At 62.8% G+C, this 56,078-nt stretch carries 57 protein-coding genes (2 of these 57 cut by a window edge); 23 read left to right on the top strand and 34 right to left on the bottom strand.

Annotated elements, in window-relative coordinates:
• The 4 genes from HH213_RS27190 to HH213_RS27175 all read right to left on the bottom strand — a co-directional run.
• Positions 1-1,182, bottom strand: partial view of an MFS transporter gene (locus HH213_RS27190; RefSeq protein WP_169114356.1) — the 5' portion only. Its footprint begins 162 nt before the window's first position; 1,182 of the gene's 1,344 nt are visible here — the first part of the coding sequence; it begins with the start codon at positions 1,180-1,182; its stop codon lies off the left edge, out of view.
• Between the two features lie 96 nt (positions 1,183-1,278).
• Positions 1,279-1,782, bottom strand: a complete 504-nt coding sequence (locus HH213_RS27185; protein WP_229263185.1) for a gluconokinase — start codon at positions 1,780-1,782, stop codon at positions 1,279-1,281.
• A gap of 115 nt (positions 1,783-1,897) precedes the next feature.
• Complete coding sequence (gntR, locus tag HH213_RS27180) at positions 1,898-2,926, bottom strand: HTH-type transcriptional regulator GntR (protein ID WP_110849754.1); 1,029 nt, start codon at positions 2,924-2,926, stop codon at positions 1,898-1,900.
• Positions 2,927-3,001: 75 nt separating this feature from the next.
• Complete coding sequence (locus HH213_RS27175) at positions 3,002-3,490, bottom strand: DUF4124 domain-containing protein (protein ID WP_169114355.1); 489 nt, start codon at positions 3,488-3,490, stop codon at positions 3,002-3,004.
• A 247-nt stretch (positions 3,491-3,737) separates the two neighbouring features.
• Between HH213_RS27175 and HH213_RS27170 the strand changes: the two genes are divergently transcribed.
• Positions 3,738-4,247, top strand: coding sequence for an FxDxF family PEP-CTERM protein (locus HH213_RS27170; protein ID WP_169114354.1), 510 nt, complete (start codon positions 3,738-3,740; stop codon positions 4,245-4,247).
• Positions 4,248-4,390: 143 nt separating this feature from the next.
• The gene (locus tag HH213_RS27165) at positions 4,391-4,606 is read left to right on the top strand and encodes a hypothetical protein (RefSeq protein WP_169114353.1); all 216 of its coding nucleotides are present in this window, start codon (positions 4,391-4,393) and stop codon (positions 4,604-4,606) included.
• An 82-nt stretch (positions 4,607-4,688) separates the two neighbouring features.
• On the opposite strand, the gene HH213_RS27160 is transcribed toward HH213_RS27165, so the two are convergent.
• Positions 4,689-4,949: a hypothetical protein gene (locus HH213_RS27160; protein ID WP_169114352.1), complete on the bottom strand. Its 261-nt coding sequence runs from the start codon at positions 4,947-4,949 to the stop codon at positions 4,689-4,691.
• Positions 4,950-5,325: 376 nt separating this feature from the next.
• Here HH213_RS27160 and HH213_RS30370 point away from each other — a divergent pair, with 376 nt between their 5' ends.
• From HH213_RS30370 to guaA, 3 genes are all read left to right on the top strand, one after another.
• A complete protein-coding gene (locus HH213_RS30370; protein WP_229263184.1) occupies positions 5,326-5,862 on the top strand; it encodes an FxDxF family PEP-CTERM protein in 537 nt (178 codons plus the stop codon).
• Positions 5,863-6,308: 446 nt separating this feature from the next.
• Entirely contained in the window at positions 6,309-7,772 is a 1,464-nt protein-coding gene (gene guaB, locus HH213_RS27150) for an IMP dehydrogenase (protein WP_110849760.1), read from the top strand.
• Between the two features lie 59 nt (positions 7,773-7,831).
• Positions 7,832-9,442: a glutamine-hydrolyzing GMP synthase gene (gene guaA / locus HH213_RS27145; RefSeq protein WP_110849761.1), complete on the top strand. Its 1,611-nt coding sequence runs from the start codon at positions 7,832-7,834 to the stop codon at positions 9,440-9,442.
• A gap of 281 nt (positions 9,443-9,723) precedes the next feature.
• On the opposite strand, the gene HH213_RS27140 is transcribed toward guaA, so the two are convergent.
• From HH213_RS27140 to HH213_RS27115, 6 genes are all read right to left on the bottom strand, one after another.
• Positions 9,724-10,284: a PstS family phosphate ABC transporter substrate-binding protein gene (locus HH213_RS27140; protein WP_169114351.1), complete on the bottom strand. Its 561-nt coding sequence runs from the start codon at positions 10,282-10,284 to the stop codon at positions 9,724-9,726.
• Complete coding sequence (locus HH213_RS27135; RefSeq protein ID WP_169114350.1) at positions 10,281-10,745, bottom strand: type 2 periplasmic-binding domain-containing protein; 465 nt, start codon at positions 10,743-10,745, stop codon at positions 10,281-10,283. The genes HH213_RS27140 and HH213_RS27135 overlap by 4 nt, the downstream gene beginning before the upstream one ends.
• Before the next feature lie 5 nt (positions 10,746-10,750).
• Positions 10,751-11,800, bottom strand: coding sequence for a PstS family phosphate ABC transporter substrate-binding protein (locus HH213_RS27130; RefSeq protein ID WP_169114349.1), 1,050 nt, complete (start codon positions 11,798-11,800; stop codon positions 10,751-10,753).
• Positions 11,800-12,528, bottom strand: coding sequence for a hypothetical protein (locus HH213_RS27125; protein ID WP_371875720.1), 729 nt, complete (start codon positions 12,526-12,528; stop codon positions 11,800-11,802). The genes HH213_RS27130 and HH213_RS27125 overlap by 1 nt, the downstream gene beginning before the upstream one ends.
• Positions 12,529-12,554: 26 nt before the next feature.
• The gene (locus tag HH213_RS27120; protein ID WP_169114347.1) at positions 12,555-14,669 is read right to left on the bottom strand and encodes a TonB-dependent siderophore receptor; all 2,115 of its coding nucleotides are present in this window, start codon (positions 14,667-14,669) and stop codon (positions 12,555-12,557) included.
• A 110-nt stretch (positions 14,670-14,779) separates the two neighbouring features.
• Positions 14,780-16,930 (bottom strand): TonB-dependent receptor, encoded by a 2,151-nt coding sequence (locus tag HH213_RS27115; RefSeq protein ID WP_169114346.1) that lies wholly within the window; start codon positions 16,928-16,930, stop codon positions 14,780-14,782.
• Between the two features lie 189 nt (positions 16,931-17,119).
• Here HH213_RS27115 and HH213_RS27110 point away from each other — a divergent pair, with 189 nt between their 5' ends.
• A complete protein-coding gene (locus HH213_RS27110) occupies positions 17,120-17,626 on the top strand; it encodes a Fur family transcriptional regulator (RefSeq protein WP_169114345.1) in 507 nt (168 codons plus the stop codon).
• On the opposite strand, the gene HH213_RS27105 is transcribed toward HH213_RS27110, so the two are convergent.
• Positions 17,550-20,609, bottom strand: a complete 3,060-nt coding sequence (locus HH213_RS27105; RefSeq protein ID WP_169114344.1) for an efflux RND transporter permease subunit — start codon at positions 20,607-20,609, stop codon at positions 17,550-17,552. The genes HH213_RS27110 and HH213_RS27105 overlap by 77 nt on opposite strands.
• The gene (locus HH213_RS27100) at positions 20,606-21,742 is read right to left on the bottom strand and encodes an efflux RND transporter periplasmic adaptor subunit (RefSeq protein ID WP_169114343.1); all 1,137 of its coding nucleotides are present in this window, start codon (positions 21,740-21,742) and stop codon (positions 20,606-20,608) included. Before HH213_RS27100 ends, HH213_RS27105 begins: the two co-directional genes overlap by 4 nt.
• A gap of 126 nt (positions 21,743-21,868) precedes the next feature.
• On the opposite strand from HH213_RS27100, the gene HH213_RS27095 reads away from it, so the two are divergent.
• From HH213_RS27095 to HH213_RS27040, 12 genes are all read left to right on the top strand, one after another.
• Complete coding sequence (locus HH213_RS27095; protein ID WP_169114342.1) at positions 21,869-22,528, top strand: response regulator transcription factor; 660 nt, start codon at positions 21,869-21,871, stop codon at positions 22,526-22,528.
• Positions 22,525-23,841 carry an ATP-binding protein gene (locus HH213_RS27090; protein WP_169114341.1) on the top strand — a complete coding sequence of 439 codons (1,317 nt, stop codon included), beginning with the start codon at positions 22,525-22,527 and terminating at the stop codon, positions 23,839-23,841. Before HH213_RS27095 ends, HH213_RS27090 begins: the two co-directional genes overlap by 4 nt.
• 51 nt (positions 23,842-23,892) lie before the next feature.
• Positions 23,893-24,288 (top strand): CC0125/CC1285 family lipoprotein, encoded by a 396-nt coding sequence (locus HH213_RS27085; RefSeq protein ID WP_169114340.1) that lies wholly within the window; start codon positions 23,893-23,895, stop codon positions 24,286-24,288.
• Between the two features lie 211 nt (positions 24,289-24,499).
• A complete protein-coding gene (locus HH213_RS27080; RefSeq protein ID WP_169114339.1) occupies positions 24,500-25,162 on the top strand; it encodes a response regulator transcription factor in 663 nt (220 codons plus the stop codon).
• The gene (locus tag HH213_RS27075; protein ID WP_169114338.1) at positions 25,159-26,442 is read left to right on the top strand and encodes an ATP-binding protein; all 1,284 of its coding nucleotides are present in this window, start codon (positions 25,159-25,161) and stop codon (positions 26,440-26,442) included. Before HH213_RS27080 ends, HH213_RS27075 begins: the two co-directional genes overlap by 4 nt.
• Before the next feature lie 60 nt (positions 26,443-26,502).
• A complete protein-coding gene (locus tag HH213_RS27070; protein WP_169114337.1) occupies positions 26,503-27,015 on the top strand; it encodes a sigma-70 family RNA polymerase sigma factor in 513 nt (170 codons plus the stop codon).
• Positions 27,008-27,961, top strand: a complete 954-nt coding sequence (locus HH213_RS27065) for a FecR domain-containing protein (RefSeq protein ID WP_169114336.1) — start codon at positions 27,008-27,010, stop codon at positions 27,959-27,961. Before HH213_RS27070 ends, HH213_RS27065 begins: the two co-directional genes overlap by 8 nt.
• A 2-nt stretch (positions 27,962-27,963) precedes the next feature.
• A complete protein-coding gene (locus HH213_RS27060; protein ID WP_169114335.1) occupies positions 27,964-30,300 on the top strand; it encodes a TonB-dependent receptor in 2,337 nt (778 codons plus the stop codon).
• 98 nt (positions 30,301-30,398) lie between these two features.
• Positions 30,399-30,872 (top strand): Fur family transcriptional regulator, encoded by a 474-nt coding sequence (locus tag HH213_RS27055; protein WP_169114334.1) that lies wholly within the window; start codon positions 30,399-30,401, stop codon positions 30,870-30,872.
• Positions 30,873-30,944: 72 nt separating this feature from the next.
• Positions 30,945-33,266 (top strand): TonB-dependent receptor, encoded by a 2,322-nt coding sequence (locus HH213_RS27050; RefSeq protein ID WP_169114333.1) that lies wholly within the window; start codon positions 30,945-30,947, stop codon positions 33,264-33,266.
• Positions 33,267-33,392: 126 nt separating this feature from the next.
• Positions 33,393-35,018 (top strand): glycosyltransferase family 39 protein, encoded by a 1,626-nt coding sequence (locus HH213_RS27045; RefSeq protein ID WP_169114332.1) that lies wholly within the window; start codon positions 33,393-33,395, stop codon positions 35,016-35,018.
• A 105-nt stretch (positions 35,019-35,123) separates the two neighbouring features.
• Positions 35,124-35,546: a Fur family transcriptional regulator gene (locus HH213_RS27040; RefSeq protein ID WP_169114331.1), complete on the top strand. Its 423-nt coding sequence runs from the start codon at positions 35,124-35,126 to the stop codon at positions 35,544-35,546.
• A gap of 4 nt (positions 35,547-35,550) precedes the next feature.
• On the opposite strand, the gene HH213_RS27035 is transcribed toward HH213_RS27040, so the two are convergent.
• The 7 genes from HH213_RS27035 to HH213_RS27005 all read right to left on the bottom strand — a co-directional run bounded on the left by HH213_RS27035 (position 35,551) and on the right by HH213_RS27005 (position 41,360).
• Positions 35,551-36,231 carry a Fe2+-dependent dioxygenase gene (locus tag HH213_RS27035; protein WP_169114330.1) on the bottom strand — a complete coding sequence of 227 codons (681 nt, stop codon included), beginning with the start codon at positions 36,229-36,231 and terminating at the stop codon, positions 35,551-35,553.
• A 231-nt stretch (positions 36,232-36,462) separates the two neighbouring features.
• The gene (locus tag HH213_RS27030; RefSeq protein WP_169114329.1) at positions 36,463-36,795 is read right to left on the bottom strand and encodes an antibiotic biosynthesis monooxygenase family protein; all 333 of its coding nucleotides are present in this window, start codon (positions 36,793-36,795) and stop codon (positions 36,463-36,465) included.
• A 66-nt stretch (positions 36,796-36,861) separates the two neighbouring features.
• The gene (locus tag HH213_RS27025) at positions 36,862-38,025 is read right to left on the bottom strand and encodes an FAD-dependent monooxygenase (protein WP_169114328.1); all 1,164 of its coding nucleotides are present in this window, start codon (positions 38,023-38,025) and stop codon (positions 36,862-36,864) included.
• Between the two features lie 7 nt (positions 38,026-38,032).
• Positions 38,033-38,638 carry an isochorismatase family protein gene (locus HH213_RS27020; RefSeq protein WP_169114327.1) on the bottom strand — a complete coding sequence of 202 codons (606 nt, stop codon included), beginning with the start codon at positions 38,636-38,638 and terminating at the stop codon, positions 38,033-38,035.
• Between the two features lie 29 nt (positions 38,639-38,667).
• On the bottom strand, positions 38,668-39,495 hold the full coding sequence (locus HH213_RS27015; RefSeq protein WP_169114326.1) for a pirin family protein: 828 nt from the start codon (positions 39,493-39,495) through the stop codon (positions 38,668-38,670).
• Positions 39,496-39,525: 30 nt separating this feature from the next.
• Entirely contained in the window at positions 39,526-40,596 is a 1,071-nt protein-coding gene (locus HH213_RS27010) for an alkene reductase (protein WP_169114325.1), read from the bottom strand.
• A gap of 32 nt (positions 40,597-40,628) precedes the next feature.
• Positions 40,629-41,360, bottom strand: coding sequence for an SDR family NAD(P)-dependent oxidoreductase (locus HH213_RS27005; protein ID WP_169114324.1), 732 nt, complete (start codon positions 41,358-41,360; stop codon positions 40,629-40,631).
• A 127-nt stretch (positions 41,361-41,487) separates the two neighbouring features.
• Here HH213_RS27005 and HH213_RS27000 point away from each other — a divergent pair, with 127 nt between their 5' ends.
• Positions 41,488-42,360: a LysR family transcriptional regulator gene (locus tag HH213_RS27000; protein ID WP_169114323.1), complete on the top strand. Its 873-nt coding sequence runs from the start codon at positions 41,488-41,490 to the stop codon at positions 42,358-42,360.
• 160 nt (positions 42,361-42,520) lie between these two features.
• On the top strand, positions 42,521-42,991 hold the full coding sequence (locus tag HH213_RS26995) for an SRPBCC family protein (protein WP_169114322.1): 471 nt from the start codon (positions 42,521-42,523) through the stop codon (positions 42,989-42,991).
• Between the two features lie 661 nt (positions 42,992-43,652).
• Here the strand turns inward: HH213_RS26995 and HH213_RS26990 are convergent.
• The 3 genes from HH213_RS26990 to HH213_RS26980 form a co-directional block, all read right to left on the bottom strand.
• On the bottom strand, positions 43,653-44,384 hold the full coding sequence (locus tag HH213_RS26990; RefSeq protein WP_169114321.1) for a hypothetical protein: 732 nt from the start codon (positions 44,382-44,384) through the stop codon (positions 43,653-43,655).
• 393 nt (positions 44,385-44,777) lie between these two features.
• A complete protein-coding gene (locus HH213_RS26985) occupies positions 44,778-45,179 on the bottom strand; it encodes an ACT domain-containing protein (protein ID WP_169114320.1) in 402 nt (133 codons plus the stop codon).
• A 20-nt stretch (positions 45,180-45,199) separates the two neighbouring features.
• Positions 45,200-45,811, bottom strand: a complete 612-nt coding sequence (locus tag HH213_RS26980) for a LysE/ArgO family amino acid transporter (RefSeq protein ID WP_308494516.1) — start codon at positions 45,809-45,811, stop codon at positions 45,200-45,202.
• 89 nt (positions 45,812-45,900) lie between these two features.
• Between HH213_RS26980 and HH213_RS26975 the strand changes: the two genes are divergently transcribed.
• On the top strand, positions 45,901-46,776 hold the full coding sequence (locus HH213_RS26975) for a LysR family transcriptional regulator ArgP (RefSeq protein WP_229263183.1): 876 nt from the start codon (positions 45,901-45,903) through the stop codon (positions 46,774-46,776).
• Positions 46,777-46,803: 27 nt separating this feature from the next.
• Here the strand turns inward: HH213_RS26975 and HH213_RS26970 are convergent, their stop codons facing one another.
• Complete coding sequence (locus HH213_RS26970; RefSeq protein ID WP_169114318.1) at positions 46,804-47,592, bottom strand: SDR family oxidoreductase; 789 nt, start codon at positions 47,590-47,592, stop codon at positions 46,804-46,806.
• A gap of 173 nt (positions 47,593-47,765) precedes the next feature.
• Here HH213_RS26970 and HH213_RS29935 point away from each other — a divergent pair, with 173 nt between their 5' ends.
• Together HH213_RS29935 and HH213_RS26965 are read left to right on the top strand one after the other, a co-directional pair.
• Complete coding sequence (locus HH213_RS29935) at positions 47,766-47,903, top strand: hypothetical protein (protein WP_217363473.1); 138 nt, start codon at positions 47,766-47,768, stop codon at positions 47,901-47,903.
• Between the two features lie 15 nt (positions 47,904-47,918).
• Entirely contained in the window at positions 47,919-48,674 is a 756-nt protein-coding gene (locus HH213_RS26965) for an AraC family transcriptional regulator (RefSeq protein ID WP_217363472.1), read from the top strand.
• Positions 48,675-48,676: 2 nt separating this feature from the next.
• Here the strand turns inward: HH213_RS26965 and HH213_RS26960 are convergent, their stop codons facing one another.
• The 10 genes from HH213_RS26960 to folE form a co-directional block, all read right to left on the bottom strand.
• Entirely contained in the window at positions 48,677-49,408 is a 732-nt protein-coding gene (locus tag HH213_RS26960) for a hypothetical protein (protein ID WP_229263182.1), read from the bottom strand.
• Between the two features lie 150 nt (positions 49,409-49,558).
• Complete coding sequence (locus HH213_RS26955; RefSeq protein ID WP_169114316.1) at positions 49,559-50,212, bottom strand: LysE family translocator; 654 nt, start codon at positions 50,210-50,212, stop codon at positions 49,559-49,561.
• 80 nt (positions 50,213-50,292) lie between these two features.
• Positions 50,293-51,093 carry a helix-turn-helix transcriptional regulator gene (locus tag HH213_RS26950; protein WP_169114315.1) on the bottom strand — a complete coding sequence of 267 codons (801 nt, stop codon included), beginning with the start codon at positions 51,091-51,093 and terminating at the stop codon, positions 50,293-50,295.
• 13 nt (positions 51,094-51,106) lie between these two features.
• Positions 51,107-52,576 carry a serine hydrolase gene (locus HH213_RS26945; protein ID WP_169114314.1) on the bottom strand — a complete coding sequence of 490 codons (1,470 nt, stop codon included), beginning with the start codon at positions 52,574-52,576 and terminating at the stop codon, positions 51,107-51,109.
• 294 nt (positions 52,577-52,870) lie between these two features.
• The gene (locus tag HH213_RS26940) at positions 52,871-53,095 is read right to left on the bottom strand and encodes a TIGR02450 family Trp-rich protein (protein ID WP_110850082.1); all 225 of its coding nucleotides are present in this window, start codon (positions 53,093-53,095) and stop codon (positions 52,871-52,873) included.
• Positions 53,092-54,276 carry an FAD-binding domain-containing protein gene (locus HH213_RS26935; RefSeq protein ID WP_229263181.1) on the bottom strand — a complete coding sequence of 395 codons (1,185 nt, stop codon included), beginning with the start codon at positions 54,274-54,276 and terminating at the stop codon, positions 53,092-53,094. Before HH213_RS26935 ends, HH213_RS26940 begins: the two co-directional genes overlap by 4 nt.
• Positions 54,273-54,449: a DUF2256 domain-containing protein gene (locus HH213_RS26930; protein WP_110850084.1), complete on the bottom strand. Its 177-nt coding sequence runs from the start codon at positions 54,447-54,449 to the stop codon at positions 54,273-54,275. Before HH213_RS26930 ends, HH213_RS26935 begins: the two co-directional genes overlap by 4 nt.
• Entirely contained in the window at positions 54,446-55,477 is a 1,032-nt protein-coding gene (locus HH213_RS26925; RefSeq protein ID WP_169114312.1) for an NAD(P)/FAD-dependent oxidoreductase, read from the bottom strand. Before HH213_RS26925 ends, HH213_RS26930 begins: the two co-directional genes overlap by 4 nt.
• Positions 55,474-55,899, bottom strand: a complete 426-nt coding sequence (locus tag HH213_RS26920; RefSeq protein ID WP_110850086.1) for a BLUF domain-containing protein — start codon at positions 55,897-55,899, stop codon at positions 55,474-55,476. The genes HH213_RS26925 and HH213_RS26920 overlap by 4 nt, the downstream gene beginning before the upstream one ends.
• A 21-nt stretch (positions 55,900-55,920) precedes the next feature.
• Positions 55,921-56,078: the 3' end of a GTP cyclohydrolase I gene (gene folE, locus HH213_RS26915; RefSeq protein ID WP_371875686.1), read on the bottom strand. The gene runs 550 nt beyond the window's last position; the window shows 158 of its 708 coding nt (coding positions 551-708); the start codon falls outside the window, past its right edge; its stop codon occupies positions 55,921-55,923.

Raw genomic sequence — 56,078 nt, 5'->3', positions numbered from 1 at the left:
GGCGACATAGCCCAACTGGGTGAAGATCGAGCCGATGACCGCCACCGCAATCGCGGTGCCGAGCTTCTGCGAGAAGGTGGCTGCGGCGAAGGTCATGGCGGTGGCGCGGCGGCCGGTGCGCCATTCGTTGTAGTCGGCGGTGTCGGCGTACATCGAGAAGGCCAGCGGCGACTTGGGGCCGAGCGCCAGGCCCATGCCGATCTGCAACGCGAACATCAGCCACACCTGGTCCTTCGGCACGAAGAAGAAGGCCGACGACAGCACGGCGGTAATCGTCATCAGTATCATCATCAGCTTCTTCTTGTCGACGAAGCGCGTCATCAGCGGCGTGAGCGAGGCGCCGGCGGCGGCCGACAGCATATAGGCCGGCACAAAGGTCGCCATCAACTCCGGCCGCTGCACCACGTACTTGAAGTAGTAGGCCGCGCTGCTGGTGCGCAGCGTGATAGTGATCATGATAATCAGCGCCAGGAAAAACAGCGCCACCCAGGGACGGTTCTGCGACAGGTCGCGGACGTCCTGCCAGACGTTGCTCTGCTGGGTGGAGACCGGGACGATGCGCTCGCGCGTGTTCAGGAAAGTCAGCACGAACAGCAGCGAGGCGAATACGCTCCAGGTCAGCATGGTGAGCTGCCAGCCCAGTTTATCGTTGCCGCCGCCCAGCCAGTGCACCAGCGCCGGCGTGGCCGCCGTCACCACAGTGCCGCCGGCGAAGGCGAAGATGAAGCGGAGGCCGTTGACGGTGGAGCGTTCCTGCGGATCGGCCGACAGTACGCCGGACAGCGCGTTGTACGGGATGTTGATGCAGGTGTAGCAGACCATCATGGCCAGGTAGCTGCCGTAGGCCCAGATGATCTTGCCGTCCGCCGACAGGTCGGGCGTGGTGTAGGTAAGCACGGCGGCGCAGGCCAGCGGCAGCGGCACCCAGATCAGGTAGGGGCGGAACTTGCCCCAGCGCGTGCTGGTGCGGTCAGCGGCGGCGCCGATCATTGGATCGGTAAAGGCGTTGATGATTTTGATCATGAACATCATCGACGCGGCGGCGGCGGCAGAAATGCCGAACACGTCGGTGTAATAAATCAGCAGGAAGGTGGCGATGTTGGTCCAATAGAAATTGAATCCCATATCGGCCACGCCGTAGCTGATTTTTTCCCGCCAGGTCAGTTGTTTGTTCACTGTCATCGTCAAGCGCATGTAAAAGCAGGCAGCAAGGTTATCACTGCCTGAACGGAACGGGTTGCCGTTCCGGAGAGAGCCTGTTTTTGATAGCGGTAACTATCATATGTGCAAAATCTGTTGGACCAGCTCGGCCGGCGGCTTGCCGATGTCGAGCACGATGCCGGCTTCGTCCTCCTGCAGCGGCTCCAGCGCGGCCAGCTGGCTGTCCAGCAGCGTGGTCGGCATGTAGTGATCCTTGCGTGCGGCCATGCGGCTGGCAATCAGCTCGCGCGGTCCGGCCAGGTGCGCAAAGCGCAACGCTGGATCGGCGCTGCGCAACAGGTCGCGGTAGCGGCGCTTCAGCGACGAGCAGGACAGCACCAGTCCACTGTCTTTCAGGCGGGCGTCGCGGATCTGCTGGTGCAGCGCTTGCAGCCAATCGGCGCGGTCGCTGTCGGTCAGTGGCACGCCAGCCGTCATTTTGGCGACGTTGGCGTAAGAATGGTAGGTGTCGCCCTCCAGGAAGGGCACGTCCAGCGCGCCGGCCAGCTGCAGCCCAACCGAACTCTTGCCGCAGCCGCTGACGCCCATTACCACCCAGCGAGTTTGTCTTTGATTAGTCATTGATTTGCAAATGCATGATAGCGCTAACAGTTTCCAGCGAGTTTAGACAAATTGGAAAAATTGTAAAGGAATATCGATGCTGCGCCGCAGCAGCAATGCATGGGCCAGGCAGCAGCTAAGCGCTTTCGCGCGCCATCAGCGTAAAGCCGAGGTCCACCTGCTTATTGACAGGATTGTCACCCTTGATCACCGAGCGCAGCAGGGTGGCGGCCTCGAAGCCGATGCGGTAGCGCGGCGTGCCGATGGTGGTCAGCGACGGATTCATCCACGCCGAGGCGGGCAGATCGTTGAAACCGCAGATGGCCAGCTGCGACGGCACCGCGATGCCGCGCCGCTGGCACTGGTAAATGGCGCCGTGGGCCAGGTCGTCGTTGCAGCAGAAGATGGCGTCGCAATCCGGCGCCTGCGCCAGCATGCGGCCCACCAGCTCGGCACCGAGGGCGATGGTGGACGGCTCGGCCACCATCACTTCCAGCTTGACGTCGGCCAGGCCGGCTTCCTGCATCGCCTTGCGGTAGCCTTCGGCGCGGCGCAGCGTGCGCTCGTCCAGTTGCGCGCCGATGAAGCCGATCCGCTTGTGGCCTTTGTCTAATAGATAGCGCGTCATCGCGTGGCCGGCCTGGAATTGCGAGAAGCCGACCGTCAGTTGATCTGGATCGCTGGACATGTCCATCATCGACACCACCGGCATGCGCAGCGTGGACAGCATCTGCTGCACGCGCGGGCTGTGGCTCAGACCGGACAATAGCATGCCGTCGGGATTCGATTGCAGGTAGGTGTTGATCAGCTTTTCCTCTTCCTTGTCGGAATAGCGGGTGTTGCCGATCAGGATCTGGTAATCGTCGGCGTCCAGCGCGTCCTGAATGCCGGCCAGCACCTCGGTGAACACGGCGTTGGACAGCGACGGCACCAGCACCGCGATCACTTTCGATTGCGACGAAGCCAGCGCGCGGGCGGCGCGGTTGGGTACATAGCCCAGTTCGACAACGGCCTTGTCCACCCGGTCGCGCAACGCCTGCGACACCATCTCCGGCTGGGTAATGGCGCGCGAGGCGGTCATGGTCGCCACCCCGGCCTTGTTGGCCACCATCGCCAGCGTGATGCGGCCACTGGCGCGGCTCTTGCCCGCTTGAGTCTTCGTCATTGATGACACTTGATTAATGTTGATATTGATACTGATAGCGATATCATACGGCAGGATAGCCGAAAGTAAGCGTAGTTATTTGCATTCGGCTAACACTTTTTGCGTGTTTTTACGCAAATCTTCGCGCTGGGCATCGTCCATATAGCTGCGTTCGCCATTTTTATCGAAACTGCTGAGGCGCACGCCCTGGTCGATCGCCTGCTGATTCTTGCGGGCGGCGTCGCAATTGGCGGCTTGCTGGGCCTTGTTGCGGGCCTCGGCGGCGGCGCGCTGGGCGGCTTCGGCGTCTTCCAGCTTGCGCTTGTTGAAGTCCTCATTACGCTCGGCCAGGGTGGGGCCGGACGTGGTCGCTGGCTTGGCGGCGGGTTCCGGCTCGGCTGGCGCGTAGGGATTGAACAGCGGCTTGCCGGGCGCCTTCAGGATGCGTTTTTCGGGGATGTTCGGCGGTGGAGGGCGGTCGGATAGTTGCTTGACGCCTTTGTCATCGACCCAGATGTACTGGGCCATTGCCAGCGGTGCGGCGATCAGCAAGAGGCTTGCATAAAAAATGTCACGATGGTTCATAAATGCACTCCCTGAAGATCTATGATTTCGCCATGATCCCGAGCAACTGTCAACTGGAGCAAGATTGTTGCAAATCAAAGAAATTGTTAAATTCTGTTGTTTATTTTCAAATTAATTATAATTACGATAATGTGACCAACACCTTATTGAAGAGGATGGCTAAGATGAACCATCTCTGCCAAGAGATTGTCCTGCCAGCGGAACTGCTGGTCCTTAATCTAAAGGGGAAGCATTCATGAAAGCAAAAATGATATTCGCATCGATTCTGTTTGCGCTGTCCGCAGGCGTCGCCTCGGCCAACGACATTCAGGTGAATGCGGGGGTAATACCGACTGATCCACTCAATCCCTGGTCCGAAATTTTCAATCACACCTCGGGCTCGTTCACCGACACCATCGACTTCACCGTACCTTACCCGTACCTGAGTTCGTCGGCCAATCCGTTGTACCTGACCCTGCACGGCACGCAGGTGACCAATATCGCCAGTCTGGTGTACACCGTGTATGGCGGCGTGTCGGGTTCGTCCGGCGCGGCGATCGTCTCCTACTCAGGCGACGGCACGTCTTACGATCTGCCGTTGACTGCGGCTGGCCCGTATCATATCGAGGTCAAGGGCTTGGTATCGGGTAGCAACACCAAAGGTTCTTACGCACTGGCGCTGGTGTCGTCCGTGCCGGAAGAGCAGACCTACGTCATGATGTTGATGGGCATCGGCATGATGGGCTATGTGGCACGTCGCCGCCAGCGCCGCGGCTAAGTAAGCGCGCACCAGACGAGCCGCCTGAGGGCGGCTTTTTTTTGCCCCAATGTGTGTACGGCCACAGCCTTTACCTTTAGGCAGTAGACTGGCGAGGCGTCACCTGAATAGAATGACCGGACACATTACTGCAGGAGATTGGCATGCCCTTTTACAACGTTTGGTACCAGAACAAGACGGAACCCCTCGAATTTTCCAGCGCCTCCCGCGTGCGCGAAGAGCAGATCGTGGAATGGATCTTCGCGCATGAAAAGATCGCGCACGATGCGTCGTCGACGCTAAGCGAGCTGATTTCGAAGAACAAACTTGGCCCGGTGCGTTACACCGAAGACGAGGGCGAGCCGTTCACCATCGGCTGACACGTGGATCGGCGTCGCCGCGCGTTGCGCCTGACAAGGCCAAAATGCCGCGCCGTCGATAGAATAAAAGAAGCTGGTCTAGTTAGCGACGCAATGCATCAATCAGTTGCTTCGTCTCGTCGAGCAGGATGCTGATGCATCCATCGCCGGTTGGGAAACTTCGTCCCCCCGTGCTCAATACCTGCATTCTGGAGTCGACCCAGTCGCCCGGATTCTCTCCTGGCAGCAGTTCAGCTTCAGCAATAGCGGTGTAGCGCGACGGGTGCGCGACCTTGCTTGCGATATGGCTGCATCGAATGGTGACCTCCCATCCTCTGTACGTTTCCTGGATAACTTGGGGCATAGCGGGCCTCTAAATTATATTGTAAATATTATTACGCATTTTGTTGTAATGCATGATAGCTATTTACTATTAAAATGGAAGGCTAGCCGGCGAAGGTACGGTGAGTCTTAGGTTCACGTACCGCCTGTTTCGGCATGGTCCGTGCGACAGCGTCCCGCAGGAATTTCGTGACGCCGGCGTGTCGGTGGTGCGGTGACGGCGAACAGCAGCCAATGTACTCAGATCGTTGTTCGATCGACACTGTCTCGGCCGGGAATGCTGTGGAATGCAATAAAAAAGTTATGAATATTGAATTCAAATTGCCAAGGTGATATCTTGATTGCGCGTCGCAGGGGATCCGACGCATATTCAATAAATTTAACCAATAGGGGTGATCATGAATTTCTTAAAAGTATTACGTACGGCCGCAGTGTCCATCTTAGTTGCTGGATTCTGGATGAACTCTGCGTTTGCCGGGGCTAACGGCGACACAATTAACGCTACCTACTACTATCCGGACACCGCGTCTCACTACAATGATTTCGGCACCATAGTGGTAGGGACATCCGATGTCTTCACGGATCCTCAAGGTAACTTTCAACTGCGAATCACTGATACGCAAATCATCGCGGATCACTTTACGCCCGATACTTTCTGGAGCCCGGCCGTTTTCAACGGTTTGATCCTGACGAATTTCACCAAGAACTTTTCCAGCTACACCCTTGATGGCAGCACGAATATGGTTGGTTTCGGCGTGAGCAACTTTTCCGTCTTCGGCAATGTCCTTGCAATCAATTGGCAAAGCCTTTCTTTTAATTCAAACACCAAGGTGGTGCTGAATATCTCGGCTGTACCCGAGCCAGAACCGTACGCCATGTTGTTGGTCGGCCTGGGTCTGGTTGGTGCAATAGCTCGCCGGCGCCAGCGTTCATAAGCTACCGCACGTCGACAGGCCGCCTAAAGGCTAATCTCGTACAGTTAAGCGACGTCGTTTCCGCGAAAGCGGGAACCCATACCGCGTTTGTCTGGCAGACGTGCGATGGATCCCGCTGTCGTGGGAATGGCGATGTGAAATTTCAGCTCAACTGAACGGCATTACCGCCTTAGGGCGGCCTTTTTGTTGACGCGGGTGCACTCGATACCATTCGGCTTGACCGGGGAAGCTGTCCGGGGTCTGCAAAGCGCCAGCACGCGTGGCATCAATCCGGCCGGGGCAATGAGCAACGCCAGCAGCGACGAAAGGCAGCCTGCCGCAGACTTTTCCACAGATATTTCTCGATGTATGCGTGCGATTCTCCGATGTGGGGCGTTGCGTGTGCAAGTTGCAGACAATTAATCCCGGTTCCTGTATAATGCCGCTTTGCGCCTATAGGAAATGCTATGCGTCTACTTCAAAAAGCACTCACATTCGATGACGTGCTGCTCGTCCCAGCGTACTCCAACGTCCTGCCTGCGGATACGTCCCTCAAAACCCGTCTGACCCGCAATATCACCCTGAACATCCCCCTGCTGTCGGCAGCGATGGACACGGTCACCGAAGCGCGTCTGGCGATCGCCATGGCGCAAGAGGGCGGTATCGGTATCATTCACAAGAACCTGAATCCGAAAGATCAGGCCCGTGAAGTGGCGCGCGTCAAGCGCTTCGAGGCCGGCGTGCTGCGTGATCCGATCACCATCCCGCCGACCATGAAGATTCGCGACGTCATCAAGCTGACCGAGCAATATGGCATTTCCGGCTTCCCTGTGGTTGAAGGCAAGGAAGTGGTCGGCATCATCACCAACCGCGACCTGCGTTTCGAGCAAGAGCTGGACGCCGAAGCGCGCGCCAAGATGACGCCACGCGACAAGCTGGTGTACGTCAAGGAAGACGCCGATACCACCGAAGCCAAGCGCCTGATGAACAAGCACCGCCTGGAGCGCGTGCTGGTGGTCAACGACGCGTTCGAGCTGCGCGGCTTGATCACCGTCAAGGATATCCAGAAATCGCACGAGCACCCGCTGGCGTCGAAAGACTCGCAGGGCAAGCTGCTGGTCGGCGCCGCGGTCGGCGTCGGCGCCAAGGATGAAGAGCGCATCGACCTGCTGGTCGCCGCCGGCGTGGACGTGCTGGTGGTCGACACCGCCCACGGTCACTCGCAAGGCATCCTCGACCGTGTGAAGTGGATCAAGACCAAGTACCCGCACGTGGACGTCATCGGCGGCAACATCGCCACCGCCGCTGCTGCCAAAGCACTGGTGGAATACGGCGCCGATGCGGTCAAGGTCGGCATCGGCCCAGGCTCGATCTGCACCACCCGTATCGTTGCTGGCGTGGGCGTGCCGCAAATCACTGCCATCTCCAACGTTGCTGAAGCGCTGGAAGGCACCGGCGTGCCATGTATCGCCGACGGCGGCATCCGCTTCTCGGGCGATATCTCGAAAGCGCTGGCAGCCGGCGCCTCGACCGTGATGATGGGCTCGATGTTTGCCGGTACCGAAGAGGCGCCAGGCGAAGTGATCCTGTATCAGGGCCGTTCGTACAAATCGTACCGCGGTATGGGTTCGCTGGGCGCGATGTCGGATGGTTCGGCCGACCGCTACTTCCAGGACGCCACCATGAAGGCCGACAAGTTTGTGCCGGAAGGTATCGAAGGCCGCGTGGCCTACAAAGGCTCGGTGCTGGCGATCATCTTCCAGCTGGTAGGCGGCGTGCGTCAGTCGATGGGTTACTGCGGCTGCGCCACCATCGATGAACTGCGCAACAAAGCCGAGTTCGTCGAGATTACGTCGGCCGGCATGCGCGAGTCGCATGTGCACGATGTGCAGATCACCAAGGAAGCGCCGAACTACCGTTCGGGCGACTAAGACCTTGCAAACGCCGGCCGACGCCGGCGTTTTTCTATATTCAACCTGGTTCAAACTCCATGCACTCTAAAATCCTCATTCTCGATTTCGGTTCCCAAGTGACCCAGCTGATCGCGCGCCGCGTGCGCGATGCCGGCGTGTTCTCGGAAGTGTATCCGTATGACGTCAGCGACGAATTCGTGCGCAACTACGGCGCCGCCGGCGTGATCCTGTCGGGCAGCCACAGCTCGACGCTGGAAGGCGATGCGCCACGCGCGCCGGACGCCGTGTTCGACCTGGGCGTGCCGGTACTGGGCATCTGCTACGGCATGCAAACCATGGCGGCCCAACTGGGCGGCAAGGTAGAGAACGGCAAAGTGCGCGAATTCGGTTACGCCGAAGTGCGCGCGCGCAACCACACCCGTCTGCTGGACGGTATCGTCGACTTCGTCACCGAAGAAGGCCATGGCATGCAAAAGGTCTGGATGAGCCACGGCGACAAGGTGCTGGACATGCCGCCAGGCTTCGTGCTGATGGGCGACACGCCGTCGTGCCCGATCGCCGCCATGGCCAACGAAGAGAAAAGCTTCTACGGCGTGCAGTGGCACCCGGAAGTGACCCACACCGAGCAGGGCAAGGTCATGCTGAGCCGCTTCGTGCATGAAATCTGCGGCTGCAAATCGGACTGGAACATGCCGGACTACATCTCGGAAGCCGTCGAGAAAATCCGCGCGCAAGTCGGCACCGATGAGGTGATCCTGGGCCTGTCGGGCGGCGTCGATTCGTCGGTGGCGGCGGCGCTGATCCACCGCGCCATCGGCGACCAGCTGACCTGCGTGTTCGTCGACCACGGCCTGCTGCGCCTGAACGAAGGCAAGATGGTCATGGACATGTTCGCCAACAACCTGGGCGTCAAAGTCATCCGCGTCGATGCGGAAGATCAGTTCATGGGCCACCTGGCCGGCGTCAGCGACCCGGAGCAGAAGCGCAAGATCATCGGCCGCGAATTCGTCGAAGTGTTCGACAAGGAATCGGGCAAGCTGGTCAACGCCAAATGGCTGGCGCAGGGCACCATCTACCCGGACGTGATCGAGTCGGCCGGCAAGGGCAAGAAGGGCCAGACCATCAAGTCGCACCACAACGTCGGCGGCCTGCCGGAGCACATGAAACTGTCGCTGCTGGAACCGCTGCGCGAACTGTTCAAGGACGAAGTGCGCAAGCTGGGCGTCGCGTTGGGCCTGCCGCATGACATGGTCTACCGTCATCCATTCCCAGGTCCGGGCCTGGGCGTGCGCATCCTGGGTGAAGTGAAGAAGGAATACGCCGACCTGCTGCGCCAGGCCGACGCCATCTTCATCGAAGAACTGCGCAACACCCCGTACGAAGCGACCATCGTGCCGGGCTTCGACCAGGATGCCGTGCCGAAGAACTGGTACGACGCCACCTCGCAAGCGTTCGCCGTGTTCCTGCCGGTCAAATCGGTGGGCGTGATGGGCGATGGCCGCACCTATGAATACGTGGTGGCGTTGCGCGCCGTGCAGACGCAAGACTTCATGACGGCGCACTGGGCACACCTGCCGCACTCGCTCTTGGGGAAGGTAAGCAACCGCATCATTAATGAAGTGCGCGGTATCAACCGTGTTGTTTATGACATTTCCGGCAAGCCACCTGCGACCATTGAGTGGGAGTGAAGAGCTCGCTATAACTAATTGATTTGTAAGAAAAAATAGAAGGCAGTCGATGATTTGGTTTAAGTCATCAACGGCCTTTTATTTGCAGCCAGCGATTTAAACCGTCTTAGTCGGTGGAAGCGAAAGATCAGCGGCTGGCACGGTACCGCTCGGGCGCGCTGTTGCGGCTCGACCGAAGGCGGTGCACTCGGCCAGTGCGACCTGTGCAGGATCAGTTATGCTGGCGCGGCCGCTACTGCATCGCTTCGAGCTTGGCCAGTTCCTGTGCCAGGTCGCCCGGGCTAAGTGGTACATAGCCTTCTTCCGAGGCGTATTGGCGCGCCAGGATATCCTGTCCTTCGCGCGACAGAGCGAGTCGCAGATACTCGCGCACCAACGGATCGAGCGGCTTTGCCCGGCGCGCGGTTCACATAGAACTGGACTGCGGCCGACAGCGGATATTGTCCGCGCCGCACCTCATCATAGGCCGGCGTGTGATAGTCGCCGCCGTTGTTGGTGGCCAGCGGCAGCACGCGCACTTGGCTGGTGGTCTTGGCGGCGTCCACCCAGCCCAGCAAACCGATGCCAAACGGATCGGCTGCCACGGCGCGCAACACGGCTTCCCGGGTTGGCAAGGCTTCGTATTTGATGGCGAACGGCCTGCCGCCGAAGCGCGCAACGCGCATCCCGGTGGCAAAGCCGCCGTCGTCGCGCAGCCCATAAGCGTGGATACGGCGTTGCGCGTATTCGCCATTGAGGCCAAGTTGTGACCAAGTGTTGAGGTCGCCTTGCTGTGCGCCGGCAGTAAAGATCTGCGCAAACTGCTGGATGCTAAGGCCGGGCAGTGGATTGTTCAGATTCACGTAGGCGGCCGGCGGCGTCTTGTTCGGGGGGGGCGCGGGCCGTGGCCGTTGTAGCCGATACGGATCGGCGTTGCGTCGTAGCCGAAAACCTGGCGGAAAGCGCTGCGGTCGCCGGGCCACATATCGCGCGTCAGTGGCGCGAAAGCGGAGGCGCCGGCAGTCAGCGCCGGCATGCCGGCCGACGAGCCCTCCATGCGCAGGCTGAATCGCACAGCAGGGTGTGTTTTGGTGAACAGCGCGTTCAGCGACTGGATGACGTCTTCCAGCCCGTCGTTGCCGACGATGGCGACGCTACCATCGCGCAGCACATACGGCTGGCTGGCGGTGACTGTCACGGCCTGAGGCACGTACGGCGCTGCGCTGGCGTCCGGCGCCGGGGCGGACGTGGCGGCGCCGGAATGGCCGGCGCATAGCAGTACGCCAGCGGCCAGCAGCATGCGGCTGGTTAATTGTTTGGGCATGGCGATTAATCCAGTTTCGATAGTTCAGCCGCTGCTTGGGCGGCGGTCAGCGGGATGTAGCCGTCTGGCTGGTCGGCGATGATCTGCTGGCCATGGAGCGACAGCACCAGCCGCAGATACTCCCGCACGAGTGGGTCGACCGGTTTGCCGGGCAGCCGGCGCACGTAGAAATACAGCCAGCGGCCATATGGATAGCTGCCATCGGAAACTTCGGCCGGGGTGCCGGTGGTTAGCTGGCGTGCTTCGTTGAGGATAGCCAGTTGCCTGACCTGCGGGTTCTCCATGCCGATGGCCGCGATACCGATGCCGGCCAGGTCGCTGCCGATGCGCTTGAGGATGGCTTCGGTGTTGCCCAGTTGCTCGTGCAGCGGTGCGAGCTGGCGGCCGTGCAGGTGTGTCTGCTGCAAGTAGTCGCCAAAGCCGGTGTATTCCGACGTGCCGTATGGGTGGATCGCGCGTTGCGTCCATTCACCTTTCAGGCCGAGCTGGCCCCAGGCTGAATAGTCGCCGTTCGGGTTGCTGATGGAAAGGATGCGGGCGACGTTTTCTGCGCTGATTTGCGTCAGCGGATTGCTGCGGTTGACGTACACCGCCAGTGTGGTCGCCAGATGGCCGCTGGTGTCGCTGCTGGTGCGGGCGATTCGGATTTCCAGCGCGTCGGCGCCCACAATCTTGCGGTACGGGACCGCTTCGATCGGGTTGATGGCACGGCCCATGGCGCCGAACAGGGTCTTCCCGTGCATGAGCAGTGGCACGGCGCTGGTGGTGCCTTTGCCGTCCACCGCAAAGCGGATGTCGGGATGGCTGCTGGTGAACAGCGTGTTGAAGCGTTCGACAATGTATTGGACGTGCTCGGCGCCGGAGAGGTGCACCGCGCCGTCGGCCGCCAGGTAGCTGGCGTCTGGTGAGATGCTGACGCGCTGCGGCTGATAAGTGGGCAGGGTGGCGTCCAGCGAACGGCTGGCGCCGGCAGCCGACGCGCTGGCCGTGCTGGCTGCCAGAAGGCCGCCGAGCAGCAGGCGAAGATGCGAACGAAAGCGGCATGATGACGCCATTATTTGGCTCCTTGCGGTGCGGCCAGTGCCCAGTCGACGGCGGCGTCAAACAACTGGCCGCCAGCGGGCGACAGATTGGTAAACGTCTCGTTATCCAAGAAAAACATCACGCGGCGTGCGGGCGCCAGGCTTTCGTAGTCCATGGTGGCGCCGCGCTCGTAGCCGAAGATGGCCGCCTTCTCAGGTTCGCCATAGATGGTCGCGATGGTGGTCGCGCCGAGGCCCGGCTTGCCCCAGCTCATCGTGGCCTGCTTCTGGTAGATGTCGATCACGCCAGCCGGCAGTCCCGCCGCCATCGGGTGCGGCGCGTTGACCAGCCAGACGTAACGTGATTTTTCTACTGTGCCGTAATCGGTGCCGGCGCGCTTGCCGGTCATGGACAGGTCGTCCAGGAGGTCCATTTCCCAGGTCATCAGCGGTGCCTTGATGTCGCGGTAAGCGCCCAGCAGGTCGCGGCTGCGGATGGTGGCTGACAGAATCACCAAATCCGCTCCTTGTGCCTGCTGCACCGGCGCATACTGGCTCTGCAGCGTGACCTTGTAGCCGCGCGCTTCCAGATGCGCTTTGATTTTCTCGTCAAACGGCAAACTCTTGCCCTCGACGCGAACCACCAGCATGATTTTCTTGCCGGGGAAGGGTGCTGGCTTCGACACCAGGGACGCGGCTACCGGTGTCGCCGGCTGCTGCGCGCTGGCGTTGCAGGCCAGCGTCAGGCCGCCCGCCAGCATCAGTGCCATCAAGGTGCGGCGCGCGCTCAAAGGTCTACCTTCATGGTCAGCTTGACGGTGCGCGGCGCGCCGGCTGCCAGACGGGTGCCGGCCGCTGCCCAGTACTGCTTGGCGCCCAGATTCTCGACGTTGATCTGCCAGGTGGTACGCTTGCCCAGCGTTTGCGTGATGTAGCGGCCGCCGGCCGTGAACAGCGTCACGCCGCCGAGGAAGGCCTGATCCAGATCGTTGACCGGACGACGGCCGGTGTAATACGCGCCGGTGTTCAGTGAGAAGCCCGGCAGATAGTCGTCCAGCGCATAAGACAGGAAGGCGCTGCCGGTTTGCTTGGAAGCGTTCTCGGGCAGCTTGCCGTTGTAGGCGTCGCTGATCTTGCGGAACTCGGGATTCAGCAACTGCGCCGACGTTTGCCACGCCAGGTTGCGCGCCAACTGCCCCTGCGTGGACAGCTCCACGCCGCGATAGTGCTGTTCGCCATCGGCCACAAATACGTTGGCGGTATTGGTGTAATAGCCAGGACGGTTGATATCGAACAGCGCCGCCGACAGCAGCGTGCCGCCCGGCGTGCGCCAGCGCACGCCCAGTTCCTTCTGCTTGCTGACGCCAGGGGCCATGCGTTCATTCTGGTTGACGGTGCCGGTCGGCGCCGGCTCGCCTTCCTCCAGACCTTGCGCGGCCGATGCATAGAACGACAGGTCGGCCAACGGACGGTAGATTACCGCCGCCATCGGCGTGTTTTTGTCAGCCGTGTAGTGGTTTACACCTTGATCACTCTTGTAATTGACCTTCCGCACGCCGCCGATGACTTGCCACTGCGGCGAGAAGGTCAGGCGGTCCAGCGCGTAGACGCCGGTATCGCTGGTGTCCAGCGCCGCCGTGGTGGGCGTGGTCGGCTTGGCGGCGTAGGTGATGGCGGTAATCGGTACCGGATCGTACAGATTCTGCGCGGCGACCGTGTAGTTGCTCTGGTAAATCGGGTCCTGGCTCTTGTCGGTGCGGCTCACGCCGAAAGTGATCTCATGCTTGACGGGACCGGTGACAGCGGTGCCAAACAGTTCCGCCCGCAGGCTGTCCGAGCCGACCACGTGGTGCTGCTGGTTGCCGGTGATGCGGCCAGCGCCGGTTGCGACAGTGGCGTTATTGGTGAAGCGGAAGATTGCCAGATTGCGATCGCGCGCCACTTCCGAGTGGCCGCCTTCCAAGGTCAACGCCCAGCCGTCGCCCAGCGCGTAGTCGGCGCGCAGTGCGGCCAGCTTGCTGGTAGCGTCGAACTTGGCCATCTCCGGTCCGACCAACCGCGAAGGATCGACCGCGCGTGGCAGCGTGATGACGCCATTGACGGCGGTCGGCAGCGTTACGGCGGCTTCCTCGGTGACCTTGCGGTGATCGTATTCCAGGTCGGCCTTCAGCAGCAGGCGGTTGTTGACGCGCCAGTCCAGCGCGGCCGAAGCGAACTCGCGGTTGCCGTTGCCGACGTGGTCGAGGAAGGTGCCGAGCGCGCCGCCGGCGGCGTTGATGCGCACGCCGAATTCGTTCTGCTCGCCGAAGCGGCGGCCGACATCGATGTTGGCCACCGCCGTGCCCTGGTCATCCAGCGTCAGGCCGGCGCTGGTGACCGGCGTGTTGCCCGCGCGCTTGGTGACGAAGTTGACCACGCCGGCCGGCGAGGTGAAGCCGTAGTACAGCGCCGAGGCGCCTTTGAGCACTTCGACGCGCTCCTTGTTCTCCATCGGCACCTGCGAGAAGTTCATGATCGGCACCGAGCCGTTCAGGCGGTAGTTGGTGCGGTTTTCCACGGCGATGCCGCGAATCACCAGCTGGTCCCAGGTGTCGCCGCCGTTTTGCTGGCGGGTGACGCCGGCGGTGTTGCGCACCGCGTCGTACAGGCCGCCGGCCGCTTGCAGGTCCAGCACTTCGCGCGTGATGACATTAACGGTGGACGGCACCTCCATCACGTCCGAACCACGGAAACTGCCGGCCTCGACCGTGTTAGGCGTGAAGCCCTGGGCGCGGGCTGCGGTGATTTGCACCGCCTTCAGGACTTGCTCGTCCTCCGTCTGGGCCATGCCAGGCAAGTGCGCGCAAGCCAATGGCGCGGCGAAGAACAGGTAGAAGAAACGCGGTCGGGAGATGTTGGTCATGAAGGAAATTGTGGGAGGAAAAATGCCGATCATATTGCAAATGCGACTCATTCGCAACTGTGGTTGGTACGTAGAAGGCCCACCAGCATTGCGCTGGCAGGCCGTGCAACTTAGAAGTTGGCGTGCAGGCTGACGCGGTAGGCGCGCGGCGAGCCTGGGGTGATGTTGTTGTCACCGTTGGCGTAGAGGTAGTACTTCTTGTCGGTCAGATTCTCGACATTGACCTGCAGCTTGTAGTTCGCGTTGATGGTGTAGAACAGCGCAGCATCCACCCGCGTGTAGCTCGGCAGCACCACCGTGTTGCTGGTCGACGCAAACATATCGTCGCGGCGAATCAGCCCCAGGCCGGCGCCCAGCGCCTGCGTGAAGTCATAACGATTCCACAGCGACAGCGTGTTCTTCGGCACCATGCCGACGATGGCGCCGTTCAGCGCGGTGGCGGAGGCGGTGGCCAGCAGCTTGGCGTCCTGGTGGGCGTAGCCGCCATTGATACTCCACGCGCTGGTCAGCTTGCCGTTGATGCCAATTTCCACCCCGTTGGTGCGCTGGCCGTCGACCAAACGATCGGCGATGCCAGTGGCGGGATTGACCACCGCCACGTTGTTGCGGTTCAGGCGATACACCGCCAGCGTGGCCAGCAGGTCTGGGTTGATTTCCAGCTTGCCGCCGATTTCATAGTTGATGAATTTTTCCGGCTTCAAGCCCTGGTTGATGCTGGTCAGGCTGCTCAACTGGTCGCCGCCGCGCGGAAACGACGCAACACTGTAGTTGGCGTACAGGGTAGCGGCCGGCGCCGGTTTGTACAGCAGGCCGACGCGCGGGGACACCAGGCTGTCGCTGCTGGACAGATCGGCGGCGCTGGCTGGAATGGCGCGCAGACCGGCCGCCACGTTGTTGTGGTAATCCAGCTTGAAGCTGTCGTAGCGCAGGCCGGCGATCAGTTGCCATTGCGGCGTCAGTTCGATCTGGTCCTGGATATAGACGCCGGCGATCTTGGCGGTGCTGTTGCCGTCGCGGTCGGCGCTGCTGCCGCCGAGCACGTAGTTGACCGGCAGGCTGCCGTCCGGGCTGGCCAGCGGCACGTTGATGGAGGTGCTGTTGTTAGAGAACAGGCCGGTCGTGCGCAGGTAGTCGGTGTCCTGCTTGCCAAGTTCCAAACCGGTCAGGAACTTGTGGCGGACGCCGCCGGTGCTGACGTCGAAGGTCAGGTCGGTCTGGTTGAACAGGTTCTTGCGCCACTGGTGGTTGTTGTACGCGGAGATCGGCACCGTGCCGGCCTTGACGTTGATCGCGCCGGCGTTGTAGTTCTGGTAGAACTTGTCGTAGTCGGTGTAGCGGGTCTTGTTCGACAGATGCATGCCGCCGCCGATTTCATAATCGATGACGGCGCTGAAGGCGTTGGAGTTGACGCGGGTAGGGCGGCTGTCGGCGCTGGCATCGCCAAAGAAGGCGTCAACCGGCAGGTCCATCGGCACACCGTTCTGCGACGGCACGCCGCGGTCGGCGGCGCGCTTGTCTTCAAAGTGCTCCAGGCCCAGCACGATGTGGGTGTCCTTGTTCGGGCGGATGGCCAGCGTCGGATTGATGCCGGAGCGTTTCAGCGTGGCATTGCGCTGGTAGCCTTCGGAGTCTTCCACCAGGCCGGTGACGCGCAACGCCATGGTGTCGTTGATGGCTTGGCCGACATCGACGGTGAGGCGGCGGTTCTGGTAGCTGCCCAGCGTCAGGTCGGCGGCGCGCACCGGTGCGCCGAAGTTGGCTTGCTTGGTGACGCGGTTGATCAGGCCGCCCGAACCGCCACGGCCGAAGATCATCGCATTCGGGCCGGTCAGCGCTTCCACCTGCTCGACGTTGTACAGATCGCGGTAGTACTCGACGTCGTCGCGCACGCCGTCGATGTAGAAGTCGCCCGAAGCATTCGCGCTGCCGCGGAAGATCGGCGCATCGCGGTTGCCCTCGCCATTGGCCATGCCAATGCCCGGCACGTAGCGGGCGACATCGGCCATGCTCTGCATGCTGATGTCCTTGATCAGCGCCTGGTTGATCACGGTCACGGTTTGCGGCAGGTCGCGGATGGCGGTGTCGGTCTTGGTGCCGGCGCTGGTGCGCTTGACCAGGTAGTCGTCCTTGGCGGCCTCACCGGTGACGGTGACGCTCGGCAGGGTGGTGTCGGTGGGTTCGGCGGCGTGAGCCTGGGCGGCGAACGCCAGGTGCAACATAAGGGCCAGCGGGGACAAGCGGAGAGTGAGAGTGGTATGCATGTCAATTCAATCTAAATATAAATGAGAACGAATCGCATTATTGTTTGCGAATTTAGGCAGCAACAATCGAAAAATTATATTTTTGGCATCCGTGGTGAACCTGCAACTTTTTAATACTGCGTTAATTCTGGTTTCGCTACCATCCGCCACCTGCGCGGTCAGCCGCATCAACCTTGAGACGAGAAAGTTATGGACAACGCACCATCCGCCAGCGCTGAAACACTGGTGTTCGCGCAACTGCTCAAGCTGGGGCTGCGGCCGACCAGCGCGCGCGTCTGCGTCTTGCAGGTGCTGAATGAACACGCGCAGGAATCGCTACCGGCCGAGCGCATCTTCCTGGCGTTGAACGCCATGGGCATCAGCGTCAGCCTGGGGACGATTTACCGGGTCTTGAGTGAACTGGAGCAGCGCGGCCTGGTGCACAAGGAATGGCATGCGCTGGACGCGGCCGGCAAGTCGCACTACGTGCTGGCGGCGTCCAGGCGGGCGCCGGCGTCATGCCTGATGGTGTGTCCGTCCTGCGGCCGTAGCCACAGCGTGACGGACAAATCGCTTACGGACGCGTTGCAGCGCCACGCCCGCACCGGCGGTTTCGATCAGGGACTGGCGTCTGCCGTGATCAGCATTGTTTGTAATCAGTGCGCCAGCCCGGCGCCGAGCCCAGCCGCTCAAACGCCAGGAACAGCACCGGAGTGATAAACAGCGTGATCAACTGCGAGAACAGCAGGCCGCCGACGATGGCGATCCCGAGCGGCTGACGCAGTTCGGCGCCTGCGCCCAGGCCCAGCGCGATCGGCAGCGCCCCCATGATAGCGCACAGCGTGGTCATCATGATGGGGCGGAAGCGCAGCAGGCAGGCCTGGCGCACCGCGTCCACCGGCGTGGCGCCATCGCGCTGGGCCACCAGCGCAAAGTCGATGATCATGATGGCGTTCTTTTTGACCACGCCGACCAGCAGCAGGATGCCGATCATGGCGATGAAACTCAGTTCCAGTCCCGCCAGCCGCAGCGCCAGCAGCGCCCCCACCGCCGCCGACGGCACGCCGAGCAGGATGGTGATCGGATGCACCCAGCTCTCGTAAAGCATGCCCAGCACCACATAGATCACCGCGATGGCGATGGCGATCAGCCATAGCTGACTGCTCTGCGATTGCTGGAACAGCGCGGCGGCGCCGGCGTAGGTGCCGAAGATCGACGACGGCAGGCCGATGCGCTGCTGGGCGTCGGCGATGGCGGCGGTGGCGTCGGACAGCGATTTGCCAGGCGCGAGATCGAAGGAGATGGTCACTGCCGGCAGCTGGCCCTGGTGGTTGACGGCCATGGTGCCGCGTCCGCGTCCCACATCGGTAAAGGCGCGCAGCGGCACCAGCGCGCCGCTGGCGTTGCGCACATGGACCTTGGCCAGGCTGCTCTCGTCGCGGCGGTACTGGTCGGCCAGTTCCATGATGACCTGGTAACTGTCTTCCGGCGCATAGATAGTCGACACCTGGCGCGTGCCGTAGGCGGCGTACAGCGTATTGCGCACGGTAGCCATGTCCACGCCAAGCGTGGCGGCCTGTTCGCGGTCGACGTGCAGTTGCGCGTCCATGCCGTCGTACTGGGCATCGCTGTTGACGCCGACCAGCACGTCGCCGCGCTTCAGCTCATCCATCAATCGCTTGGCCCATTGGTTCAGGTCGCCAGGCGTGACGGCTTGCAGCGTGTACTGATAGGTACTTTTGGACGAGCGGCCGCCGACCTTGAGGTTTTGCACCGGGCTGAAAAACACTTTGATGTTGGGCAGGAAGCTGGTTTCCTGCCGCAGCCGCGCCAGCACCTGCGCCATCGGCGGGTGTTTGTCGTGGAGCGTGATGTAGAAATTGGTGGTGTCGTGATCGACCTTGGCGGCGACGTCGCGCACTGCGGGGTCGGCCATGATGGCCTGCTGTAGCTGCTTGAGCACCAACAGCCGGCCGGCGTACGACATATCCTGCGGCGCATCGACATTGCCGGATACCTGGCCGGTGTCTTCCTGCGGGAAGAAACCGCGCGGCGCGCTGGTGTACAGCCAAGCAGTCAGTGCGAAGGTTGCCAGCGCAACCAGCAGTACCGGCAGGCGGTGCGTCAGCGCGCGCTCCAGCAGGCGCGCATAGCCGTTCAGCAGGCGGGCGAAGCCGGCTTCGAAGGCGCGGCTCCAGGCTGGCGCTGGCGCGTGCAGTTGTGCCACTTTGATGAAGCGCGGCACCAGCAGCGGGATCAGCGTCAGCGAGGCGGCGGCCGATACCAGCACCGCCAGCGCCACGACGATGGCGAATTCGTGGAACAGCAAGCCGATGGTGCCGGGCATGAAGAAGATCGGGATGAACACGGCCATTAGCGATACCGAAATCGACACCACGGTGAACGCCACTTCGCCGGTGCCCTGGACGGTGGCGGCACGCGGGTCCATACCGTCTTCGATGTGGCGCATGATGTTCTCCAGCACCACGATGGCATCATCGACCACCAGGCCGACCGCGATGGTCAGGCCCATCAGCGAGATATTGTCCAGGCTCAGGTTCAGCGCGAACATCAGGCCGAAGGGGCCGAGCAGCGACACCGGCAGACTGATGGCTGGAATCAGCGTCGCCATCAGCTGGCGCAGGAATAGCAGGATCACCAATACCACCAGCGCGATGGTCAGCAGCATGGTCAGGTTGACGTCGTGGATGGCGTTGCGGATCGAGATCGAGCGGTCGTTGAGGAGCTGGATGTGCACCGAAGCGGGCAACTGGCTTTGAAGGCGCGGCAGCATGGCGCGGATGGCGTCGACGGTGGCGACGGTGTTGGCGTCCGGCTGGCGCTGGACTTGCAGCAGGATGGCGTCGCGGCCGTTGATGGTGCTGCTGTTCTGGGTGTTTTCGATGCTGTCCTGGACTGTGGCGAAGTCGCTCAGGCGTACCGGGCGGCCGTTGCGGCTGGCGACGATCAGTGGCGCGAAGTCGGCCGCCTTCATCAGGCCGGGCGGCAGGTGCAGCGTCATCATCTGGCGCGGGCTGTCCAGCTGGCCGAGCGGGGCGTTGGAGTTGGCGGCTTTGAGTGCGGTGCTGACTTCGTCCAAGGTCAGGTCGAGCGCGGCCAGGCGGTCGGGATCGACTTCGATGCGCACGGCGTAGCGTTTTTGGCCGTTGACGGTGACTTGCGCCACGCCGCTCAGCGTGGACAGCGCTGGCACGATCAGGTTGTCGGAGTAGCTGTTCAGCTCGGACAGACGCAACGACGGCGAGTCGAGGCCGATTTGCAGGATGGGGGCGTCGGCGGGATTGACTTTGCGGTAGGACGGCGGCGTGGTCATCTCTGCCGGCAGCGAGCGGGTGGCGCGGTACAGTGCAGCTTGCACGTCGCCGGCGGCAGCGTCGATGTTGCGGCTGGCGTCGAATTCCAGCGTGATCTGGGTCTCGCCCTGGATGCTGCTGGAGGTGGTGGCCAGCAGGCCGGGAATGGAGGTAAACTGCTTTTCCAGCGGCGTCGCCACCGAGCTGGACATGGTTTCCGGGCTGGCGCCCGACAGGCGCGCGCTGACCTGGATGGTGGGCGTATCATAGGTGGGCAGCGCGGCCAGCGGGAGTTGCAGCCAGCAAGCGATGCCGGCGACGATGACGGTCAACCACGCCAGCAGCGTGGCGATGGGGCGTTGCAGGCAAAAGGCGGCAATACTCATGGCTTGCCGCCCGCTGTCTTGGCCGACGATGCTGCGTCGATCCGAATGGCGTCACCAGCGCGCAGGTTGGCGCCGCCTTCCAGCACCACGCGGCTGCCGCCGGTCAGGCCGGACACCACCGCCTGTCCATCCTGCACGCGCAGCAGGCTGACCGCCTGCCGAACCGCCTTGTTCTCCGCGCTCGCCAGATAGACAAACCGTCCGTCCGGCCCCTCCAGCACCGCTTGCGGCGGCAACGTCACCGCATTGCGGTCCGAGCCCGCCAGCACCGTCACGCGGGCATATGCTCCCGGCCACAAGTTACGATGCGGGTTGGGAAACGTGGCCTTCAAACTAATGGTGCCGCTATCCGTATTGACCACATTATTGATAAAACTGAGCTCGCCATTAACCGGCGTGCCGTCCGGACTATCGAGCTGTACGCGCAGCGGCCCTTGCGCGCGAGCCGCCAAAATCGCCGCCAAATACTGCTCCGGCAAGTTAAACTCAACGCCGATTGGCGCGAACTGTACCAACGTCACCAGCGGTGCGGCAGCGCTTGTCTGCGCCAGACTGCCCGGATGCACCGCTACAGCGCCAGTGCGCGCCGCCACCGGCGCCATGATCCGGGTATGCGTCAACACCACATGCGCACTGTCGATATCCGCCTGCGCCGCCTTCAGCTGCGCCTGCAACGCCTCAACCTTGCTGGCCGCCGTATCAACCGCGCTGGACGTAATAAAGTTCGACTTGACTAACTCCGATGAACGGCCGTAATCGCGCTTGGCATCGGCCAATTGCGCGCGAATCTGCGCCGCCTGCGCCTCGCTACGCTGCAATTGCGCGCGGGCGTCGGTATCGTCCAGCGTGAACAGCAACTGGCCGGCCGCCACATCGTCACCCTCCTTGAAGTGGATGCTGACGATCACCGCCGTCATCTGCGGCCTCACTTCAACCTGGTTCAGCGCCACCAGATGGCCTTGCGCCGCCAATTCCAGCGGCAAATCCTGCTGCCGCGCGACGGTCACGCTGACCAGCGGCGGCGGTTTGGCGACCGCCGTGGTGGAGGGCTTGGCACGCAGCGCGTAGGCCAAAGAAGCGCCGGCGGCCAATAGCAGCGCGGCAAGAAGCAGGGGACGTTTGAGTATCAGCATCCGGCGATGCTAAACGGCTCAGCGTTAAACCACTATTAAAGCCGGGCGTTAATACGCCTTTAATAAAGCATTTCGTACACTGCCACCAGCTTGTAATTTGAGAAGGTGCGGAAGCGAGGTGCGGTGATGCGATTGCTGTTGATAGAAGACGATCCCATGATCGGCGAAAGCATGGAAGAAGTGCTGCGCAAGGAAAATTACGCTGCCGACTGGGTGCGCGACGGCGACAACGGCCTGCTGGCGCTGCGTCAGAACGTCTACGACCTGGTGCTGCTGGACCTGGGCCTGCCGAAAAAACAGGGGATGCAGGTGCTGCGCCAGTACCGCGCCCATGGCGGCGACGTGCCGGTGCTGATCGTGACTGCCCGCGACGCCACTGTCGCCCGCGTTGAAGGACTGGACGCCGGCGCCGACGATTACCTGGTCAAAGCCTTCGATGTCGACGAACTGCTGGCCCGCATCCGCGCGCTGCTACGTCGCGGCAAGGCGCCTAACCAGGCCGTGGTCCAGCATTGCGGCTTGCAAGTTGACATGGCCGGCCACATCGCCAGCTTTAACGGCGTGCCACTGCACTTGCCAGCCCGCGAATTCGCCGTGCTGCGCGCTCTGCTCGATGCGCCGGGCACTGTGGTGTCCAAAAGCCAGCTGGAAGAACGCATCTACGGCTGGGGCGAAGAAATCGAAAGCAACACCATCGACGTCTACATTCACCATTTGCGCAAGAAGCTGGGCACCGGCTTCATCCAGAACATCCGTGGCGTCGGCTACAAGCTGGCCAGCGCATGAAAACCATCCGCACCCGTCTGCTGCTGGGACTGATGACCGGCACGCTGGGATGCACGCTGGCCGCCGGCATGCTGCTGTACATGCTGGCCGACCACGAGGCCGACGAACAGTCCGACCAGCGTTTGCGCCAGCTGGCGTGGTCGTTGCCATTGCAAGCGCCGGTGCCATGGCGGTTGCCGCATGAGAGCGATCCGGACGACCAGTTTGACGTACAGGCCTGGAATGCCGAGCAGCAGCCGGTGCATGTGTCGCAGCGCGCGCCGGCGCTGCCGTTGCCGCAACCGCAGGGCTATGTGACGGTCGGTTATCACGGCGAGCGCTGGCGCGTGTATGCGGATGTGGTGGCTGGCTACCACTTACAGGTGTCGCAGCCGATAGCAATCCGCCAGCGGGTGGCCGCGCATATGGCGCTGCGCATCGTACCGCCGTTGCTGTTGCTGCTGCCGGCGATGGCGATCCTGATCTGGGTCGTGGTCGGCCGTGCGCTGCAGCCGCTGGAGCGGCTGACCAAGGCGCTGCGTGGCCGCACGCCGGCCGCCTTACAGCCGCTGGACGACGACGGTCTGGCGCCGGAACTGTTGCTGATCGTGGCGGCGCTCAACGGTTTGCTGCGCAAGGTGGCGGACGCCATCACCACGCAGCGCAATTTTGTGGCGGATGCGGCGCACGAACTGCGTTCGCCGTTGACCGCATTGAAACTGCAACTGCAACTGGCCGAGCGCGCCGCCGATGATGCCAGCCGGCAGACCTCGTTCCGCAAACTGCACGAGCGGCTCGACCGCGCCACCCATCTGGTGCAGCAGTTGATGACGCTGGCGCGGCAGGAGCAAAGTGCCGTGCCCCCAACTTGCACCGATTGCGACCTGCTGAAAATCGCTGGCCAAGTGGTGGCCGATCACACGATTTACGCGGACAGCCGGCGGATCGATCTTGGCGTCAGCGCCGACGCGCAATCAGTGCGGGTGTGCGCGCAGATGGACGGGCTGGCGATCATGCTGAGCAATCTGGTGGACAACGCGCTGCGCTATACGCCGCTGGGCGGCCAGGTCGACGTGATGGTCGGCCAGCAGCAGGGCCGCGCTTATTTGCGGGTGTGCGACAACGGCCCAGGCGTGCCGGAAGCGGGGCGTGAACGTCTGTTCGACCGCTTCTACCGTCCGGACGGCAACGAGGTATGGGGCAGCGGCCTCGGCCTGTCAATCGTCAAGAGCGTGGCCGATGCGCACCAGGCCACGCTGAGCTTGCATAACGGTAGCGGCGATCGTGGACTGGTGGTGACAGTACTGTTCCCGCAAGCAGCTGTAATCGCGTAGAGTAGCGTAATGCTGCTAGCCGCATAGAGGATATCTATTGAGGAGTAAAGCATGAAAACCAAGTTCACTTTCATTCTGGCGTGTGCAGCCCTGATCGCCGGCTGCGCCACGGAATACCAACCGCATAGCAGCGAAGGGGGCTACAGCGAAGCAGCGATCGAAACTGGTGTGTGGCGCGTCAAGTTTGCCGCCACGCCCTATACGCTGCAACAGCAGATCCAGGATTTCTCGCTGTTGCGCAGCGCGGAGCTGACGCTGCAACAGGGCTACAGCCACTTTACGCTGTCGGCGCCTGATGGCAAGACCATCGCCCAGCCGGGCCCCGACGTAGTGGTGCGTATGTTCAAGCAGCGGCCCGAGGAAGGTGTTGTTCAATACGATGCTCGTTCGGTGTGCAGGCAGCTGGGCACGCACTACGACTTGACATGCCGCGACCGATCACAGTGAGGCGATTAATCTTCCTGAAGTGCGGTGCGGGCGGCTAGCAGGGGCACATCGCGGCCCATCTGCCTGCTCGGCAATTGTCATCAGTTGCTGGAACACTTCCGCGCCGTCGGTAAGTCGCCTTCCCCGCTGCCGGCTGTGCCGCGCCGCTGGCAGCGTAAACTGTTTGGCGACGCCGCCGGTTGTACACTGTCGGTTTTTTGGAGGGAATCCGGTGCGGCTGCTGTTGGTGGAAGACGATCCGATGATCGGCGAGAGTATCAAGGATGGTCTGCTGGGCGAAAGCTACGCGGTGGACTGGGTGCGCGACGGCCAGGCGGCCGATGTGGCGCTGGCCACCATTCCCTACGACTTGCTGCTGCTGGACCTGGGCCTGCCGCGCAAGCAGGGCATGGACGTGCTGACCACCTTGCGCGCGCGCGGCGACGGCCTGCCGGTGCTGATCATTACCGCGCGCGACAGCACGCCGGCGCGGGTCGAAGGCCTGGATGGCGGCGCCGACGACTACCTGGTCAAGCCCTTTGACCTGGACGAACTGCTGGCCCGCATCCGCGCCTTGCTGCGTCGCCGCGTCGCCCGCACCCGTTCGCTGGTGGTGCACGGCGCGCTGACGCTGGACCTGGCCAGCCACGAAGCGCAGTTTGACGGCGCGCCGGTGAAACTGTCGGCGCGCGAATTTGCGCTGCTGCGGGTGTTGCTGGACGACCCCGGCAGCGTGATCTCCAAAGCCCAGCTGGAAGACAAACTGTACGGCTGGAATACCGAAGTCGAGAGCAATACGGTCGACGTCTACGTACACCGGTTGCGCAAAAAATTCGGTGCCGACTTCATCAAGAACGTGCGCGGCGTCGGCTACAAGGTCAAGCTCGCACCATGAAAACCATCCGTCAACAACTGTTAATCGGCCTGCTGTGCACGACGCTGGCGTGCGTGCTGGGCGCCGGCACCGCTTTGTACCGCTCCCTGCTGGCGGAAACCAATGAACTGGCCGACCTGCAACTCCGGCAACTGGCGATCGCGCTGCCCGGTGGTGCGCAGGAGGGCAGTCACGATCCGGAGGAAGCGTTCGTTCTGCAAGTCTGGAACAGCAGTGGCGCGGTGGAGATGACCAATGCCGCCGGACTGCCGCCGTTACCACGCTATGACGTGCAGGGCTACCGGGATGTGATCTGGAACTACGCCACTTGGCGCCTGTATGGGCAAGAGCTTGGCGGACGCTATGTTCAGGTGGCGCAGCCGCAAGCGGCGCGGGACCATCTGGCCCGGCACATGGCCTGGCGCGCCGGCCGGCCGCTGCTGGCGATTGCCGTGATTTTCGCGCTGCTGGTGCTGGCCGTGGTGGGGCGGGCGCTGCGTCCTCTGTACCGGCTGGCGGAGGCGGTAGGCGACCAGTCGGCCACCGCCTTGCGGCCGATCGACGCAGCCGGCATGGCGCCGGATTTGCGGCCGGTGGTGGTGGCGTTGAACGGTCTGATGAGCAAATTCGAGGAGGCGATGGCGGCGCAACGGACGTTTGTCGCCGACGCCGCCCACGAACTGCGCTCGCCGCTGACCGCCCTCAAATTGCAGCTGCAACTGGCCGAACGGGCCGGCACCGCCGCCGAGCGGGCGCTGGCGCTGGCCAAGCTGCATGAACGGCTGGATCGCGCCAGTCATCTGGTGCAGCAACTACTTAGCCTGGCCCGGCACGAGTCAGAGCAGGGCGAAGCGCAGTTGCAGCCGGTGGATGTGGGCGCGCTGCTGGCCAGCGTGGTGGCCGACCATTCGGCGCTGGCCGACAGCCGCGATATCGACCTCGGCGTCGAAGAGTCCGCGCCGCTGGTGCTGCAAGCCGAGCGCGAAGGCTTGCGGGTGCTGCTGAATAACTTGGTCGATAACGCGCTGCGCTACACGCAACGGGGCGGCCGGGTCGACCTGCTGACCGGGGTGGAGCAGGGCAAGCCGTTCCTGCGCGTGCGCGACAACGGCCCCGGCGTCGCGCCCGAACATCGCGCCCGCCTGTTCGACCGCTTCTTCCGTCCGGACGGCAATGAGGTCTGGGGCTGCGGGCTGGGCTTGTCGATTGTGCGCAACATCGCCAACCACCACCAGGCCGATATTCGCCTCGACGACGGCGAGCACGGCAAAGGGCTGAGCGTGACCGTGCTCTTCCCCTGAAGTTGGCACTGCGGGCGATTTATGGAATAATGGGAACGATTCTCATTATTATTCTGGTCCATGCCCGATCTTTCCGCCGACGCCGATGCAGTAGAAACACTGTACAGCAGCCACCATGGCTGGCTGCATCAGTGGCTTTGGCGCAAGCTGGGCTGCCGCGACGGCGCCGCCGACCTGGCGCATGACACTTTTGTGCGCCTGCTCAGCGCCAAGCCGCTGGACGCGCTGCGCGAACCGCGCGCCTACCTGAGCACCATCGCCAACGGTTTGCTGGTCAATCACTGGCGCCGCCTGACGCTGGAGCGGGCTTATCTGGAAGTGCTGGCCCAACAGGAGGCGGCCCTGGCGCCGTCGCCGGAAGAGCGCGCGCTGACCATCGAAGCGCTGATGCAGGTGGACGCCATGCTGCGCAAGCTGTCGGTCAAGGCGCGCGAGGCTTTCCTGCTATCGCAGACCGAGGGACTGACGTATGCCGTCATCGCCGAGCAGTTGCAGGTGTCCGAGCGCATGGTCAAGAAATACATGGCGCAGGCGATGCTGCAATGCCTGTTGATCAGTAACGGCGATGCCTGAGAGCGTCGTACTCGAATTCAGCGTATTGGAGCAGGCGGCCGAATGGTTTGCCGCCCTCAGCGCGCCCGACGTCCAGCCGGCCGAGCGGCAGGCCTGGCAACGCTGGCTGGAGGCCGCGCCGGAACACCGCGAAGCCTGGCGCCGCGTCGAAGACATCCATAGCCGTATCAATGCCTTGCCCGGTGGCCCTGTGCGCGCCGCGCTGGTTGCGCCGCCACGTCAGCGCCGCCGTGCGCTGAAAGCCATGCTGTTGCTGGCTGCCACCGGCGGCATCGGCGCGCTGCTGGCGCGGCGCGAGAATACGCTGACTTATCTGGCCGCGTTCAACGCGCAGCATCGCACCGCCGTTGGCGCCGTGGCGCAGTTGCCGCTGCCGGACCGCACCCAGGCCTGGCTGAATACCGACAGCGCCGCCGACCTGGCCTACGACGACAGCCAGCGCCTGATCGTGCTGCGGCGGGGCGAAATCCTGCTGCACAGCGGTACCGACCAGCATGCGCCGTCGCGGCCGCTGCTAGTGGAGGCGCGCGGCGTGCGTCTGCGCGCGCTGGGCACGCGTTATTCGGTGCGCTTGCTGGAGCAGGGCACGCGGCTGTCGGTGTATGACGGTGCGGTGGAAATCAACGGCGGCAGCGTGGTGCCGGCCGGCGCGCAGGTGGATATCATTGACGGCCTGCCGGGCGCGATGACGCCGGCGTATGAAGACAGCTCGGCCTGGGCCCATAAATTGCTGATTGCCACGCAGATGCGGCTGGATGATTTCCTGGCCGAGCTGGCGCGCTACCGCCACGGCCATCTGGCCTGCGATCCGTCGCTGGCCGCCATGCGGCTGGTCGGCAGCTATCCGCTGGGCGACACCGACCAGGCGCTGGACATGCTGCAAGCGGCGCTGCCGGTGCAGGTAAAGCGCACGCTGCCGTGGTGGGTTACCGTCACGCCGCGCTGATCATGAAGAAGCTGTCTTTGCTGTTGCTGCTACCATCGTTGGCCATGGCGGCGCCAGTCATACCCGCCGGCACACTGGATCAGGTGCTGCGCGCGTGGATGCTGGCCAGCGGCGCCTTGCTGACGGCCGACGGCCGCCTGACGCATGGGGTGGACAGTCCCGGCCTGGCCGACATTTCCTCGCCGGAGCGCGACCTGCCGCGCATGCTGGCCGGCACCGGGCTGGAAGCCGTGCGCCAGCCGGACGGCAGCTATCTGCTGCGCGCCATGCCGGTGGCGCCGCTGCCGCCGGCGCCGCCGTCTTCCGAGGCCGAAATCCAGGCGCTGGACCGCCTGCCCGAAATCGTCGCTCACGCCGAGCCGATGTCCCTGTACGACGCCGTCAGCCGCTTCGCCGTCAAGGGCGGCGCGGCGCTGCGCGACACGCCGCAGGCGCTAACCATCGTCGAGGCTGACCAGATCCGCGACCGCAGCCTGCTCAGCATGGACGACCTGCTGGCCTACGTGCCCGGCGTGCAGCCCAGCCTGGGTGAAGGCAACCGCGATAATGCCGTTTTCCGAGGCTACAACTCCAGCGCCGACTTCTACCTGAACGGCATGCGCGACGACGTCCAGTATTTCCGCGACTTCTACAACATCGAAACGGTCGAGGTGCTGAAAGGCCCGAACGCCATGGCGCTGGGACGCGGCGGTTCCGGTGGCGCGGTCAACCGCGTCAGCAAGCAGGCGCAATGGCGCGACATCGGCGACGCAGACTTTCTACTGGGCGAATGGCGGCAGCGGCGCGCCAGCGTGGATGTCGGCACGGCGCTAAATCCGCAACTGGCGTGGCGGCTGAACGCGGTCGATGAGAACTCCGGCTCGTTCCGCAACGGCGCCTGGCTTAAGCGCTACGGCATCACTCCCGCACTGGCCTGGCGCGATGGGGCAGCCACGCTGGTGCAGGCCAGCTACGAGCACTTCCGCGACCGCCGCAGCACCGACCGTGGCGTGCCGTCGCTGAACGGGCGGCCGGTGGCCAGCGATCCGTCCACCTTCTTCGGCGACCCGGTCAACAGCCATAACGGTGTCGAAATCGACAGCCTGACCTTGCGGCTGGAGCATCAGCTGGCGCCAGCGCTGCGGTTCAGCAGCCAGCTCCATTACGCCGTCTACGACAAGTATTATCAAAATGTCTTCCCCGGCGGCATGGAGGACAGCACCCATGTGCGCATGCTGGGCTATGGCACGCGCACCCGCCGCAGCAACCTGTTTTATCAGGCCGGCGTGGACGCCACCGTCGATAGCGGCACGCTGCGGCACCATCTCAGCGCCGGCATCGAGCTGGGTCGCCAGCGCGCCGACAATGCCCGCACCACCGGCTATTTCGATACGCTGGGTACGGACGTGCGCTTCGTCTCGGTGCCGCTGGCGCAGCCAACCTTCGACTTGCCGGTCAGTTTCCGCCCGTCGGCCACCGACATGGCCAACGCCAGCACGGCGACCAACGCCGCACTGTATCTGCAAGACCAGCTGACGCTGTCGCCGCAATGGCAGGTGGTGGCCGGGTTGCGTGCCGAGCGGCTGGATGTGGCTTTCCGCGACATCCGCAACGACCTGCAACTGGCCAGCCATGACCGGCCGCTGTCGCCACGGATGGGTGTGATCTACCGTCCGCTGCCGCAGCTGACGCTGTACGCCAGCACCAGCAAGGCCTACGCGTTGCGCGTGGGCGAACAACTAGCGTCGCTGACGCTGGCCAATCAGGATCTGGCGCCGGAGATCGTCCGTAACCGCGAAGTCGGCGCCCGCTGGGAGGATGGCGACAAGCTGTCGGCCAGCCTGTCCGTCTACCAGCTGCGGCGCGCCAATGTGCTGGTGGCCGACCCGGTCAATACCGGCGAGAACGAGCTGGTGGAAGGCCAGCGCGGGCAGGGCGCGGAACTGGAGCTGTCCAGCCGCATCACGTCCGGCTGGACAATCAACGCCGGCTACGCCTGGCAGCGCTCGCGCCTGACGGCCACCCAATCCGCCTCCTCGCAGACCGGCGCGCAGATGCCGTATGTGCCGCGCCAGTCGCTGTCGCTGTGGAGTACCCACACGCTGGCGGCCGGGCTGGAAGGCGCATTGGGTGTGATCGCGCGCAGCAGCATGTTCAGTTCCACCAGCAATCTGGTGCAATTGCCTGGCTACGCGCGGCTGGACGCTTCGCTGTACTACCAGATCACCCCACACAATCGCCTGCAACTACGGGTGGAAAACCTGTTCGACCGGGGCTATTACGCTTCGTCTTATAACGATAATAACATTTCTCCCGGCACGCCGCGTGCCGTGCGGATCAGCCTGCACAGTCGCTTCTAAGAAGAATAATAAAAATAATTCTTATTTCGGTTCCCTTTTTTAAAGCTCGTTTGGCAAGGTAGATACAGGACCATTGCACAGCGATAGAGGGAACCCACATGCAGCCGTCACACCATGAATCAGCGCAGCAGCTGCGCGTCCAGGAATGGATGCGCAAGTCGCCGTTACGCGTTACGCGCGCCCGCGCCAGCGTGGCGGCGGTGCTGCTGGAGCAGGCGCAGCCGGTCTGCGCCGAAGTCGTGTTCCGCTGCCTGCTGGAGATCGGCGAGGACGTCAGCCTGGGTTCCGTGTACCGGATTCTCAAGCAGATGGAGGAGGACGGGCTGGTGCTGCGCGACCGCCATGTCAGCTCCAGCGGCGTTAAGGCTGCCTATTCCATCGCCGGCACGCCCACGCCCAGCCGTTCCTACGTATTCCGCTGCGATGTCTGCCAGCGCCAACAGCGCATCGCCGATGCGGTGCTGGCGGCACAACTGGCCAGCGTCGCCGCGCTGGAGGGCTATGCGCTGGACACCGACATCGCGATTCCAGCGCGCTGCCGCGACTGCGTGCCGAGCACTGGGCAATCCTGACCACTCTTATACAGCCAGCCGGGAGCCGCGCTCCTCAGCCAGCCAACAACTATGACTGACCTACGGAAGATTATGAAATCGACAGAAAAAAGCGCCGGCATCAAAAGCCGCAAGCACGCGACCCCAACCCTAAGCCGCCTGCATCTGGCCGCCCTGGCTACGCTGGCCGTGCCGCTGGCGCTGCACGCGGAAGTGGCGCCGGAACAGCCGCAAAAGCTGCCGGAAGTGGTGGTCGATGCGACCCGCACCAGCGACTTCCAGACCACCAAATCGGCCAATGAGAAATTCACCGCGCCGCTGCTGGATACGCCGAAATCGGTGACCGTGATCACCTCGGAAGTGATCTCGCAGACCGGCGCCGTGTCGCTGACCGACGCGCTGCGCACCGTGCCTGGCATTACCATCGGCGCGGGCGAGGGCGGCAATCCTGTCGGCGACAATCTGTTCATCCGTGGCTACAACGCGCAAACCGACACCTATATCGACGGCATCCGCGACACGGGTTCGCAGTCGCGCGAAATCTTCGATCTGGAGCAGATCGAAGTGGTCAAGGGCCCGAATTCGGCCTACGGCGGCCGTTCGTCGGCTGGCGGCGGCATCAACCTGGTCAGCAAATCGCCAAAGGCGGAAAACTTCACCAACGCCAGCCTGGGCCTGGGCTCGGCACAATACCGCCGCGGCACCGTCGACATCAACCGCGTGATCAATGACGACGTCGCAGTCCGCCTGAATGTGATGGGCCACGACGCCCACGTCGCCGGCCGCGACGAAGTCAACGGCAACCGCTGGGGCATCGCGCCGAGCATCACGCTGGGCATGCACTCCAGCACAAAGGCCACGCTGAGCTACTACCACATGCAGTCGGACGAACTGCCGGATACCGGCATCCCGTTCAACAACCCGTTCACCACAGGCACCAACGTCAGCAAGAACGGCGACGGCACGCCGATCAGCGTCCCGCGCGAGACCTTCTATGGCCTGGTGGACCGCGACTTCCGCAAGACCCAGAGCGATATCGGCACCATCGACGTGCGCCACGACTTTGCCGACGGCATGGTGCTGCGCAACGTGATCCGCTACGGCAAGACCGACAACGATTACGTCTGGACGCAGCCGGATGACTCGAAAGGCAATACCATGTTGTACGGCACCGTATGGCGCCGCGCCAACACCCGCGTCACCAGCACCGATTCGCTGGCCAACGCCACCAGCCTGAGCGGCAGCTTCACTGCGGCCGGCGTCAAGCACAGCTATACAACCGGCGTGGAAATCAGCCGCGAAGACACCGACCGCAGCAGTTACCTGTTCTCGCCGGGCACCAACAACCCGGTCAACAATGCCGGCACCGCGTGCCCGATCTCCGGCGCGGCCACGCTGTACAACTGCACCACTACCATCAATCCGAATCCGAACGACCCGTGGGCCTATACCCGCACGATTTCGCCGGCGCGCACCAGCGTGGTCACCAACACCCGGTCGGCTTACGCCTTCGACACCGTCGAGTTCACGCCGCAGTGGCTGCTGAATGTCGGCCTGCGCTGGGATGATTACCGCAGCGTGCTGGACGTGCCGATGTACACGCTGAACGGCGCCACCACCGCCGCCTCACACGCCGAAGTGAAGTCCAACTTCACCAACTACCAAGCTGGCCTGGTCTACAAACCGTCGACCAATAGCAGTATCTATGTGTCGTACGGTACTTCGTCTACGCCACCGGGCAATGACGGCGGCGACGGTCTCGATTCGCTGAGCAGCACCATCCAGAACCTGAAGCCGCAGGACAGCAAGAACTACGAGCTGGGCACCAAGTGGGAAGTGCTACCGGGTGGCCGCCTGTCGCTCAGCGCAGCCGTGTTTGAGAGCGAGATGAACAACGCCCGTGTGACCGCGCCGGATGGCACCACACAAAACGTCGGCAAGAAGACCATGAAGGGCGTGGAGCTGGGCGTTAGCGGCAACATCACCAAGGAATGGCAGGTCTTCGGCGGCTACACCTACCTGGACGGCAAAGTGGACGACAACGGTTCGGTCAACGTCGGTACCACCCTCGTGCCGAACTGGCAGCCTTCGCCGTACAACGGCAACGTTTTCCCGACGACGCCGAAGAACAGCGCTTCGCTGTGGACCTCGTACTCGGTGCTGCCGGGCGTGGTGGTGGGCGGCGGTTTGAACTATGTGTCGAAGGTGTACGCCAACATCAACAACACCAAGTACGCGCCGGGCTACACGCGCTTCGACGCCATGGCCAGCTATGACGTCAACCGTCATATTACGCTGCAACTGAATATCCAGAACCTGACCGACAAGCTGTACTTCGACAAGGTCTCGTCGCCGCACTACGCCGGCGTCGGTCCTGGCCGCAGCGCGACCCTGACGGCCAATTTCAAGTATTAATTGCCGTGACTTCGAAAGCCCGCGTCATTTGACGCGGGCTTTTTTTTTCGCTGGCGCATGCTTTAACACAGGGTTAATAGTCAAGGAATTAGACTGCTGCGACATTTTCGTCTTTCATGTGTTTCCATGCCTGCATTCTTCCGCACCAGGACAGCGCAGTATCTTCTGGCTGCCGTCTTTATCGTGTTTTCCCTGCTGGTGCTGAACCTGCGCACGCTGATCCCGCCGGATGAGGGCCGCTATGCCGAAATGGCGCGCGAGATGCTGCTGAGCGGCGACTGGGTCACCACGCGCCTCAACGGCATCAAGTATTTTGAAAAGCCGCCGCTGCACACCTGGATGAGCGCCGTGTCGTTCGCCCTGTTCGGCATCGGCGACTGGCAGGCGCGCTTGTGGAATGGTGTGTGCGGCATTGTTGGCGTGCTGATGGTGTCTTATACGGGGCGGCGTGTGTTTGGCGGCCGCGCCGGTCTGTACGCGGCGCTGGTCTTGGGTTCGACGCTGTTCTGGGCGGCGGCGTCGCAATTCAATTCGCTGGATTTGCCGGTGGCCGTCACCATGGCGCTGGCCTTGTGCGCGCTGCTGATCGCGCAGCAGGATGACGCCGATACGGCGCAGCGGCGCCGCTGGATGCTGGTATGCTGGGCCGCCATGGCGCTGTCGCTGCTGGCCAAGGGGCTGATCGGCATCGTGCTGCCGGGCGGCGTGCTGTTTATTTACGCGCTGGTGAGCGGCGACCGTGGCATCTGGCGCCGCCTGCATCCGGTGACCGGGTTGCTGGTGTTCCTGCTGCTGGCGCTGCCGTGGTTCCTGCTGGTGGCGGCGCGCAATCCCGAGCAGCCTCAGTTCTTCTTTATTCACGAGCATTGGGACCGGTTTTTCCTGAAGACGCATCATCGCGATGGTCCGTGGTACTACTTCCTGCTGCTGTTACTGCCGGCCACCATGCCCTGGATGGCGACCTTGCCCGCCAGCCTGGCCGCAGCGCGCAAGCGGGTGGAGGGGCGCTTCCAGCCGGCGCGTTTGCTGCTGGTGTGGACGATCTTCATCCTGGTGTTCTTCAGCTACTCCAGCTCCAAGCTGCCGGGTTATATGCTGCCGGTGTTCCCGGCGATGGCGCTGCTGGCCGGTGTTTATCTGGACCGGGCCTCGCGCAATGCTGCCTTGAGTGCGCCGGCCTTGCTGGTGATCGTTGGCGTTGCCGGCGTGGTATGCACGCGATTCTTCCCGATCATTAATCTGCCGCTGCTGGGCGCAGCGTTTGGCGTGGCCATCCTTTGCGGCGTGGCGGCCTCTATCGCGGAATGGCGCGGGCAGCGCACCGCGATGCTGGTGCTGGCTGCGCTGGGCGGCTGGATGCTGACACAACTGAGCATGACGGCGTACGAAACGCATGGACGCCAGCAGGCCGGTTGCGACGCCGCGCTGGCGATCCGCGCCGAGCTCAAAGACGACACGCCGGTGTATGCCGTTGGCACCTATGAGCAGTCGATGACGTTTTACATGGGCCACACGGTGATTCCGGTGGCGTACAGCGGGGAATTGGATTTCGGCTTGCAGCAGGAGGCCTGGCGCGGCGTGGCGTCGATGGATGCGTTCTATGCGCGCTGGCTGTTGAACGCCGGACGTGGCGTGCCGCAATATGCGATTGTGCGCGACGATTTGTACGGCGTGATGCGCTTGCGCGGACTGCCGATGATCGAGCGTGCGCGTGGCGAAGGCATCGTCGTGGTCGCCTCGCCGCTGAAGTAGTTCCCCTTTTTGCGTTTCGCTTGGCAAAGGAGGGAAAGGAAGTCACCCATGCTCTTACCGTGCGCAATACCTCCCGAATGGGACCATGACCCAGTTGGCCAGCGCGTGCAGCAGTGGTTGCGGCAAACTTCACTGCGGCTGACGATCGGCCGGATGGCGGTGGTGCGCGTGCTGGTGCAGGCGCAAGGACCGGTCGATGCCGAATCGGTGCTGCGCGGAATGGCGGAGCAGGGCAATAGCACCAGCCTGGCGACGGTGTATCGCATTTTGAAGGAACTGGAACAGCATGCGCTGGTGGAGCGCGAATGGCATCACAATTCGCTCGGCACCCGCTCGTGTTATTTGATCAAGCTTGGGCCGCAGCGCAAACGCGCGTGCTATTTCCACTGTGACGTATGCGGACGGCGGCGCAAGCTTGCCGAACCGGCACTGGCGAACCAACTGGCCGCGGCCGCCGAGCACGAAGGCTACGACGTCCGGCAGGAGCTGGTGGTCGTCTCGCGCTGCGCGGCGTGCATTAAAAATTGACGTCTCAGACTTCGCTCCACTGGCGCAGCAGGTTGTGATAGTGGCCGGTCAATCCGACCATCTCGTCACAGTCGCCCAGCCGCGCGCGCAGCGACTGGATATTGCGGTCCAGTTCCAGCAGCAATGCGCGACGGCCATCGTCGCGCACCATACTCTGGGTCCAGAAGAATGAGCAGACGCGCGCGCCACGCGTGACCGGCTCGACGCGGTGCACGCTGGTGGACGGGTACAGAATCAGATCGCCCGCCGGCAGCTTGACCTCATGCACGCCGTACGCGTCTTCTACGATCAGTTCACCGCCGTCATATTCTTCCGCGTCGCACAGGAACAACGTGCTGGAGACGTCGGTACGCAGCCACTGGCCGGTGGCCGGGATGCGGCGCATGGCGCCATCAATATGATTACCGTAATGCTCGCCGCCGGCGTAGCTATTGAACAATGGCGGGCAAGTGCTTAACGGCAGTGCCGCCGAGAAGAACAGCGGATTATTGGCCAGCGCATCGAGCACGATCTGTCCCAGTTCTCGCGCCAACGACGAGGTTTCCGGCAACTGCCGGTTTTGCTTGACCTTGGCGCCCTGCGTGCCGACGGTGGCGCGGCCGTCTACCCAATCGGCTTCGTCGAGGCGGCGGCGGATGTGGGCAACCTGGTCGCGGGACAAAACTTCTGGGATATGCAGCATCATGCCAATCGGCTCCGGTTGAGTTGAGGCGCTTAGCATAACCTTTAATCCGCTGGTAAAGAAAGCTTTGCGCCGCGATTTTTGTCGCCACACCCGCTCCGCGTTTTCGCATTGCCTATCGCCGCCGAACGACTTGCGCTAAGCAGTGTCCCGCGCAGCGTCGCCCGTGCAGCCGAACTGCCAATTTAGACATGCCGATGGCGTCCGCCAGCCACCGAACGCCAGGGAGCAGTGTTAGCCGATGGCATCGATGCTCCGCACTACGCGGCAATGGATCGCTTGCGGTTTCAGGCCAGCATCCACGGCGCGGATCGCCGCCTGCAGGTGTTTGCCTTGCGGGTCCTCGCCAAACGCCCGGAACGCCGCTTCGTCCTTCCATTGCGCGTAATTGATGACGTGCCGGCCGTCGTGACTGGCGTGGAAAGTCGAGGAAATAAAGCCCGGCCGCAATCGCACCCATCGCTGGACTTCGCCGACGATGGCATCAATCAGCGCAAGTTGCTTTTCAGGGCTAACGTCAAACCGCACGATCTGTGTAAAGGTGTTGTCTTGGTGGATAGTGGGCATATTGTTCTCTCAGAGTAAAGAAGTATGAGACTACCATCGTGCGCTGCGGCGCAGCGCTCTTGTCGGTTATTCGCCGAGGCCGGCCGTATCAAATCGAGCCGGGTGGCCGCCGGTAAGGGCGTGTCGCAGATATTCGGCGCTGAGGCGCTGCGAGTGCGCCACCAGCCCGCGCACGTACGGCAGGCGCACCGCCTGGTAGCGCGCCAGCACCGCGCTGATCGGCGCATCTGCGGCTGCTTCAGCCAGCAGCCTTGCCAGCACGATGGCGTCGTCGACGCTGGTGGCGTAGCCGCTGCCGGTCATTGGCGTCACCACGTGGGCGGCGTCGCCGACGAGCGCCAGTCGGCCGTTGGCTAACCGCTCGGGACGGTACTCGGCGATCGGCGCGCCACTCAGCGCGGTGGCTGAACGCAGTCCTGCGCTGACCGCTTCGGCCCAGGTCGCCGGCCATAGCTGCGGCACCAGTGCCAGCAGCTCCGCACGCACACTCGGTTCGATCGCGCCGGCTGCCAGCGATCCGACCAGCCCGCCATCTTCGGTGAGGCGACCGCTGTGCCGCAGCAGTTCGGTACGATGGGCGTCGAACCAGGCGAAGGTAATCTGGCGGTTGCCGACTTCCAGCTTGCCATCGCGGCCCGGCAGTACGGCGGCCACCAGCCGGTAGCCGCGCACCAATTTAATCCATAGGCCGCCATTCGATGGCCACTGCAGCGGCTGTGCCAGCGCTTTTTCCTCGACCAGGCCGCGCCAGACCGTGTAGCCGGCATAGCGGGCCAGCGGCTGTTGTGGCGCCACGCTGCGTCGCACCAGGCTGTGATAGCCATCGGCGCAGATGGCGGCATCGACGCGTAGCGCGGGGCAGCCATCAATCGCCATTGCGACATGGTCGCCGTAGTCGCGGACTGCAGTCACGTTGCAACCTTCGTCCAGCGTGATGCCGGGCGTCGCCAGCGCATGGCTGCGCAACCATGCATACAGTGCCGGCCAGGTGGTGAGATGGCGGTCCCGATAGGCCGGCACCACTGGCAGCGTGGGCGGCTGGCGCGGGTCGTGACCGGTGGCGGCGGCCAGCGCGTTGAGATCCACGCTTAGGCTGTCGCCGCCATGCAGACGTCGCGCTGCGCGTTCCAGTACGTGCACCGCCACCCCGCGCCTGGCGCAGGCCAGGGCGAGCGTCAGGCCGGCCAGTGAGGCGCCGACGATCACAATCCGTGGGGCAGCGCTGTTCATGGTGCTATCAGCTGATGCTGGCGCCGAGCGCCGGGAACACATCGCTAAACAGCAGTGTGATCAATTGCTGGCCGGTGGGGGTCGACCAGTCCTGCGCGATTTCGGCCATCAGCGTATTGGTGGCAGTCAGCACCACACCGGCGTCGTGCATGCGCTGGCGCGAGAATTGCTCAGACAGTTCGCTTGGCGAACCGGAGGCGTCCATGACGGCCTGCACTGCGAAACCTTCCTCGGCAGCGTCGATGGCTGGAAAGATCAGGCAGACATCGGTGGTGACGCCGGCCATGATCAGGTTCTTGCGGCCGGTGGCCAGGACCGCGTCGCGGAAGTCGGCATAGGCCCAGGCGTTGACCACGCCGGGACGCTTGACGCGCGCCGCGTGGGCTTCCGGCAGGATCGCGGCGATTTCCGGCAGGATCGGGCCTTGTGCATTGTCTTCCTGGCTGGAGGTGATGACCACCGGCAGGTTCAGGATTTTCGCCATCTTGGCCAGCGCGATCGACTGTTTGGCAGCCAGCGCGGTGTCGATGTTCTTGATCAGTTTCATGGTGCCGACCTGGTGGTCGATCAACAGCAGGGCCGAGTTTTCAGCGGTAAAACGTACTACGCTCATGATGTTTCTCATTGGTGGTATGGCGGCGCTTACAGCTTTCCCATCTCGCCGCGGTGGTAGGCGGCAGCTGCCGCGGTCAGGCTTTGCGCGTCGGCGAACGCCATCGGTCCGTTGGAAAGCACGGGTTGATGCAAGGGCTGGCCGATGAAGATGGCCAGCCGGGTGGCGCCAGCGCGGGCTCGCAACTGGTAGCTGGCGTCGCTGTCGAACGGGGCCAGGACGGGCGCGGCCAGCTCTTCCAGTCCGAATGGTTGACCGTCGATGTCGGCGCTGCCGGCAATCGGCATGATGAAGGCGCGCTGGCCGGCCGCGACCGGCAGCGTGAAGCTGGCGCCGTCCTGCACGAACACATCGAGCAAGGTCACATCGGTCGGCGGCGCCAGCGGCGAATGCTGCTCGCCAAAGCTGCCCAGCGGCACCCGTACGGTCACGCCCGGCAGTTGCACCACCGGCACCTCTTGCGGCGCCAGTGTCAGCGCGAACGGTGTGTCGTTTTGTCTGGTCTGCGGCAGATTGATGAAGATCTGCAGCAAATGGGCGGTACGCCCCAGCACCGCCGGGTCCTCACGGTGCACCACCCCGCGCCCGGCGGCGGTCCAATGCAGGCCGCCCGGCTTGACCATGACGCTGTTGCCGAGCGAGTCTCTGTTGTCGATATCGGTCTCGGAATCCTGGAACAAATACGTCACGGCCGAAAAGCCGGCGTGCGGATGCGGCGGAAAGGTCGGCGCGCTCATCCAGGCATGGTCGATGCCCATGAAGGGATCGAGCATGGCGGGATCGGCGCCATGCAGGCGGACGGCGCGGAACTGGCCGCCGCGGCTGGCTGATTGCATGCGGGCGAGATTAATGGTCATGATGATTGCCTTTCGGGTCGGGCAGGCGGCTTAGGCGACTTCAGCCGTGTCCAGGGCTGGATAGTCGATGTAGCCCTGGGCAGTTGGCGGTGCGAAGAAGGTGCTGCGATCCGGCTGGTTCAACGCAGCGTCCTGGCGGAAACGTTCCGGCAGGTCCGGGTTGGCTAGGAATGCGGCGCCGAATACCGTCGCCTCGGCCTTTCCTTCCGCCAGAATCGCCTCCGCCGATTGCTGGGTCAAGCCACTACCGATCAGATAGGTGCCGCCAAACAACGGGCGTAGCATGCCGTGGTAATCGGTCTGGGTACCGAACAGCGCGACATGCAGGTAGGCCAGGCCTTTGCCGCGCAGTTGCTCCACCAGATGGCGATAGGTTTGTTGCGGATCGGCGTCGGTGATGCTGTTGTAGTTCATCTCGGGTGAGATTTTGAGACCGACCCGGTCGGCGCCGGCTTCGGCAATCATGGCATCCAGGGTATCTAGCATGAAACGGGCGCGGTTTTCCACCGAACCGCCGTACTGGTCCTGGCGCTGGTTACTGCCGGACGACAGGAATTGTTCCGGCAGGTAGCCGGAGGCGCCATGCAGCTCGACACCGTCAAAGCCGGCTTCGATGGCGCGGCGGGTAGCCTGGCGGTATTCGTCGATCACGCCGGCGACTTCTTCGGTGCTGAGGGCGCGCGGCGTGACGAAATCAACCTGACCGGCGCTGGTCCAGGCCTGGCCGGCTGGCGGGATGGCCGATGGCGCGACCGGGGTGGCGCCGTTCAGCAGCGCCGGGTGGGAGATGCGGCCGCTGTGCATCATCTGCATGAAGATACGGCCACCGCGTGCGTGCACGGCGTCGGTGACTTTTTTCCATGCCGCCACTTGTTCAGCGGTCTCGATGCCAGGCGTGTGCACATAGCCCTTGCCCAGCGCCGAAGGGAACACGCCTTCGCTGATGATCAGGCCGGCAGTGGCGCGTTGCGCGTAATAGGTCACAGTCAGGTCGCCGACCACACCATCGTCGCTGGCCCGGGAGCGGGTCATTGGCGCCATCACCAGGCGGTTTGGAATGGTGTAGCGGCCGATGCGGACTGGTGTCAGTGTATTGCTCATGATATGCGTTCCGTGTTAATGAGTAGGAAAGATCAAATCCGGGCCTGACCGCCATCGGCGATGATGGTCTGGCCGGTGACAAACGCGGAGTCGGCGGAGCACAGGAAGGACACCACGCCCACCAGGTCGCCCGGCTGGATGGTGCGCGGGATGGCCTGCAGCTTCGGCAGATAGTCAAAGATTTCTTCATTGGTGCCGTGCATCGACTTGGTGTTGGTCAGGCCCGGCGCAATCACGTTAACGGTGATGCCGTCCTTGCCCAGTTCGCTTGCGAGGGCGCGGGTGAATCCGACCACGCCGCCCTTGCTGGCGATGTAGGCGGTCATGTCCGGCACGTTCAGCCACAGCGAGCTGCTGGCAACGTTGACGATGCGGCCGTGCTGGCGCTCCACCATGCCCGGCACGAAGGCCTTGGCCATGAGGAAGGCGCCGTCGAGGTTGACGCCCATGACCTTGCGCCACATCTCGTAGTCGGTCTCGGCGAATGATTTCCACGGGTAGATGCCGGCGTTGTTCACCAGTGCGGTGACAGGGCCCAGATGGGCGGCCACATCGGCAGAGAACTGCAGCGTCGACTCTGGCGAGCTGACATTAACCGCCGCCGAATAGAACTTGCGGCCCGTGGCTTCCACCAGAGCGCGGGTGGTGCTGGCATCGTTCATGTCGGCGACCGCGATGTCAAAACCATCGGCGGCCAGCCGTTGCGCATATGCCTGGCCGATGCCGGCGGCGCCGCCAGTCACTACTGCAGTACCTTTGTTCATGTCCATCTCCTGTGAAGACGCTGACTTCGCGTCGGGTTGCGTTTGCGATGAACGTATCTTCAACCAATTTATCAGTGGGATAAAGGGGGTATAATGGGATGGATTGATCCAAAAATGGAGTAATGCAATGGAGTTGCTCAATGATATGGCACTGTTCATTGAGGTCGCCAGCACCCTGAACTTCCGCCGCGCGGCCGAAGTCTCAGGTATTCCGAATTCGACGTTATCTCGCCGCATCGCCGCGCTGGAAAAGCACATTGGACTGCGGCTCATGCACCGCACCACCCGCAAGGTCGAGCTGACCGAGGCAGGGCAGTTGTACTACGAGCGCTGCCGGCGCATTGTTGACGAGGCGCGCATCGCCCACGAGCAATTGGGCGAAATGCTGGCGCAGCCCAACGGCGTGCTGCGCGCCTCGTTGCCGGTAGATTTCGCGACCATCTACATGGCGCCGCTGCTCGCCGAGTTTTCGCGGCGCTACCCCGGCATTACATTCGAATTCGACCTGACGCCGCGCCGGGTTGACCTGGTGACCGAGCCGTTCGACATTGCGATCCGCATGGGCGAGCAGTCGGACTCCAACCTGATCGCGCGGCTGCTGGCACGATTGTCAGTGCAGCTGTATGCCTCGCCGGGCTATCTGACGCAGCACGGCGCGCCGGAACATCCCTCCGACCTGGTGCGGCACGAATGCCTGGGCTTCCCGAAATCCGGCCGCTGGACCTTGCATCGCGAGGCCGAAACCACCGAAATCGAGGTGACGGGGCGCTTCCTGGTCAACAGCGTCGGCATGTTCCGGCGACTGGCGACGCTCGACCTCGGGATTATCATGTTGCCGGAGGAAGTGGCGGCGGAAGATCTGGCGGCCGGGCGACTGCAGAGGGTGCTGCCGGAATGGCGCGGCCATTCGACGCCGGTGTACGCGATCACTGAAACCCGTTTGCTCCCGGCCAAGACTCAGCGCTTCATCGAGTTCCTGCAGGAGCACCTGCGTAGCTGATACGTCAGCGTGTCGTCGGGCAGCCGGCAACTAGCCATCTTTGACAGCGAGAACGCACTAGTGTGCCAATTTTGGATCAATCTTTCCCATCTTCCCCGCTTTATTCCAGGATTATTTTCCCGCATGATACTGGCATCAAGAATCCGGCAAGGAGAGCAAGATGATTTACGCGGTCAAGGAAATCTCGGTTAACTGCTTTCGTGAACAGAGCGATCCGTTGTTGACCCGTGCCCAGCTGTGGGCCGGGTTGCAGCAGAAGGCGCGCAACGGGGTGCCCTTCATCCCGGCGATGACCCATTGCGAAGTGCTTGAAGACAGCGAACACGGTCTGCTGCGCGAGGTCGCAATCCGCGGCAAGAGCGCGCGCGAACGGGTTACTTTTTATCCGCCGAAGAAAACCGTGTTTGCCCGGCTCTCCGGACCGGTGGACGGGCTGATCGTCAACGAAATCCTGGAGGGGCCCGATGGCGACCTGAAGCTGCGGTTCAGCTTTGCGCTGCAACTCGTAGATGTTGATTCCGGCACCGAGAGCGAGCGCAAGTTCAGCGCCAGCATGTGCGAGGATTACTCGTCGGCGGTCGATTCCGCGCTGGCTGAAATCCGGCGCGCGGTCAAGGCCGGCCAGCTCTGATGTGCCAAGAACGTTAAGGAGAATCTGCAGTGGAAGGCGGGTCAAACAGAGTAGGCCAATTCATCGCGCAACGAACAATGGATGCCTCAGTTGAACAGGGAGATAATGGGGCGTTCGGCTTGAACGAAAGCCCCACCGTATTATCGCAGCCAATCGCTGTTTTCTTACGCTCCCATCGCTGGTTGTGACTGCACTCGCTTCCAGTCAAGAGATTGAATAAGATGTTTCCAGAGGCTGGCGCGGCAAGAATCGCTACTAGATCATCGTTGATCTCGCTTGGTGTGCAAGCGGGCTAATCTGCTGGTATTACTGATGGTACGGAGAATTTGATGGATTGGGAAAACGCCGGTAGTTCAATGACTTATGGTGGTCATTGATAATCGAGTGGGAGTGAGTCAATCTCCTAACGCATTGATTTAACTCATGTAAATGAGTGCCATTGATGATTGCGTATGCATCATCAATGGCATTTTTCATTGTGTTGCAGAAAAGCGAAGGAGGCGGTTGAGCTGATACCAGGCCAGATAGTAGAGGTCTGCCATAGTATGGGCTGCTTCGCAAATGTTGACGTGCGCCACTAGGCTACAGAGGCGCTACGGGCAGTCAGAAGCCAACCGAGTTTGGGAGTCTTGTCGAAATTGCAGCCCAAAACGATCCGGCATCAGGAAAGTATTCGACGCCGAGCCAGTAAGGTCAATGTGAACAGGCCCAAGGTAAACAGCGTAACGCCACCCGGTTCCGGCACAGGCGATTGGATCACGGATGTTAATTTGAAATATTCATAGGTATTGCCGTCGGCAATTACGCCAAAACTGCTGGCGCCGGACGATAGCCAGTTTACCCGCTGGTCGAAGCTTAGATCGGGGTGATCATAGGTAGTGTTGCCAAATATGCCGCTGGCACGTATCCCATCAGTGTTCATGGAAGTGCTTAGGGAGATGGAATTGCACGGACCTGACGTAACAGAGCGGCACGAGTCTGCCCCGATGCCATAACTGTCTTGGTAGGTTGTTACGCCCTCCCATGTGTTAGCGTAGCCTTTGTTGACGTAAGAGGACATATAGTCGTAGGGTCCACCGCCGACCGCAATGTTCAAAGCGCCGCCTGTGGCACTCCCGTGCAAAGGAAGCGAAGTGGGGAGAGGGTATCTAAAAGACGCATCACCGTTGTGATAGGTTATGCCGTCGGTACCTGCCTCACTCAGTAGGCTTAAATCAAGGGTCAAAGTACCGGATACAGTTTTGCCGATGCTGGTCGATACCCAGGCCCCGGCGACCTGCTCGGCATAAATCGTCCCTGAAAAATTCCACGTCACCGGCGTTGCGCCTGCAGTACCCGCAGTAATGGCTACAGCCAAGGCGATGATGGAAATGCGTGTAACGTGCAAGCTCAAATCTTTTCTCCTCAAGTTATATGTACGTCAGATTCTTGTGAGTATCTGCAAGCGGTTTACAGGTGGAACGTTGGTCAATAAGAGGCCGCTCCCACCATCGAACATAATTAATCGCGAAAAATTACGTGGGGAGCAGATAGGCAAGATTTTGCCAAAAGAACAGCATATTGAATTATTTCAAATACGTCAATATTTCCAAGCGGTGCTGTCCTTACATTTGTCGGTAACCTTTGTTATGCCGTGAACTGGCGCACGCCCATCTTCAAGTGTGCGCCATTCTGGCGCAATTCTTTTTCCAGCAGTTTTTTGGTGAGCGCCAGCGTCCCTGACTACATGTTTGCTGTCAATAAACTGCTGGAGCGTCGTCGTCTCCGGTGCCGTGAATCAATTGCGTTAATCAGTCACCGTCAGGAGATGGCCGGCATGCGCCAACAACGTCGTTGCTGCGGGCATGTCGTTGCTTTTGATTAGTAAATGATCGCCGTCGAAAGTTGACACGACGAATACGCCTAGTCCGCCTTCCGACAGCGGTCGCACCACCGACAGCACAATGCCGGTAGCGCCAAACGCGAATGGGCCGACGAAACGCAGGCAACGCCAGCCATCTTCGCGCTGCGTCTCGTCCGGCACGCGTTCCGCCAGGCAGACAATTGACAGTTCGTGCGCCGAGCGGCTGATGGTCACGAAGCCTGGGCCATCGGCCCAGGTGGGAATAGCGGCGTTCGGCGCCAGCCGGCAGACTGCGTACTCGCCTTGTGCCTGTTCCAGTGTGATCTGATGAATTTCTTTGTGCATACGTCCTCTGAAGCGAATTATTAAATGAAAAGCGAGGCTGTGATGGCCCACATCACCAAGGCAATCAGCGCGTCCAGCGTACGCCAAGCGGCAGGATGGGCGAACAGCGGCGCCAGCCAGCGCGAGCCCAGTCCCAGGCTACTAAACCACAAGATGGAAGCCGCCATCGCGCCGGCGGAAAAACTCATCTGTCCCTGATCCGGCTGTTGCGCGCCTATCGCGCCCAGCAAGACCACGGTGTCCAACCACGCGTGCGGATTCAGCAAACTAAGGGCGATAGCGGCACGTAACACCGGCCCGCGCCGAGGCGGGACGCTTTCGCCGCTGTCTACCAGTTGTGCTTGACCGCGCCATGCAGACAACGCGGCGCGGCGGCCGTATTCGATAAGGAACAAGGCGCCGCCGATGCGCACCCCTTCCAGCAGGACCGGCGTATTGGCGATGAGGCGGCCGACGCTGCCGGCGCCCAGCGCGATCAGCAGAAGGTCGCAGACGATACACGCCAGCACGCACATCACAACGTATTGGCGCTGTAGCGCTTGCCGTAACAGGAAGGCATTCTGGGCGCCGATGGCGACGATCAAGCCGCCGCCCATGGCCATACCTTTGAAGAAAACCCCACTGATCATCATTGCGCCCCGATGTAGAAAAGCGAAAGCGTAACGAATGAAAGCGGATTAGTATAATGAATAGTGTTCATATTTTATTCATAAAACTAATCATGTGGGATTATCGTGGATTGGCGGCGCTGGCGGCCATTGTTGAAGAAGGCAGCTTCGACCGCGCTGCTGCGGCCCTGGCCATCAGTCAGCCGGCGGTGTCGCACCGGCTACGCGCGCTGGAGGAGTGGGCCGGCGAATTGCTGGTGATTCGCAGCCAGCCGCCGCAAGCGACACCGCGCGGCCAGCGGCTGATCGCGCATTTTCGCCAGGTGCAGCTGCTGGAATCCGGTATCGAGCAGGAATCGCAGGTGCATACATCGCTGCCGCAACTGGCGATTGCCGTGAATGCCGATAGCGCCGCGACCTGGTTGCTGGACGCGCTGGCGCCACTGCTGGAAGCGCCCGCCTGCCTGATCGATGTGCGGATCGATGATCAGGATGAGACACTGCGCCATTTGCGGGAAGGAAGGGTGGTTGGCTGCATCACGAGTTCGGGCGATACCGTCGCCGGCACCACGGTAGAAGCGCTAGGGACGATGTCTTATCTTTGCGTCGCCGCGCCGTCGTTCGTGCGCCGCTGGTTTCCGACCGGCGTCACCGAGGACGCGATCAAGGCCGCACCGGCATTGGTGTACAACCGTAGCGACCGTTTGCATGAGCGCTATCTGGAACAAGCGGGACTGCCGCCAGATGTACCGCAACATTTCTTTCCCAGCGCCGAGGGCTTTGTGTCGTTCATTAAGGCCGGCTATGGCTATGGCATGGTGCCCGCTATCCAGGTTCGCCAGGAACTGGAGCAGGGCACGCTGGTGGCGCTGACGCCGGCTGCGGCGCTCAGTGTGCCCCTTTACTGGCATCAGTGGAATATTCAGACGCAGGTCACGCGTGCTTTGCGCACTGCAATTGTCGGCACGGCGCAGCGCTTGCTGGCTTAGCACGTGGCAGCCCGGCGCTTGCCGGGCTCACCGATTTTTGTCCGCGTTCAGCATCAGATCGACCGACTTGCCGAGCTGGCGCAACATGAAGTCCGGGGCGAGCCGGCTGGCGATTTTCAGGATGTTGCTCAGGCCCGGCCGGATCTCCGCCACATCGGCAGCCAGCCCGGCGATGGCGCGCTTGACCAGGGTCGCCACCGGCATTGGCACCAGCCCGCCCACGTCCTCCTTGGTGAAGTCATTGTGAAACAGCGGCGTCTCGGTGCCCGGCGGCGCCAGCTCGAATACCCGCACGCCGCTGTTTTTCAGCTGTGCCCGCAGCGACAGCGTGTACGAGTGGATCGCCGCCTTGGTCGCGGAGTAGACCGGCGAGATCGGCATGGGCACAAACGCCAGTCCCGACGAAACGTTGACGATCGCCGCGTTGGCCTGGTTTTTCAACATTGGCAAAAACTGCAAATTTGTCCAGATGGTTCCGTTCAGGTTGGTTGTGACCTCGCGCGTCGCGTCTTCCAGCGCCGGGCCGCGCTTGTGCAGGTTGAGTTTGCGCATGATGCCGGCACAGTTGATCAGCATGTTCATGCCGGGATGGCTGGCCGCGATATGCTCGTGCAGCGCGGTGATGGAACGCGGATCGGTCACGTCGCACAGCGCGGTATGCACGGCGGGCAGCTGCGCGCGCACCGCCGCCAGCTTGGCCGCATCACGGCCGGTAATGATGACCTTGTTGTTCAAAGCGATTAATTGCCTGGCCAGTTCGAGGCCGATGCCGGAGCTGCCGCCGGTGATCAGGATGGTGTTGTCGTGCATTTTCATGGTGAGAATTCCTTGCGTGGTTGAGCGTTGCGATGTCGTCAGTGTCGCGCGGACTAGCTACGGAAAAAACGGGGAAACTTGCGAAATTCCTGCCTAATCCTCCAAATTGCCGGTGAGCCGTAGTGTGCAGGATGGGGTAGAATCGGGCGCTGAGTGATTTTTCCGGAGCGCCGATGAGCGTCGAACTACAACAGGCCGTGGCCCGCTATATCGACGGCAACGGCGGTGGCGATGGGCTGTTCCGCACCGCCATCGACGGTCTGACATTGATGCGCGCCAGCCATACATCGCTGCCGAACCGCCTGATTTAGCGCCCGGAACTGTGCGTGGTGGTGCAGGGCGCCAAGTCGGTGATGCTGGGCGACGTGGCACTGGACTACCGCGCAATGCAGGCGCTGGTCGCCAGCGTCGAATTGCCCGGTGTCGGCCGGGTATTGGAGGCTACCCCGGAGCGGCCGCTGCTGGTGATGGCCTTGGAACTGGACGTGCCGCTGCTGATCGAGACGATGCGGCAACTGCCGCCGGCGCCAACGTCCGGCGCCGACCATGGACTGGGACTGTACGTGGTCGACGTTGGCGCGCCGCTGGCTGACTGCCTGCTGCGCCTGTTGAATTTGCTGGGCGCACCGCAGGAGATACCGATGCTGCTGCCCTTGCTGCTGCGTGAGATCTACTTCCGGCTGTTGAACGGTCCGCATCGCGACAAGTTCGCCACGTTGGGACTGCCCGAAAGCCGCACCCGCCGCGTCGCAGACGCCTTGCATATGCTGCGCTGCGATTTCGCGCGGCCGGTGCGGATCGACGAGCTGGCCGTCACCGCCGGCATGAGCGTGTCGTCGTTCCACCATCATTTCAAGCAGTTGACGTCGATGACGCCGCTGCAATACCAGAAGCAGCTGCGGCTGCTGGAGGCCAAGCGGCTGATGGTAGCCGAGAACGCCAACGTGACGCGCGCGGCGTTTCATGTCGGCTACGAGAGCGCGTCTCAGTTCAGTCGCGAATATGTGCGCATGTTCGGGCTGACGCCGCGCCGCGATGCGCTCGTTGCCCGTACCCTGTACCGCATGCACGCAGCGCCGTGAGCTCAGTCCGGCGCAGCAGGGAGGCGCAGGCGCAAGCGGCGGTTCAGGTTCAGCGCCTTGATGTCGGCGCCGTATGTTTCGTCGATCAGGCGGGCTTTCAGTCCGCTGGCTTCCGCCGCTTTCAAGGCCCGCTCGATGATGGGGCGATAGCTGGCCGCCGATGGGCTCAGATAGAAACCGAAGTCGGCCGGGTACTCCAATAGCAGGTGCTGCTCCACCGCCAGTTCAGGATGCGCGCGCGCCTCGGCCAGCACCTCGATCACGCCGCGCGGCAGATAATCGACATGGCGGTTGCCGGCCGTCACCATCGCGTAAATCGTGTTCCACGGCGCTGCGTGCTCATACAGCGGCAAGCCGGAGGTCTTCCACACCTTGACATCGCCCCAGCCGGCGCCGAATCCAGCGATCAGCCCGGTATGCTTCAAATCGGCCACGGATTGGACCTGCAGGAAGGCGTTGGTATCGGACCGCCGTACCAGCAGCACGCGCTGGCCGATCAAGCCATTGGTCAATGCGTTACGCACTGGAACCAGCTGTTTGTCGTTATCCTTTTCCTTCGATTGCATGCCGTAGAACAGATTGATGTCGCCTCTGCCCAGCATCCACCACATGCGGCGGGCGGGAATGTCCTTCACATACTGGATATGGTAGGGCTGCTGAATCAATTTCAGCGACTCTTCCAGCAGGCGAACGAAGTAGTCGGCACGTCCATCCGACACCACGGCGATACGCAATTCAAGCGGCGCAACGCTGGATGCCGGCGCAGGCGCCGATACTGTAGATGCCGATATAAACAGGGCGCAAGCGGAAAAACAAATACATCGCAGCTTGAAAATCATTTCCGCCACTCCGGGGTAAATCGGGATTGTAGCGTAACACGGGTGTTACACCGTGCTTGGCCCGATCCAAAGGGCGGCGAGAATGCCCAGCGCCAGCAGAATCAAAACCGCCCCCGATATTCTTTCCAGCCAAGGCAAGCCGTGGGCAAAGCGCCGCAATACCGCCTGATTGCCGATCATGACAGCCACCAGCACATCCCACAGCAGCACGACGCTGAACATCCAGACGCCGAGCATGGTCTTGCCGCCAGCGCTGGCCAGCGGACCTGACAGCATGGCCGCCAGGCTGACATAGAACAGGGCATTTTTCGGATTGAGAATGCCTGACGCGAAGCCCATGGCCGCCGCGCGCTGCCACGCGCCGATCATAAAACCGGCACGCGGCAGGGGCGTTTTTCCTGAAGCGGCCGCCAGCGAGGTGGTGCCCGCGTAGCGAAGGAACGCTATGCCGAGATACAGCAGATAAGCGCAGCCTGCCAGCTGCAAACACAGGAACAACGTGCTGTTGCGATTTAGTCCCGATGTGCCGGTCAGGGCCAGGGCGATGAAGACCGCATTGGCAGCGGCCACGCCAACACAGGCGCCGCTGGCAACCCGCCATCCAGAAGAAACAGTAGTACGGGTGATCAGGAAGAAATCAGGGCCGGGCGACAACACCGCCAGGAAATGCGCGGCAGCGATGATGAGGAATTGTTCCATAGGGAGGTATCCATCGAAGTTGTTTTCATCGATGATGCCGATCCCGGCGGCGAAAGTATTGAATGAAATTGCAGTGCGGGTCAGGCCCGGAAACCTCCGGGTGTGATACCGGCATAGGCTTTGAAGACGCGTTGGAAGTGCGCCTGATCGGCAAAGCCCAGCGTGTGCGCCACGCGGGCACTGCTTTCGCCGGCGCGAATGAGTTCTTTGGCGAGATTGACGCGGTGATTCAGCTGCCACGCGTGCGGCGTCAGACCGGTGGCGGAGCGGAAGGCGCGGATCAACTGGTAGCGGCTCATGCGCGCCGACCGCGCCAGCAATTCCAGCGAGAAGTTGGTTGTTGGCGCTGCACGCAGGATCTCGAACACGGGCAGCAGCTGTTCCGGGGAGGCGGACGCAGCCGGCACCAAGTCATCCATTGCTGTCACTTGATAGGCGTCGCAATCGCCGACAAACTCGACCAGTGCCGCCTCCTTTTCCTGTACATCGCTTGTTGAAAACAGCAGCGCATTGAGAGCGCAAAACTTGGCATACATGGCCGGACTGCGTATCAGGCGAACCGCTTCCTGCCGGCCGTCGTATTCGGCGCGAACCTCGGCGAGCCACGCAGCGCTCAGGTACAGCATCTGATAGCTCCACGTCAATCCGGGCCGGGGATTACACGAATGAACATGGTAGGCGGGAACCAGTACCAGCGTGCCAGGTTCGAGGATCACCGGCTTTCCCCCTTCGCTGGAGAACAGACTCTGCCCCTGATCAATTGCGCCGACCGAATACGTGGGATGGCTATGCGGCTTGTAGCAAGCGCGGCTGATACAGGCGCGACGGCTCTCGGCATAGGGCAGGGCAGCGTCGCGCCAGAATTGGGTGGTTGTATCCATCAATGTCGTTGCGCTACGCCGCGCCCATTTCCTTCAGATGCGCCGTTGCGTTGGTGTTGTCGGGATTGAGCTTCAGCGAGCGGCGGTAGTTCTCGATCGCCTTCGTCTTATCCCCCGCCTTCTGGAGGATTTCGCCGAGGCTGTCGAAGGCGTTCCAGCTGTCGGGATACAGTTCCGTGTTCAGCGTCAGGACTGCAATTGACTGTTGCGGCTGCTTTTGCGTAAACAGCAGATAGGCCCAGTCATTGATTTCCTCTTCGCTTGGAGTGAAGGAAGCATTGGCGATCTTGAGTTCGGCGAACACCAGCCTGGCGCGATCGAAGCCACGACGCAGCAAGGCCGCGCGCAGCGTCTTGATATGCGGCGGCAGGCCGAAGCCGTTCGATGCGTGCATTTCGGGGATGTAGTAGGCGGCGACTTCATCGGCGAAATTCTCCGGATTCGCCCCTTGCAGATTGGTCAGCAAAATCACCGACATATCATCCTTGGGATAGACGAAGAATGTCGAGCGCATGCCGCCGATAGGGCCGGCGGCCGGATGCTCGGCCCTGGTCGTCACCGGCCAGCCCAGCGCCGAGCCGTTCAGCATGGCATTCATCCCGCCGGTCTTGCCGTCGTTCAGAACCACCGTCGACCACAACACGTCCAGGCTGGACTTGTTCTTCAACAGCTTGCCGCTTTGCAGTGCGATCAGCCAGCGCGCTATATCCTCGGCGTTGGAGAGAATGCCAGCGGCGGTGCGGAAGTAGCCGGGAAACGCGACGTAAATCGCCGACAGCCGGTCACTTGGTTTCCACTCGCCGTTGTCGTTGCGCAGGTAGGAATAGCCGCCGGCCGAATGCGGAATCACGTCGGAAGAATCGCCGAAGCGGGTATGCGGCATGCCGACCACATTGAACTGGCGCTCTTCGATGAAGCGGGCGAACGGTTGGCCGCTCAGCTTGTCGATGATCTTGCCGATGATGACGTAGCCGGTTTGATTGTATTTAAAGCGTTCGCCGGCAGGAAACTCCAGCGGCAGGGTTTTCACGGTCGCCCATGCCGACGCATCGCTGCCGTCGCCGATGGGATTTTCCTTGCTGTCGATAATATTCGGCAGGCCGGAGACATGGGTCAGCACCTGCTTGACCGTGATCGCGCGCCAGGCGTCGGGCAGGTCGTCCAGATACCTGGAAATCGGATCATCGATGCCCAGCTTGCCGGCCTCGACCAACTGCATGATGGCCACACCGGTGAACGCCTTGGTGCAGGAATTGATCGAGAAAATGCTGTCACGCGTTGCCGGCACGGCGTTTTCGACATTCGCCGTGCCATACGCATCGAGCTTCACAATCTTGTTATGCCGGATGACCGCCACCTGCAAGGCGGGAATACGCTGCTCTTGCATGGTTTGCTGCAAAAACGCAGTGACCTGGTCGGAAACGTCGGCTGCCGCCGCATGGAGGGAGAGTGAAGAGCAAACCAGTGCGATCAAACATCTCATACGAATGCCTCGGCAGGGAAAGAGCATGACAATACAGCATCTCGGCCGCGGACACGGTATGTCGTCGACGATCACTGCTCGCGCAGCGCTGAAAAGTTGTTTAACACGAGAGTGAACTGATGGATCATCAGCCAAGCAGGGCCAAGTTTCACAAAAATATCAAGGGCAGCCAAACAGCTAGCTTCTCAATCAGAAGCGCTTTCTCTGCGTGAATTGGGAGGGCATTTGCGCTGACGACGCGTTATCCGGACTGGCGAACCACTGGCGTACCCGCGCCGCCGGCGGCGGCCCTGGTCAGCGCCAGCCTTGCAGCCACCGGCTGCTGTCCTGGAGTTCGCGCCATGGCAAGTCGAAGCTGCGCCGGGTCAGCACCGCTTCCAGGGTGATGCGCTCCAATCCGGCGCCCGGCGGCTCCGGTTCGATCAGCGCCGTGACGATGAAGTGCTTTTCCCGATTCACCGGCGTGACGGCGGTCCATTTGCTGTGCAGCAGTTTGGCCGGTTGCACCCGCGCGCTCATGGCAGCACCGCCAGGCCCGGCAAGTCGTGCAGCGCCTGCACGCCGTGCATGCTGCGCCGCCACCACTGGGAAAACGACTGGCATGGCTGGTCCACCGGCACGAACAGCGGCGCCGGCTGGCGTTGCCGGACGGCCGGCGGCAGCAGGGCGGCGAGATGCGGGTCGGCCCCGGTCTGCACCGAGCGGGCGCTGGCCAGTGCGGCGCCCAGTTCGGCGCCGCTGACGTGCCAGCAGGCCGCCGTCAGCGCCTGCATGCGGTTCCCCGCAAACGCCCAGCGCAGATCCGACCAGGGCCAGGCGCGATGGTATTCGGCCGGCCACCAGCCGATGGCCACGCAGTCCGGCGCCAGATCGGCCCGCGGCTCGCCCAGCGCCCAGGGATGTACCAGCCACACATCGCGCCCGGCCACCGCCTGCGCCGACGGCGCGGTTGCCAGCGCGGCGGGCGGCGCCGACAGCAGCGCCGGCGGGTCGACGCCGTGATGGGAAGGCGCTGGCGCGGGCGTGCGTTCGCCTTGCGCCAGCCGCATCAGCGCCACGTAGGAGCAGTCGATTACGCTGCCGAAGCTGTGCCATGGCGGCGGCGCATAGCGCGCCACGTTATCGGCGTTGAACAGATAGGGCTTGCTGCTGCCGCTGCCGGCGACCCATTGCCAACTCAGGTGATTGCTGCCGAGGTCGCCATCGAGCAGGTGCGCGATCATCCAGTCGGCGCCGGTGCGCCAGTGCACGTGGCGCACGTGCACCAGATAGCTGGCCAGCCACATGCGTGCATGGTTGTGCAGATAGCCGGTCGCGTACAACGCGCGCACCGCCTGGTCGATCACCGGCACGCCGCTGCGGCCCTGGCGGATATCCTCCGGCAGCCCGCGCTCATAGGCCGTCTCGGGCATCGGGCCGGCGTGCAGCGACTGCAGGATGGCGTCGCCGCGCGCGGTCCAGACGTGCCGGAAGTAGGCGCGCCAGGCTAGTTCGTAGACGAACTGGTGCTGGTGGGTCAGCGGGTGACGCGCGGCCAGCGCGGCCAGCACTTCGGCCGCGCTGATGATGCCGTGCGTCAGATACGGCGACAGGCCGCTGACTGCGCCGTCCAGCGCGTTGCGGCTGCGGGCGTAAGCCTCCGGCTCGAACGCGGCGACGCGCGCCAGCGCGGCGTCACGGGTAGCGGGAAAGCGGTTCATGCGGGACTCCTGGTGGGGGCTGCCTGGCGGCATGCGGTGGAACAATATAAAACCTGGTCCCAGTTGTTGGCCCAGCGCTTGCGCCACGTCATCGGGCGGCCGCAGCTGCGGCACGTCTTGCTCGGCAGCGCTTGCTTGTTGCCTTTGAAGCCGGCGGCGGCGCGGCGGTTCATGCGGGATCGACGCCGCTGATGGCGGCCGCCAGCGCGCGGGCCGAACCCCACGCGCCTTCGACGCCACCACCGCCCCAGGCATCGCCACAGACGCCCAGACCGGCCTGTGCATCCCACCAGCAGTGGTCCGTGCCGGACCGGGCGCCGGCCGGTGCGACCGCGTAGCGCCAGCGGTGTACGGTGACGTAGTGCCAGTCCTGCGCTTGGCCGAACCAGCGCGCCAGCGCCTGTTGCAGCGCCTCCTGCACCACCGCGGCCGGGGTCTCTATATGGCGCGCGCTCCAGTCGGCGCTGGCGTGCGCCACCCAGTGGGCCATGCCGGCGAGCGGCGCGCGGCCCGGCTTGCCGTGGTTGCGGATGATGCTGGCCAGCACGCCGTCCGACGAGTGCGCCAGTTGCCAGTCGCTGGCGTCGCCGGCGGCGCTGGCCAGGCCCATCAAGGTCCAGTCCGGCAGCATCGGCAGCGCCAGCGCCTGCCGCGCCCAGGACGGCGCCAGCGGTTGCAGTAGCGCGGCGGCCTGGGCCGGCGGGATGGCCAGCACCACCGCGCCGAACTCGCGCGCCACCGTGGCGCCGGCGCTGGCCAGGCGCCAGCCGGCGGCATCGCGGTGCAGCGCGTCGATCGGCGCCTGGGTCTGCACCGGCAGGTCCTGGAGCAGCGCGCGGCACAGCGCCGGCATGTCCGGCGCCGGCAGCCACCAGGTGTCCGCGTCGGCAGCGGCCCGGCCGGCGGGGTCGCGTGGCTGCCATGGCAGCAGCAGGCCGTTCGCGTGTGCACGGGCGGCGAAGGCCGCAAAGGCCGGCGAGCGCGCCTGGAAGCCGGGCGCGCCGTGGTCGAAACTGGCCTGGTGGCTGACGCCGGCCGCATCGGTCCAGTCGATCCGGCGGGTGCTCAGGCGGCCGCCGACGCCGCGCGACTTGTCGAACACCTGCACCGCGTAGCCGGCGTCATGCAGCCAGCGCGCGCAACTGGCGCCCGCGATGCCGGCCCCGATCACCGCCACACGCGACGCGGACGCTGCCATCATGCGCGCCCCAGGACCGCGGCGGCCGCCATCAGTTCGTCGATCAGCGCCAGCGAACTGGCGCCGCTGAGCGCATACGGATCAAACGCCGGCAGCGCCGAATAACGCAGCAAGGTGCCGGGATTGAGCTTGTCCAGGTTGGTTTGACCCATGGTCCAGCCGGCGTAGCGGCGCTCGCGGATCTCTTCGTAGTGCAGCAGCGTCACCGCGGTGTGGCGGCGGTCGGCGAGGATGCGCCCATACAGCTGGTTGACCTGCTCGCGCCCGCCTTCGAGCAGTTGCAGGTACAGCCGTTCGCTGTGGCACAGCACGCCGGTGATGCCGGCCGCCGGGTTGTGCTGGCGCGACTGCTGCAGGATGGCGTGGACGGCGCCGCTGTCGGCGGGGTCGACGGCGCGGCTGGTGTATAACAGGCGGACAAGCATGGTGCTTCCTTTCGGCGGGATTTAGCGTTTGATCAGGGCCAGGAATTCGCGCCGCAGCGCGGCATCCTTGAGGAAGCTGCCATGCATAACGCTGTTGATCATGCGCGCGTCGTTATCCTTGACGCCGCGCCATTGCATGCAGAAATGGTCGGCCTCCATGATCACCGCCAGGCCGTCGG

Origin of the sequence: Duganella dendranthematis (genome assembly GCF_012849375.1) — a bacterium.
Classification (GTDB): domain Bacteria; phylum Pseudomonadota; class Gammaproteobacteria; order Burkholderiales; family Burkholderiaceae_D; genus Rugamonas; species Rugamonas dendranthematis.
This window is presented reverse-complemented; position numbering and strand designations above follow the sequence as displayed.

Coding starts and splice junctions, on each gene's coding strand:
- HH213_RS27185 (WP_229263185.1), bottom strand. CDS start 1,782: ATGACTAATCAAAGACAAACTCGCTGGGTGGTAATGGGCGTCAGCGGC.
- gntR (WP_110849754.1), bottom strand. CDS start 2,926: ATGACGAAGACTCAAGCGGGCAAGAGCCGCGCCAGTGGCCGCATCACG.
- HH213_RS27175 (WP_169114355.1), bottom strand. CDS start 3,490: ATGAACCATCGTGACATTTTTTATGCAAGCCTCTTGCTGATCGCCGCA.
- HH213_RS27170 (WP_169114354.1), top strand. CDS start 3,738: ATGATATTCGCATCGATTCTGTTTGCGCTGTCCGCAGGCGTCGCCTCG.
- HH213_RS27165 (WP_169114353.1), top strand. CDS start 4,391: ATGCCCTTTTACAACGTTTGGTACCAGAACAAGACGGAACCCCTCGAA.
- HH213_RS27160 (WP_169114352.1), bottom strand. CDS start 4,949: ATGCCCCAAGTTATCCAGGAAACGTACAGAGGATGGGAGGTCACCATT.
- HH213_RS30370 (WP_229263184.1), top strand. CDS start 5,326: ATGAATTTCTTAAAAGTATTACGTACGGCCGCAGTGTCCATCTTAGTT.
- guaB (WP_110849760.1), top strand. CDS start 6,309: ATGCGTCTACTTCAAAAAGCACTCACATTCGATGACGTGCTGCTCGTC.
- guaA (WP_110849761.1), top strand. CDS start 7,832: ATGCACTCTAAAATCCTCATTCTCGATTTCGGTTCCCAAGTGACCCAG.
- HH213_RS27135 (WP_169114350.1), bottom strand. CDS start 10,745: ATGCCCAAACAATTAACCAGCCGCATGCTGCTGGCCGCTGGCGTACTG.
- HH213_RS27130 (WP_169114349.1), bottom strand. CDS start 11,800: ATGGCGTCATCATGCCGCTTTCGTTCGCATCTTCGCCTGCTGCTCGGC.
- HH213_RS27125 (WP_371875720.1), bottom strand. CDS start 12,528: ATGCTGGCGGGCGGCCTGACGCTGGCCTGCAACGCCAGCGCGCAGCAG.
- HH213_RS27120 (WP_169114347.1), bottom strand. CDS start 14,669: ATGACCAACATCTCCCGACCGCGTTTCTTCTACCTGTTCTTCGCCGCG.
- HH213_RS27115 (WP_169114346.1), bottom strand. CDS start 16,930: ATGCATACCACTCTCACTCTCCGCTTGTCCCCGCTGGCCCTTATGTTG.
- HH213_RS27110 (WP_169114345.1), top strand. CDS start 17,120: ATGGACAACGCACCATCCGCCAGCGCTGAAACACTGGTGTTCGCGCAA.
- HH213_RS27105 (WP_169114344.1), bottom strand. CDS start 20,609: ATGAGTATTGCCGCCTTTTGCCTGCAACGCCCCATCGCCACGCTGCTG.
- HH213_RS27100 (WP_169114343.1), bottom strand. CDS start 21,742: ATGCTGATACTCAAACGTCCCCTGCTTCTTGCCGCGCTGCTATTGGCC.
- HH213_RS27095 (WP_169114342.1), top strand. CDS start 21,869: ATGCGATTGCTGTTGATAGAAGACGATCCCATGATCGGCGAAAGCATG.
- HH213_RS27090 (WP_169114341.1), top strand. CDS start 22,525: ATGAAAACCATCCGCACCCGTCTGCTGCTGGGACTGATGACCGGCACG.
- HH213_RS27085 (WP_169114340.1), top strand. CDS start 23,893: ATGAAAACCAAGTTCACTTTCATTCTGGCGTGTGCAGCCCTGATCGCC.
- HH213_RS27075 (WP_169114338.1), top strand. CDS start 25,159: ATGAAAACCATCCGTCAACAACTGTTAATCGGCCTGCTGTGCACGACG.
- HH213_RS27070 (WP_169114337.1), top strand. CDS start 26,503: ATGCCCGATCTTTCCGCCGACGCCGATGCAGTAGAAACACTGTACAGC.
- HH213_RS27065 (WP_169114336.1), top strand. CDS start 27,008: ATGCCTGAGAGCGTCGTACTCGAATTCAGCGTATTGGAGCAGGCGGCC.
- HH213_RS27060 (WP_169114335.1), top strand. CDS start 27,964: ATGAAGAAGCTGTCTTTGCTGTTGCTGCTACCATCGTTGGCCATGGCG.
- HH213_RS27055 (WP_169114334.1), top strand. CDS start 30,399: ATGCAGCCGTCACACCATGAATCAGCGCAGCAGCTGCGCGTCCAGGAA.
- HH213_RS27050 (WP_169114333.1), top strand. CDS start 30,945: ATGAAATCGACAGAAAAAAGCGCCGGCATCAAAAGCCGCAAGCACGCG.
- HH213_RS27045 (WP_169114332.1), top strand. CDS start 33,393: ATGCCTGCATTCTTCCGCACCAGGACAGCGCAGTATCTTCTGGCTGCC.
- HH213_RS27035 (WP_169114330.1), bottom strand. CDS start 36,231: ATGATGCTGCATATCCCAGAAGTTTTGTCCCGCGACCAGGTTGCCCAC.
- HH213_RS27030 (WP_169114329.1), bottom strand. CDS start 36,795: ATGCCCACTATCCACCAAGACAACACCTTTACACAGATCGTGCGGTTT.
- HH213_RS27025 (WP_169114328.1), bottom strand. CDS start 38,025: ATGAACAGCGCTGCCCCACGGATTGTGATCGTCGGCGCCTCACTGGCC.
- HH213_RS27020 (WP_169114327.1), bottom strand. CDS start 38,638: ATGAGCGTAGTACGTTTTACCGCTGAAAACTCGGCCCTGCTGTTGATC.
- HH213_RS27015 (WP_169114326.1), bottom strand. CDS start 39,495: ATGACCATTAATCTCGCCCGCATGCAATCAGCCAGCCGCGGCGGCCAG.
- HH213_RS27010 (WP_169114325.1), bottom strand. CDS start 40,596: ATGAGCAATACACTGACACCAGTCCGCATCGGCCGCTACACCATTCCA.
- HH213_RS27005 (WP_169114324.1), bottom strand. CDS start 41,360: ATGAACAAAGGTACTGCAGTAGTGACTGGCGGCGCCGCCGGCATCGGC.
- HH213_RS27000 (WP_169114323.1), top strand. CDS start 41,488: ATGGAGTTGCTCAATGATATGGCACTGTTCATTGAGGTCGCCAGCACC.
- HH213_RS26995 (WP_169114322.1), top strand. CDS start 42,521: ATGATTTACGCGGTCAAGGAAATCTCGGTTAACTGCTTTCGTGAACAG.
- HH213_RS26985 (WP_169114320.1), bottom strand. CDS start 45,179: ATGCACAAAGAAATTCATCAGATCACACTGGAACAGGCACAAGGCGAG.
- HH213_RS26980 (WP_308494516.1), bottom strand. CDS start 45,811: ATGATGATCAGTGGGGTTTTCTTCAAAGGTATGGCCATGGGCGGCGGC.
- HH213_RS26975 (WP_229263183.1), top strand. CDS start 45,901: ATGTGGGATTATCGTGGATTGGCGGCGCTGGCGGCCATTGTTGAAGAA.
- HH213_RS26970 (WP_169114318.1), bottom strand. CDS start 47,592: ATGAAAATGCACGACAACACCATCCTGATCACCGGCGGCAGCTCCGGC.
- HH213_RS29935 (WP_217363473.1), top strand. CDS start 47,766: ATGAGCGTCGAACTACAACAGGCCGTGGCCCGCTATATCGACGGCAAC.
- HH213_RS26955 (WP_169114316.1), bottom strand. CDS start 50,212: ATGGAACAATTCCTCATCATCGCTGCCGCGCATTTCCTGGCGGTGTTG.
- HH213_RS26950 (WP_169114315.1), bottom strand. CDS start 51,093: ATGGATACAACCACCCAATTCTGGCGCGACGCTGCCCTGCCCTATGCC.
- HH213_RS26945 (WP_169114314.1), bottom strand. CDS start 52,576: ATGAGATGTTTGATCGCACTGGTTTGCTCTTCACTCTCCCTCCATGCG.
- HH213_RS26940 (WP_110850082.1), bottom strand. CDS start 53,095: ATGAGCGCGCGGGTGCAACCGGCCAAACTGCTGCACAGCAAATGGACC.
- HH213_RS26935 (WP_229263181.1), bottom strand. CDS start 54,276: ATGAACCGCTTTCCCGCTACCCGTGACGCCGCGCTGGCGCGCGTCGCC.
- HH213_RS26930 (WP_110850084.1), bottom strand. CDS start 54,449: ATGAACCGCCGCGCCGCCGCCGGCTTCAAAGGCAACAAGCAAGCGCTG.
- HH213_RS26925 (WP_169114312.1), bottom strand. CDS start 55,477: ATGATGGCAGCGTCCGCGTCGCGTGTGGCGGTGATCGGGGCCGGCATC.
- HH213_RS26920 (WP_110850086.1), bottom strand. CDS start 55,899: ATGCTTGTCCGCCTGTTATACACCAGCCGCGCCGTCGACCCCGCCGAC.